The sequence below is a fragment of the Pseudomonas sp. WS 5503 genome, from assembly GCF_012985385.1.
Taxonomy (GTDB): Bacteria; Pseudomonadota; Gammaproteobacteria; order Pseudomonadales; family Pseudomonadaceae; genus Aquipseudomonas; species Aquipseudomonas paracarnis.
Window position 1 is genome coordinate 112286 of record NZ_JAAQWI010000005.1, and the last position, 57671, is coordinate 169956.

The 57671-nt window shown below is 58.7% G+C and carries 45 protein-coding genes, 1 tRNA gene and 1 pseudogene (1 of these 47 cut by a window edge); 9 read left to right on the top strand and 38 right to left on the bottom strand.

What is annotated here, in order from left to right; translation table 11 throughout:
• From HBO10_RS14775 to HBO10_RS14790, 4 genes are all read left to right on the top strand, one after another.
• A protein-coding gene (locus HBO10_RS14775) for an L-serine ammonia-lyase (RefSeq protein WP_034128553.1) crosses the window boundary here: on the top strand, positions 1–24 show its final stretch. It extends 1353 nt beyond the left edge of the window; the window shows 24 of its 1377 coding nt (coding positions 1354–1377); the start codon falls outside the window, past its left edge; the stop codon is at positions 22–24.
• A 39-nt stretch (positions 25–63) separates the two neighbouring features.
• Positions 64–1188, top strand: coding sequence for a glycine cleavage system aminomethyltransferase GcvT (gene gcvT / locus HBO10_RS14780; RefSeq protein WP_034128554.1), 1125 nt, complete (start codon positions 64–66; stop codon positions 1186–1188).
• 391 nt (positions 1189–1579) lie between these two features.
• The gene (locus HBO10_RS14785; protein WP_034128555.1) at positions 1580–1792 is read left to right on the top strand and encodes a cold-shock protein; all 213 of its coding nucleotides are present in this window, start codon (positions 1580–1582) and stop codon (positions 1790–1792) included.
• A gap of 95 nt (positions 1793–1887) precedes the next feature.
• Positions 1888–2376, top strand: a complete 489-nt coding sequence (locus HBO10_RS14790; protein WP_034128556.1) for an RDD family protein — start codon at positions 1888–1890, stop codon at positions 2374–2376.
• 124 nt (positions 2377–2500) lie between these two features.
• Here HBO10_RS14790 and nadA read toward each other — a convergent pair whose 3' ends face one another.
• Entirely contained in the window at positions 2501–3559 is a 1059-nt protein-coding gene (gene nadA, locus HBO10_RS14795) for a quinolinate synthase NadA (RefSeq protein WP_003193840.1), read from the bottom strand.
• A 518-nt stretch (positions 3560–4077) separates the two neighbouring features.
• Between nadA and HBO10_RS14800 the strand changes: the two genes are divergently transcribed.
• Together HBO10_RS14800 and HBO10_RS14805 are read left to right on the top strand one after the other, a co-directional pair.
• On the top strand, positions 4078–5748 hold the full coding sequence (locus HBO10_RS14800; protein ID WP_230633875.1) for a ShlB/FhaC/HecB family hemolysin secretion/activation protein: 1671 nt from the start codon (positions 4078–4080) through the stop codon (positions 5746–5748).
• Between the two features lie 121 nt (positions 5749–5869).
• Positions 5870–10825, top strand: a complete 4956-nt coding sequence (locus HBO10_RS14805; RefSeq protein ID WP_169922015.1) for a hemagglutinin repeat-containing protein — start codon at positions 5870–5872, stop codon at positions 10823–10825.
• Between the two features lie 143 nt (positions 10826–10968).
• On the opposite strand, the gene HBO10_RS14810 is transcribed toward HBO10_RS14805, so the two are convergent.
• The 10 genes and pseudogenes from HBO10_RS14810 to leuA form a co-directional block, all read right to left on the bottom strand.
• Entirely contained in the window at positions 10969–11436 is a 468-nt protein-coding gene (locus HBO10_RS14810) for an SRPBCC family protein (protein WP_034128559.1), read from the bottom strand.
• Positions 11437–11457: 21 nt separating this feature from the next.
• Positions 11458–14934: pseudogene (locus tag HBO10_RS14815) on the bottom strand (amino acid adenylation domain-containing protein).
• A gap of 12 nt (positions 14935–14946) precedes the next feature.
• Positions 14947–15876 carry a diiron oxygenase gene (locus tag HBO10_RS14820; protein ID WP_034128560.1) on the bottom strand — a complete coding sequence of 310 codons (930 nt, stop codon included), beginning with the start codon at positions 15874–15876 and terminating at the stop codon, positions 14947–14949.
• 24 nt (positions 15877–15900) lie between these two features.
• Entirely contained in the window at positions 15901–16248 is a 348-nt protein-coding gene (locus tag HBO10_RS14825) for a DUF4437 domain-containing protein (RefSeq protein WP_034128561.1), read from the bottom strand.
• The gene (locus HBO10_RS14830) at positions 16245–17021 is read right to left on the bottom strand and encodes a DUF3050 domain-containing protein (RefSeq protein ID WP_034128562.1); all 777 of its coding nucleotides are present in this window, start codon (positions 17019–17021) and stop codon (positions 16245–16247) included. Before HBO10_RS14830 ends, HBO10_RS14825 begins: the two co-directional genes overlap by 4 nt.
• Positions 17022–17482: 461 nt before the next feature.
• Positions 17483–19027, bottom strand: a complete 1545-nt coding sequence (locus tag HBO10_RS14835) for an MDR family MFS transporter (RefSeq protein ID WP_034128563.1) — start codon at positions 19025–19027, stop codon at positions 17483–17485.
• Entirely contained in the window at positions 19020–20192 is a 1173-nt protein-coding gene (locus HBO10_RS14840; protein ID WP_034128564.1) for an HlyD family secretion protein, read from the bottom strand. The genes HBO10_RS14835 and HBO10_RS14840 overlap by 8 nt, the downstream gene beginning before the upstream one ends.
• On the bottom strand, positions 20189–21691 hold the full coding sequence (locus tag HBO10_RS14845) for a TolC family protein (protein ID WP_034128565.1): 1503 nt from the start codon (positions 21689–21691) through the stop codon (positions 20189–20191). Before HBO10_RS14845 ends, HBO10_RS14840 begins: the two co-directional genes overlap by 4 nt.
• A gap of 210 nt (positions 21692–21901) precedes the next feature.
• On the bottom strand, positions 21902–22642 hold the full coding sequence (locus tag HBO10_RS14850; protein ID WP_034128566.1) for a helix-turn-helix transcriptional regulator: 741 nt from the start codon (positions 22640–22642) through the stop codon (positions 21902–21904).
• 1 nt (position 22643) lies between these two features.
• Entirely contained in the window at positions 22644–24338 is a 1695-nt protein-coding gene (gene leuA, locus HBO10_RS14855; protein ID WP_034128567.1) for a 2-isopropylmalate synthase, read from the bottom strand.
• Positions 24339–24457: 119 nt separating this feature from the next.
• Here leuA and HBO10_RS14860 point away from each other — a divergent pair, with 119 nt between their 5' ends.
• On the top strand, positions 24458–24823 hold the full coding sequence (locus HBO10_RS14860; RefSeq protein WP_034128568.1) for a hypothetical protein: 366 nt from the start codon (positions 24458–24460) through the stop codon (positions 24821–24823).
• On the opposite strand, the gene HBO10_RS14865 is transcribed toward HBO10_RS14860, so the two are convergent.
• The 25 genes from HBO10_RS14865 to HBO10_RS14985 form a co-directional block, all read right to left on the bottom strand.
• The gene (locus tag HBO10_RS14865) at positions 24741–25442 is read right to left on the bottom strand and encodes a transposase (RefSeq protein WP_169922016.1); all 702 of its coding nucleotides are present in this window, start codon (positions 25440–25442) and stop codon (positions 24741–24743) included. The two genes, HBO10_RS14860 and HBO10_RS14865, sit on opposite strands and share 83 nt — an antisense overlap.
• Positions 25443–25472: 30 nt before the next feature.
• Positions 25473–25790 carry a transposase gene (locus HBO10_RS14870; RefSeq protein WP_346343135.1) on the bottom strand — a complete coding sequence of 106 codons (318 nt, stop codon included), beginning with the start codon at positions 25788–25790 and terminating at the stop codon, positions 25473–25475.
• An 84-nt stretch (positions 25791–25874) separates the two neighbouring features.
• Complete coding sequence (locus HBO10_RS14875) at positions 25875–26072, bottom strand: DUF4926 domain-containing protein (protein ID WP_034128708.1); 198 nt, start codon at positions 26070–26072, stop codon at positions 25875–25877.
• Between the two features lie 252 nt (positions 26073–26324).
• Complete coding sequence (locus HBO10_RS14880; RefSeq protein WP_034128575.1) at positions 26325–26804, bottom strand: hypothetical protein; 480 nt, start codon at positions 26802–26804, stop codon at positions 26325–26327.
• Positions 26805–26970: 166 nt separating this feature from the next.
• On the bottom strand, positions 26971–27672 hold the full coding sequence (locus HBO10_RS14885) for a transposase (RefSeq protein WP_169922017.1): 702 nt from the start codon (positions 27670–27672) through the stop codon (positions 26971–26973).
• Positions 27673–27911: 239 nt separating this feature from the next.
• Positions 27912–28166, bottom strand: a complete 255-nt coding sequence (locus tag HBO10_RS14890) for a hypothetical protein (RefSeq protein ID WP_152612741.1) — start codon at positions 28164–28166, stop codon at positions 27912–27914.
• Positions 28163–38377 (bottom strand): filamentous hemagglutinin N-terminal domain-containing protein, encoded by a 10215-nt coding sequence (locus HBO10_RS14895; protein WP_169922018.1) that lies wholly within the window; start codon positions 38375–38377, stop codon positions 28163–28165. Before HBO10_RS14895 ends, HBO10_RS14890 begins: the two co-directional genes overlap by 4 nt.
• 30 nt (positions 38378–38407) lie before the next feature.
• Positions 38408–40120, bottom strand: a complete 1713-nt coding sequence (locus HBO10_RS14900) for a ShlB/FhaC/HecB family hemolysin secretion/activation protein (RefSeq protein WP_034128579.1) — start codon at positions 40118–40120, stop codon at positions 38408–38410.
• Between the two features lie 398 nt (positions 40121–40518).
• Positions 40519–40594: transfer RNA gene (locus HBO10_RS14905), tRNA-Lys, on the bottom strand.
• A 123-nt stretch (positions 40595–40717) separates the two neighbouring features.
• The gene (gene queE / locus HBO10_RS14910) at positions 40718–41365 is read right to left on the bottom strand and encodes a 7-carboxy-7-deazaguanine synthase QueE (protein WP_034128580.1); all 648 of its coding nucleotides are present in this window, start codon (positions 41363–41365) and stop codon (positions 40718–40720) included.
• 164 nt (positions 41366–41529) lie between these two features.
• Entirely contained in the window at positions 41530–42360 is an 831-nt protein-coding gene (gene ybgF, locus HBO10_RS14915; RefSeq protein WP_034128581.1) for a tol-pal system protein YbgF, read from the bottom strand.
• Positions 42361–42366: 6 nt separating this feature from the next.
• A complete protein-coding gene (gene pal / locus HBO10_RS14920) occupies positions 42367–42867 on the bottom strand; it encodes a peptidoglycan-associated lipoprotein Pal (RefSeq protein ID WP_003193861.1) in 501 nt (166 codons plus the stop codon).
• 55 nt (positions 42868–42922) lie between these two features.
• A complete protein-coding gene (gene tolB, locus HBO10_RS14925; protein ID WP_032874245.1) occupies positions 42923–44203 on the bottom strand; it encodes a Tol-Pal system beta propeller repeat protein TolB in 1281 nt (426 codons plus the stop codon).
• 17 nt (positions 44204–44220) lie between these two features.
• The gene (gene tolA, locus HBO10_RS14930; protein WP_003193863.1) at positions 44221–45294 is read right to left on the bottom strand and encodes a cell envelope integrity protein TolA; all 1074 of its coding nucleotides are present in this window, start codon (positions 45292–45294) and stop codon (positions 44221–44223) included.
• Positions 45294–45746, bottom strand: coding sequence for a protein TolR (gene tolR, locus HBO10_RS14935; RefSeq protein ID WP_161793227.1), 453 nt, complete (start codon positions 45744–45746; stop codon positions 45294–45296). Before tolR ends, tolA begins: the two co-directional genes overlap by 1 nt.
• A 23-nt stretch (positions 45747–45769) precedes the next feature.
• A complete protein-coding gene (gene tolQ, locus HBO10_RS14940) occupies positions 45770–46465 on the bottom strand; it encodes a protein TolQ (RefSeq protein WP_003193865.1) in 696 nt (231 codons plus the stop codon).
• A 1-nt stretch (position 46466) separates the two neighbouring features.
• A complete protein-coding gene (ybgC, locus tag HBO10_RS14945) occupies positions 46467–46922 on the bottom strand; it encodes a tol-pal system-associated acyl-CoA thioesterase (protein ID WP_014719714.1) in 456 nt (151 codons plus the stop codon).
• A gap of 238 nt (positions 46923–47160) precedes the next feature.
• The gene (gene ruvB / locus HBO10_RS14950; RefSeq protein WP_003193867.1) at positions 47161–48219 is read right to left on the bottom strand and encodes a Holliday junction branch migration DNA helicase RuvB; all 1059 of its coding nucleotides are present in this window, start codon (positions 48217–48219) and stop codon (positions 47161–47163) included.
• Positions 48220–48831: a Holliday junction branch migration protein RuvA gene (gene ruvA / locus HBO10_RS14955; RefSeq protein ID WP_034128582.1), complete on the bottom strand. Its 612-nt coding sequence runs from the start codon at positions 48829–48831 to the stop codon at positions 48220–48222. It lies immediately after the preceding gene.
• Between the two features lie 70 nt (positions 48832–48901).
• Positions 48902–49426 carry a crossover junction endodeoxyribonuclease RuvC gene (gene ruvC, locus HBO10_RS14960; protein ID WP_019821257.1) on the bottom strand — a complete coding sequence of 175 codons (525 nt, stop codon included), beginning with the start codon at positions 49424–49426 and terminating at the stop codon, positions 48902–48904.
• 171 nt (positions 49427–49597) lie between these two features.
• Positions 49598–50344: a YebC/PmpR family DNA-binding transcriptional regulator gene (locus HBO10_RS14965; RefSeq protein ID WP_034128583.1), complete on the bottom strand. Its 747-nt coding sequence runs from the start codon at positions 50342–50344 to the stop codon at positions 49598–49600.
• A gap of 230 nt (positions 50345–50574) precedes the next feature.
• Positions 50575–52350 carry an aspartate--tRNA ligase gene (gene aspS / locus HBO10_RS14970; protein ID WP_005790914.1) on the bottom strand — a complete coding sequence of 592 codons (1776 nt, stop codon included), beginning with the start codon at positions 52348–52350 and terminating at the stop codon, positions 50575–50577.
• Between the two features lie 108 nt (positions 52351–52458).
• A complete protein-coding gene (locus tag HBO10_RS14975; protein WP_003193872.1) occupies positions 52459–52680 on the bottom strand; it encodes a zinc ribbon domain-containing protein in 222 nt (73 codons plus the stop codon).
• A gap of 162 nt (positions 52681–52842) precedes the next feature.
• Positions 52843–53196: a ribbon-helix-helix domain-containing protein gene (locus HBO10_RS14980; RefSeq protein ID WP_034128584.1), complete on the bottom strand. Its 354-nt coding sequence runs from the start codon at positions 53194–53196 to the stop codon at positions 52843–52845.
• A gap of 180 nt (positions 53197–53376) precedes the next feature.
• Positions 53377–53850 (bottom strand): Dps family protein, encoded by a 474-nt coding sequence (locus HBO10_RS14985; RefSeq protein ID WP_003193874.1) that lies wholly within the window; start codon positions 53848–53850, stop codon positions 53377–53379.
• A gap of 427 nt (positions 53851–54277) precedes the next feature.
• Here HBO10_RS14985 and HBO10_RS31630 point away from each other — a divergent pair, with 427 nt between their 5' ends.
• A complete protein-coding gene (locus HBO10_RS31630; protein ID WP_003193875.1) occupies positions 54278–54880 on the top strand; it encodes a cold-shock protein in 603 nt (200 codons plus the stop codon).
• A gap of 71 nt (positions 54881–54951) precedes the next feature.
• On the opposite strand, the gene HBO10_RS14995 is transcribed toward HBO10_RS31630, so the two are convergent.
• Entirely contained in the window at positions 54952–55158 is a 207-nt protein-coding gene (locus HBO10_RS14995; RefSeq protein ID WP_005790924.1) for a SlyX family protein, read from the bottom strand.
• A 3-nt stretch (positions 55159–55161) separates the two neighbouring features.
• Positions 55162–55587, bottom strand: a complete 426-nt coding sequence (locus HBO10_RS15000; RefSeq protein WP_034128585.1) for an HIT domain-containing protein — start codon at positions 55585–55587, stop codon at positions 55162–55164.
• 740 nt (positions 55588–56327) lie between these two features.
• Here HBO10_RS15000 and HBO10_RS15005 point away from each other — a divergent pair.
• Complete coding sequence (locus HBO10_RS15005) at positions 56328–57608, top strand: OprD family porin (protein ID WP_034128586.1); 1281 nt, start codon at positions 56328–56330, stop codon at positions 57606–57608.
• Positions 57609–57671 lie beyond the last annotated feature (63 nt).

A 57671-nucleotide genomic window follows, 5' to 3' on the forward strand; every position in this document is an offset into this window, starting at 1 on the left:
GCGGTCAACATTATCGAGTGCTGACGCCCACAAGCGCGTCGGCACGTTTTTCAGGAGCTGAATATGTCCACCGAAACCCTGTTGAAAACCCCATTGCATGCCCTGCACCTGGAACTGGGCGCACGCATGGTGCCCTTCGCCGGCTACGACATGCCGGTGCAGTATCCATTGGGCGTGATGAAGGAACACCTGCATACCCGTGAACAGGCCGGGTTGTTCGACGTCTCCCACATGGGCCAGATTCGTCTCACTGGCGCGAATGCCGCCAAGGCTCTGGAGACCCTGGTGCCCGTCGATATCATCGACCTGCCAGTAGGCATGCAGCGCTATGCGATGTTCACCAATGAGCAAGGCGGCATCCTCGACGACCTGATGGTCGCCAACCTGGGCAACGACGAATTGTTCCTGGTGGTCAACGCCGCCTGCAAGGACCAGGACCTGGCGCACCTGCGTACACATATCGGCGACCAATGCACCATCGAACCGCTGTTCGAAGAACGCGCCCTGCTGGCCCTGCAAGGCCCTGCGGCAGTGAAAGTATTGGCGCGCCTGGCCCCTGAAGTCACTCAGATGACCTTCATGCAATTCGCCACCCTGCGTTTGCTGGGCGTGGAATGCTACGTCAGCCGCTCCGGCTACACCGGTGAAGACGGTTTTGAAATCTCCGTGCCGGCCGCCAATGCCGAGAGCCTGGCCCGCAGCCTGCTGGCCGAAACCGAAGTGCAGGCGATCGGCCTGGGTGCTCGCGATTCGCTACGCCTGGAAGCCGGCTTGTGTTTGTACGGCCACGACATGAACACCGACACCACGCCAATCGAAGCCAGCCTGCTGTGGGCGATTTCCAAGGCTCGGCGTGCCGATGGCGCACGGGCCGGCGGCTTCCCTGGCGCCGACCGCATCTTCACTCAGCAGCAAACCGGTGTGGCGCGCAAACGCGTAGGCCTGCTGCCGCAGGAACGTACCCCGGTGCGTGAAGGCGCTGAAATTGTCGATGCGCAAGGTACGGTTATCGGCAGCGTCTGCAGCGGAGGCTTTGGTCCAACCTTGGGCGGCCCTCTGGCGATGGGTTACCTGGACAGCGCATTTGTCGCACTGGATACCGAAGTTTGCGCAATGGTACGTGGGAAAAAGGTGCCACTGCGTGTAAGTAAAATGCCATTCGTTCCGCAACGTTACTACCGTGGCTGATTGACTGTTTCTATAAGTAACGCGGTTGCGTTAACGTGCACTAAACTGTAACGCAACCGCCATAAAACAGTGCATTCACGATAGGCTTTTTATAGCTGACGCCCTATAACAAGTGAATAACTCTATCGAATAAGCCAGTATCAGAACATTCAACAAAGTGTCATGAGCCCCAGTAAAATCAGGGCCTGCACAAGGGCTTGTTTTTTTCATATTAGTTGGCGTAGAGTTTGCCCACTGTGTTTGCATGGGTCGCTTGGAACCTGGACCTGGGCAGTAGCTCAAGTAGTTGCTACAACCCGTTCGACGTCTCTTACTTTCCTGCAACCCAGCCCAGTACTCTTTCGTTTGAAAGGGGCTGTCATTAATTTTTAGCGTCAAAGGAAAGAAGAAAATGGCTGAGCGTCAGAGCGGTACCGTCAAGTGGTTCAACGACGAAAAAGGCTTTGGTTTTATCACTCCTGAAAGCGGCCCGGATCTGTTCGTGCATTTCCGCGCTATTCAGGGCAATGGCTTCAAGAGCCTGAAGGAAGGCCAGAAAGTGACTTTCGTCGCTGTGCAGGGCCAGAAAGGCATGCAGGCTGACGAAGTCCACGCAGAAGCCTGACCCTTACCTGCGACAAAAAGCCCCTGATATGACATCAGGGGCTTTTTTATGGGCGCCATTGCGTAAACTGCGTGCTTTCTCCAGAGAGCCCTGCCATGTCCAAACCCCTGTTGAGCCCCCAGGGCGAATTCCCCGCCGTTGGCCTGGGCCGCCGCCTGGCAGCGATGTTCTACGACTTTCTTTTATGTACCGCACTGCTGATCGTCACCGCATTTATCTACAAGCTGGTGTGGATCGCCTTCGTGGGCGAAGCGAAGATGCGCACGCTCACCGAATCCGGCGCGCTGGACGGTGACCCGTTGCTGTCCACGATCCTGCTGTTCGTGCTCTTCGGGTTCTTCGCCAAGTTCTGGACTCATTCGGGGCAAACCCTGGGCATGCAGGTGTGGGGCGTGCGCGTGCAGAACGCCGACGGGTCGCGGATCAGCCTGTGGCAGGCACTGCTGCGTTTTGTGGTGTCCATTGCGTCATGGCTGTGCGTGGGGTTGGGATTTATCTGGTCGTTGTTCGATAAACACAAACGCAGCTGGCATGACATCTATTCGGATACGCAGTTGGTGCGGATCCCGAAGCAAAAGAAGTAACTCAAGCGCATCACGGATCAACTGTGGGAGCTGGCTTGCCTGCGATAGCGGTGTTGCAGTCAAAACACCTGTGACTGTTACACCGCTATCGCAGGCAAGCCAGCTCCCACATTTTGATTTGTGTTCAGGCGTTGCCGGCCAGTTTCAACCGTGCAGCCTGGGTAAAGTCGAGCATGCGCTTGAGGGGCCGCACCGCCTGCGGAATCACCGCCGGCTCCACGAAGATCTCATTACTGCCCTCACGCAAACACTGCAACGTACGCTCCAGTGTGTTCATTGCCATCCACGGGCAGTGCGCGCAACTGCGACAGGCTGCACCGTTACCGGCGGTAGGCGCTTCGACAAAGACTTTGTCCGGGCACAACTGCTGCATCTTGTAGAAGATGCCGCGGTCGGTCGCGACGATAAAGGTCTTGTTCGGCAAGCGTTGCGCCGCAGCGATCAGTTGGCTGGTGGAACCCACCGCGTCAGCCAATTCGATCACCGAAGTCGGTGACTCCGGGTGCACCAGGATTGCCGCATCCGGGTACAGCGCCTTCATGTCTTCGAGCTGCTTGGACTTGAATTCTTCGTGGACGATGCAGGCACCGTCCCACAGCAGCATATCGGCACCGGTCTGGCGCTGGATGTAGGTGCCCAGGTGTTTGTCCGGACCCCAGATAATGGTCTCGCCGTTGTCCATCAGGCTTTCGACAATTTCCAGCGCGCAGCTGGAAGTCACCACCCAATCCGCCCGAGCTTTGACCGCCGCCGAGGTGTTGGCATAGACCACCACGGTGCGCTCGGGGTGCTGATCGCAGAACGCGGAAAACTCATCCACCGGGCAACCCAGGTCCAGGGAGCACGTGGCTTCCAGGGTAGGCATCAGGATGCGTTTTTCAGGCGTAAGGATCTTGGCGGTCTCACCCATGAAGCGCACGCCAGCCACCAGTACGGTTTTGGCCGGGTGAGCGGCACCAAAGCGCGCCATCTCCAGGGAGTCGGAAACACAACCACCGGTTTCTTCGGCCAGAGCCTGAATCACCGGGTCGCAATAAAAGTGGGCAACCAGCACCGCGTCCTGAGCCTTGAGCTCGGCGGCGATGGCGGTTCGCAGGCTCGCCTCTTCGGCAGCGCTGAGGACCTTGGGCTGCTTGGCGTCGAGGTGAGCTTGAACCAGTAGGCGTTCGGAAATGTGCGTCATGTTCGCAAGACCTGCAGGCGCAGTAGCGCGAAAGTCGAGTGTACCACCGGCTCAGGAGCCCTTCGGGCGCCGCCGGACGAAGTGTTTTTGTTCATCAAGCACGGGTACAGCTTAAAGCTGCGCAAGGCTACAGAATATCCAATGGATTCAAAAGCCTAATCTGGCAACCGGGCAAGGTACTCAGTTCCTCGCCGCGGCACGCCGATTAGGTGAAGCCCAGACAACAATCAAAACCGCGCCGCCCCCTCCCGCCTCCTGAAAAATCAGGATTTTTGGGCTGAGACGCCCATTCGCGCACTGAATTTGTGCATTTGAGCACTGCATCACACGATTTTTCTTACAGAATGTGCAATAAATCCTACGGCGATGTAACAAACCGTTCAGCACTCACTCAAGTGGGGCAAGTCTGCGCTGAGTTCAAGGTTTAGCTCGTGCGGTGTGGATCGTGTGTATTTCTACGTTAAGGATGTCGAGTGCCAAATCAGCTCTCAACCGGACACTTGAGTTGTACCCGGAACCTGGGCATTGCCCTGCTCTGCCTGTGGGCGCTGCCCGTGGCTGGCGCCGAGGCGCCGCAGCCAGGCCAGGAAGCCCTGCGCTTGCAACAGCAACAGCAACGCGACCTGCAGCAATTACAATTGGAGCAGCGCCAACGCCAGATGCAACGTGGCAGTTTCGGTACGCCAGCGGCCACACCGGCCTTGCCAACAGACATCGCCAAGGACGAACGCTGCTGGCCCTTGAGCGGTACGCGCCTGGCCGGGGTCACGCTGTTCAGCCGTGCCGAGTTGGACAAACACATCGAGCCCTACGTGGCGCCTTGCATGGGCGTCACCCAGATCAACCGCCTGCTGGCCGAGATTACGCGGCTGTATGTCGAGGCCGGTTATATCGCCAGCCGCCCCTACCTGATCAGCGCGCCCGCCGCCGGGCAACCGCTGGATATTCACGTCGAAGAAGGCTACCTGGAGGCTATCGAACTGGCCGACCAGAGCCTGCCGGTGTCATTGGGCGGGGCATTCCCCGGGATGCTCGGCAAACCACTGAACCTGCGAGACCTGGAGCAGGGCCTGGACCAGCTCAACCGCCTGCGCTCGGTGGACCTCACCGCCGACGTCGCCCCAGGCAGCACCGCGGGCGCGTCGCGCATCATCCTGCGCTCGCGCAGCAGTGCCTCGCGCTGGGCCCTGGGCCTGGGGGTGGATAACCTCGGCAGCGCCGGCACCGGGCGTGATCGCAATACGATCAACTTGAGCCTGGACAGCCCGCTGCAAATCAACGACTCGCTCAACCTGAGCTTCAGCGACACGCTCAACCATGGGCCGCGCTACAGCCGCAGCCACAGCCTGTTCTACTCGATCCCCTACGGTTACTGGACCTACAGCCTGTTCGCCAGCCATGCCGAATACCGCTCGCCGTTCAAACTCAGCCGCACCACGTTTTACAACAGTGGCCGCACCGATCAGGTCAGCCTGCGTAGCGACCGTGTGTTGTGGCGCGACCAGGGCCACCAACTCAGCGCCAACCTGCAACTGGCCTACAAAGACGTCGACAGCTACCTACAGAAGGTACACCTGGACATCCAAAGCCCCACGCTGACCGTAGCCGAAGCGGGCATGAACCTGTTCTGGCTCAACAGCGCGGTGTGGAACCTGGACGTCAATTACGCCCAGGGCCTGACCTGGTTCGGCGCCGATCGCGATGCCGACCAGGTGCAGAAAAACCGGCCCAAGGCGCAGTTTCAAAAGTACCGCGCCAACCTCACCCAATGGCGCAACGGCCAATGGGCAGCGCAGCCATGGCAGTGGCAGAGCCAGTTGTCGGTGCAGTACAGCCCGGATGCGTTGCCCGCCATCGAACAGTTGCTGATCACCGACGACTCGGCCGTGCGAGGCTACCGCGAAAACAGTAGTTCCGGTGCCATTGGCGCGGTCTGGCGCAACACCTTGCGCCTGCCGCTCAACACTGACTTGCCGGTGAAGCTCACCCCGCGCCTGGGCCTGGACAACGGCTGGGTCAAGCACGAACACGGCGCCCAGAGCCAACGCCTGAGCGGCGCCAGCGCGGGGCTCAACCTGAGCTGGAAGAACGTACAGCTCGACATCGACTACCAACGCAACCTCAACACCCCCACAGGTTTTCGCCAGGAGCCGGAGGTCTGGCTGACGCGCCTTAGCTTGCAGATATGAGTGTGCACCGATGAGCCAATTACCTGTTTTTAGCCTGAGTCACCGCCGTACCTGACCACCCCAGCAGCGTTGCAACGAACAACGCGCGTCGTGGATCAGCCAACACAGAGCGAGATTATTTATGCCGACTACTCCACACAGCTTCCACCTTTCACCCCAGGGCAAACTGCGCTGGGCCATCGCTAGTCTCTTCCTGCTGCCGCAGCTCGCGCTCGCCGCAGGCTTGACCGTCGTCGAAGGCCCTGGCGGTACGCCGCAGCTGCAAAACCAGGGCGGCGTCCCCATCGTCAACATCGTCGCGCCGAACGCCGGTGGCCTGTCCCATAACCAGTTCCTGGATTACAACGTCGACCGCCAGGGCCTGGTGTTGAACAACGCCTTGCAGGCCGGCCAGTCCCAACTTGCCGGGCAATTGGCCGCCAACCCGCAGTTCCAGGGCCAGGCGGCGAGCGTGATCCTCAACGAAGTGATCAGCCGCAACGCCTCGACCCTCAACGGCGCCCAGGAGATTTTCGGCCAGGCGGCCGATTACGTGCTGGCCAACCCTAACGGCATTTCGGTGAATGGCGGCAGTTTCATCAACACGCCCAATGCCAACCTGGTGGTGGGCCGCCCTGAACTCAACGACGGCAAGCTGCAAGCCTTGAGCACCCGCGATGCCAACGGCCAACTGACAGTGCAAGGCCAGGGCCTGCACAACCGCGAAGGGTCCATCAACCTGATCGCGCCGCGCATCGACAGCGAAGGTCGCCTCAGTGCCCGCGATCAATTGAACCTCACCGTCGGCCGCAACCAGATCGATTTCGCCAGCGGGCAGGTACGCCAGGTGGACCCGGCCAGCAAGACCCAGGACCAACGCATCGACGCGCGCCTGTTCGGCGCAATGCAGGCCGGGCGCATCAATATCATCAGCACCGCCGAAGGCGCCGGTGTGCGCGTGGGCGGCGTGCAGGTGCAAGGCACTGACGGGGTGAAGATCAGTTCGGCCGGCGACCTTGATATCAGCGGCCAGGTGCGCGCCGACAGCCTCGACGCCACTCGCGCTGGCGTGCACAGCCGCCAGGGCGATGTCGACTTGCACAGTGCCAAGGATTTGAGCCTGGCCGCCACCGACGTCAGCGGGCGCAACGTCAAACTCGACGCCAGCCGCAACCTGACCCTCAGCAGCCTGGAAAGCCGCAAGCTCCAGGAAAAGCGTGAACAGTGGAACAACAGCAACTTCCTGTTCACCTACGAAACCTACGACCGCACCACCACCGACAAAGACTCGCGCCAGCACGGCAACAAGGTTGTGGCGCAACAGGATGCGGCGCTGTCTTCCGGTGCCAACACCGAGATCAAAGCCAGCCATGTGGAAGCGGGCAACACTCTGCGCGTCGACAGCGGTGCCAACCTGCACGTTAACGCCGCCACCGAAACCCATGAAACCCGCGACCAGGGCAACCATCGCAAGCACCTGTGGAAAGCCAACTGGGATAAATCCAGCAGCGAACAACGCAGCATCACCAGCAGCCTCAAGGCCGGAAAGACACTGGAGCTGACCAGCCAACAGAAGCTGCAATTGCAAGGCGCCGAGCTGAAAACCCCCGGCGATATTCAACTGGCCGCCCGGCACGTGGAAATCGCCAGCGCCAGCCGTACCCAGAGCAGCAGCGACAATGCCTACTCCGGCGACCTCACCGGTGGCAGCTTCTTCGGCAAGCAAGGCGACGGTAACCAGGGCAAGACGTCGAACACTGGTAGCAAGGTCAACGCCGACGGCAAGCTTATCGTCAAGGCCGACGACGTGCGCATCAGCGGCAGCCAGGCGCGAGGCGGCAAACAGGCCAGCGTCATCAGCGACAAAGGCTCGCTGGTGATCGACGGCGTCCAGGACACCTCTCACGACAACCGCTACAGCAATGACAGCAAGTTCTTCGGTATCTCCAAGGACGAAAGCCGCAAGAACCTCAAGGACAGCACCGTGGTTGCCAGCAACCTGCGCTCGGACAGCAACCTCAAGCTGCAAAGTGCCAAGGACATCACCGTCAGTGGCTCCCAGGTCTCCGCCGCGGGTGAACTGCAAGCGGATGCCAAGGGCGATATCAAGGTCGTTGCCGCCGAGAACACCACCCACGACACCACTCGCACCCATAGCCGTGGCTTCGATGGCTACGCCAAGGAAACCGAGGGTGTCAGCCGCCAGTACCGTGCGGGCCTGAGTTATGAAGACCAGCAGCAAACCCGCCAGACCGACACCACGCAACAACAGGCTTCCAGCCTTAAAGGCGCCAGTGTGGCGGTTAACGCCGCAGGCGATGTCAGCATCACAGGGTCCAACCTCCAGGCCACCGAAGGCGATGCGAGCCTGAGCGGCAAAAACGTCGAGCTGTTGGCCGCCCACGACAAGCGCACCGAAGCCGTCGACAAAACCGCCACCGGCGGCAGTTTCTACTACACCGGCGGCATTGATCGGGCAGGCAGTGGCGCTCAGTTCAGCCACCAAAGCAGCCAAGACACCGCTGAAAAAACCACTGCGCAAACCAGCACCGTGGCCGCGGCCGGCAAGCTGACCATCAACGCTGGCAACACCTTCACCAGCGAGGGTGCACAGGCCAAGGCCGGCGCCGGGCTGCAGGTCAACGCTGCCCAGATCGACAACCAGGCCGCCCATTCCACCGAGACCAGCACCCACAAGGAAAACGGCTGGACCGCAGATGTCGGCGCCAATGTGGAATACAAAGGCATTACCCGCCCGATCGAAAAAGCCGTCGAGGGCGTGGCCCAGGCCAAGTTCCATCAGCCCGGTTTGCTGGATGCATTCGAGCAACCCAATGTCGGCCTGGATGTGGAAGTCGGGCACACGAACAAAACCGGCACAACGCAGGACAGCACCGCCGTGGTCAGCCAGTTCAGTGGCGCCACGGTGCAGGTCAATGCGGCCGGCACCTTGCAGGACGAGGGCACCCAGTACCGCGCCACCGAGGGTGGGCTGAACATCAAGGCGGGCGAGCACGTTGCTACCGCAGCGGCCAACACCCACAGCAGCAGCGAGCAACGCGTGGACGCCAAGGCTGACGTGCGAGTCTATACCACCACCGGTGAAGACCTGAATGTGCGCGGCAGTGGCCTGGGCGGCAGCAGCGATGTGCGCGAGTCCAGCAGCACGGCGGTGGTCGGCAGCTATGTGGCCAGCCAAGGCGTGAGCATCGAAGCCAAGGGCGATGCCCGTTATGAAGGCAGCCAGTTCGACGGCGGCCAGGCCGGGGTCAACCTCAAGACCGGCGATGAGCTGGCGCTCAACCAGGCCACCAACACCCAGAGTAAAAACAGCAGCACGCTGCGCGGCAACGGCTCACTGACGGTGGGCACCGCACCCGGCGCCAATGGCAGCAACGTCAACCTCGGTGCCGGCGTGCAGTTGGATAACAAGCGCCTGGACACCCAGGACAGCCAGGCGCAGGTCGCAACCATCCAGGGCAGCGGCCCCGTGCAACTCAGCAGCGGCGCTGACATGACCCTGCAAGGCACGCAGATCGGCAGCACGGGCGCGAAGGCTGGCGATATCAGCCTCAATGCCGGCGGCAAGCTAAACCTGCAAGCCGCCACCGGTAGCCACGTCAGCAACGGCAGCAACCTGGGCGGCGGCCTGACCCTCGGTGCCGGCAAGACCAGCAGCGCCGAAAGCAGCAGCAAGACCGGCAGCCTCAGCGCCAATTTCAATATTGGCAAAGTGGCGGAAAACGACCAGAGCGCCGTCGTCGGGCAATTGCACAGCAGCGGCAAGGTCAGCCTCGCCAGCGGCGCTGATGCAACCGATGCCATCCACTTGCAGGGCACTCAGGTCAGCGCAGCCAGCGTTAGCCTGGATGCGCAAAACGGCGGCATCCTGCAAGAGTCTGCGCAATCGACCCAGGCCCATGGTAACTGGGGCGTCACCCTGGGCGCAGGGGGCAGCGTCGGCAAAACCACCCTGGCCGACGCCGGTGAACATGAGACACCCAAGACCCAGCGCGGCATCAATGCGCGGGCCAAGGTCGATGTGGATCACTTGCAAGGTACCACCCAGCACAACAGCCTGATCACGGCGGGTGACGTCACCCTCAACAGTGCCGGCGATACCCATCTGGCCGGAGCGCGTGTCGACGCCGACAAGGTGCATGGCGCGGTGGGCGGCGACCTCGTCGTCGAAAGCCGCAAGGACCAGGTCAACAGCACCCAGGTGAATGTCGACGCCAGGCTGGATGTCGAGAAAAACCAGCCGGGGGTGGTGGATAAGCTGGCCAAAGCCAGCGGCCCATTGAAGGACAAGGTACAAGCCAAGGCTGAAGGCGCGTTCGACAAGCATCGCGACAAGCTGGAGAACGTCGTCGACAAAGGCACCGGGCACCTGGCTTCGGCCAAGAACAGCGTGGTCAACAGCGTGGTCAATGCCAAGGAACGCCTGGGCGAAAAACTCACTCGCAGTGGCAGCTACGATGTGAACCCGGAACCCCGTGGCGCCTTCGGTACCCGCGTGGACAAGGCCAAGGCATACCTGGCAGACAAGACCGATGCCCTGGGCACGCGCTTGTCTGGCTTCAAGGATAAGGTCTGGCCAAAAACCAGCGACAGCTACACCGTCAGTGGCAAAGACACCACCGGCAGCAAGGTGGCCAATACCGCCGAAAGCGTGTTGTTCGGCGACAAGAGCGGCAACACCAGCTACACCCCGACTCTGTATCTGGATGTCAGCCATGTGGCCAAGGACAGCGTCACCCAGGCGTCAGGCATTCGCGCGAGCCACGGCGTCAACCTGCAGGTCAAGGGTGATACCCAGCTTACGGGCGCGCGGATCAGTGCGCCCAATGGCAAGGTTGAGCTGGGTGGCTCCAAGATGACGGCAACCACACTGGCCGGCAGCGACTACCGCGCCGATGTCGGGCTGAACGTTTCGAAGTCACCGGTCAACCTGGCCCTGGGTGCCAAGGACGAACTGACCCAGAAACACGACGACGCCACACGCAATGACCAAGCCTTCAACCTGGGCCCGCTGCGAGCGGGTGGGCACAGTGAAAGCCAGGCCTTGCAGGCGGGGATTGATCAGGCCATCAACTAACGCTTAAAACAGCAGAACGCTTCTGTGGCGAGGGAGCTTGCTCCCGATGGACTGCGCAGCAGTCCTATTCTCAGGGTCGCTTCGCGCCCCAACGGGAGCAAGCTCCCTCGCCACGGAATCAGCCACTGCCTGCTCTTCCTATGTCAGTTGAAGAGCGCCTGTACGTTCTTCATCGCGTCATCGGCAAAGCCTTGCAGGAAAGCTTCGAACGCCGGTACGTCTTCCTTGCCGCCCGTGTAGGGCTGGCCAATGATGGTCCAGGTCGCCAGGCTCTGGTTCGGGCCTTGGGGCACCACCTCCATCAGCGCCCACAGGTTACCGATGTTCAGCGAGGTGTAGATCAGCGACCAGGTCATGGTCATGGCTTGATCGTCATGGCTGTTGAGTTGCTCAATCACGACATTGCCGTCCTTGAACAGCTTCTTGCGTACCGAGCGCACGCCCTCGCCCGTCATCTCGATATGGGACAAGGCCGGAATAAACTTCGCGAAACCGGCGAAATCTCCGACGACATTCCACACACTGCGAGCATCGCCATTCACGCTGACGCTGGCGACGACAGGGTTGCCGACTGGATTACGGACCAGGGTATCGGGTTCAAAATGTTGCATGGGTAAGCTCCTTTTTTTTGCTCAGATGAAATCGATTTGCTTGAGGTAGTCACAGCCTTTTTGCAGCAACTCACTGTTCTTGGCTGGGTAGTCTTCGCCCATGCTCTGGATGCCTGAGAGTGCATTGCGGTACTCGATCATCGAGATATCGCCAATGTCTTCTTCAAACCCATTGAGGTAAAAACCGACCACGCCGAACAACGCGTTATCACTGTCGATGGCCGACAGGCGTTGCTGCCATTGTGTCACCGGGACCATCTGGAAATCGTGACCGGCCGCGCGGAACGCCTCCAGATAGTGAGCCCATGTCAAAGGCAGCGGGTTGTGCAAGTTGAACACCGCTTTGGTGCGGTTATGACGGCTGGCGTGAAACGCAATGAAGCGTGCGAGGAAGTCCACCGGCATCAGGTCGAAGTTGAGCGCCAGTTCGGGCACTTGCTTAAGCTGCAAGGAGCCTTTGAGCATCAGCATCAAACGGTTCTGATGAGGCTGGCACACACCGGTTCGCGTATTGAACGCGATGTTTCCAGGGCGATAGAGATTGACCCACACCCCCGACTCACTGGCGTTCCACAAGATGCGCTCAGCCACCCATTTGGAGAGGTTGTAACCATTGCGGATGTAGATGGGCGGCGTGAAGGCAGGCGGTTCTTCCAATACCCGGCCCTGCTCGTCCACCGTGCTGGAGGCCGACAGGGTGGAAATGAAGTTGAAAATTTTCTTGCTGCGCCCTTCACACAATTGCAGGCATTCCAGCACCGGCGTGACGTTGTCCTTGACCAGCGACTCGTAGTCGAGCACGTGGTTGACGTTGGCCGCGTTGTAGATCAACACGCCGTATTCACGATCCAGCCATTCATAGTCCTGCTCGGACAACCCCAGGCGCGGCTTGCTGATATCCGCCGCCAGGACCTTGACCCGGCTCAGGTCCAGATGTTCGAGGCGGTTCTGGATCAGCGCATCCTCGAAGCGCTCTTGCGCGCTCATGCCGCCGGACTCGCGCACCAGGCACGCCACTTCGGTGCTGCCCAGTTCCAGCAGGGCCTCGACGATATGCACACCCAGGAACCCGTTGGAGCCGGTCACGATGACTTTATGTACGTTGCCCAATCGACTGATGGGCAGTACCTCCAGCTCAGGCCGGATCATGGCGTCTTGCAGCGCCTGCGGACTGACCGTAGCAGTGGCCTCGACGTCCTGCTCGATCAGGTTGGCGAGGTTGACCAAGGTGGGTTGCTCAATAAAACGGTTGATCGAGACTCCTTTGCCGAACGCCTCGCGAATCCCCATGAGCATCTGCGACAACAGGATCGAATGGCCACCCAGATTGAAGAAACTGTCATCTACGGAAATGTCCGGCCCAGGCAAGTCGAGCAGCCTGGACCACAGCTCCAGCAACTGCGCCTGGGTGGCGTTCTGGGGAGCCAGGCGCGGCCCTTGCGTCTTGTAGTTGACCGGCAGGTCTCTCAGGGCCTTGCGGTCGACCTTGCCATTGGCCGTGGCCGGCAACCGGTCCAGCAGGCAATAGGCGCTGGGGCGCATGTAGTCGGGCAAATGCTTGAGCGCATAGGCCTGCAACTGCTCACTGGCCGCCTGGCCCTCGCCCTCTTGAGGCTGGGAGAAAAACGTCAGGATGCGGCGCTGGTGATCGATGACCACCGCCAGTTGCCGGAACAACTGGCTCGATTGCAGCAGGTGTTCGATCTCTTCCGGCTCCACCCGAAAACCGCGGATCTTCACCTGGTTATCCAGGCGCCCGATGATCTGGATGCCCTCCTCGGTCCAACGCGCCAGGTCACCGGTACGGTAGAGGCGCACCCACTGGCCATCGGGCAACTCGTGCAGCCGATAGCGTTCGGCCGTCATTTGCAAGGCGCCCAGGTAACCGGCGCCTACCCCTGGCCCGGCGATGTGGATTTCACCGCTGTCATTTTCGCCTACCGGTTGGCCGTGCTCATCCAGCAGGTAAATCGCGGTATTGGCAATCGGTACGCCCAGGTTGCGATTGTTGTCCCCCCGTTGGAAGGTACGGCAGGTGGCGAGCACCGTGGTCTCGGTGGGGCCATAGATGTTGTGCAGTGCACAGTGGCCCACCAGTTTTTCGATCACGTGGGGTTCGCACACATCGCCGCCCGTCACCAAATGCTGCATGCCGTACAGCGATTCAAGCTGGATGATGCTGAGCAAAGCCGGCGGCAAAAAGGCGTGGGTGACCTGCTCCTGTTGGATCAATTCAGCAAGCGCCACCGGGTCGCGGCGCTGGTCTTCGGTGGGCACGATCAACTCGCCACCCTGGATCAGCGTCGGGAAGATATCCAGCAGCGATGCATCGAAATTGATGGTCGAGAACTGCAGGGCGCGGCTATGGCGGTCCAGTTCCACGTAACGGGCATACCACGCACAGAAGTGGCTCAAGTTGTCGACTGTGAGCAACACGCCTTTGGGTTGGCCGGTGGTACCGGACGTGTAGATCGCCACACAGGGTGCCGAACCGTCCAGCGCTACGCGCAACAGGCTCTGATCCGGGGCCAGGGCGACACGGCTGTAGCCCTTGGCGCCGTGGTGGAAGAAGTCCAGATGGCCAATATCCAGGGTAGCCAGGCCCGGTAGCGGGTTGTCTGCCTCGGTGTCCTGGATCAGCAGGCTGGCACCGGCATGCTTGAGGATGGCCGCACGGCGTTCGACAGGATGGTTCGGGTCCAACGGCAGGTACACCGCACCGCAACCAATCACCGCCAGGATCGCTGCATAGAGCGCAGTGCCTTTGGGCAACGAGATGCCGACCACCGTCAACCCTGGGGTCGAGGTTTCAAGCAAGGGTTGCAAGCGTTCCTGGATCGCAACGCTTTAAGCGTGCAGTTGCGCATAGGACATACCCCGCCCTTGCACTTTCAGGGCGTTGCGCTCGGCGTTGGCCAACAGGCTATCGGCCAAGCGCTGCACAAAGGGGCGCCTGGCCTCCTCCAGAATGCCGGTATTAGCGCTCGCATTGTGGCGATGACGCCAGGCCAGGCCATCCAACAGGGTCAGGCTCGACAAGCGATCAATCGCCTGCACCGGCTCACGGGGCGCCTCAAGATAGTCAGCACTGCGTGAGAAACGCCCGATGTGCACACTGGCCATCTCTACCACTTGCGCTATCGCTTCACGTGCCCGGTCGGCACCGTTGCCGGCGAGGGAGGCGCTGACTTCACGACGCCCCAGCAGCATCCAATCGCCATCGCCAGGACGCCACAGGCAGTCCACCCGCAGTGGCGCGAGAACATCACTGTCATCGTCAGCCTGCGCCCGCAAAGATAGGCGATGACACGACGGATAGTGCGGGAGTTGCGCCGTGCTAGCGTCGTCTATCAGCACGTCCGGCGCCGATAACTGGCAAAGCTCAATGGCGTTATCGCTGGTCAACAAGCGGGCGGTGTGCCCCATCTGTTCCAACTCTTGCGTAAGGCAGGCGAGCGCATGGCTGCGCCCGCACAAAACGATATCAAGATGTCTCATCGAAGTTGTCCTCTAGCGCAGATAATCGGCGAGCGCTTCCTGCATGCAGGGAGCGTCGAGCAGGCCGCTGTGTTTGAAGAATCGGACGATGTTGCCTACCAGCGGGTGAGACGGCGTGATCGGAAAACTCATGCCTTCGACCTCTTCACGCAACGCCGCCTTGACGCTGGGGTTCACCGGCAGTTGCTCGATCAGCGCGAAATCAAACCCCTGCTGGATCTCGTTGGTCAGGTACTCACCCAAGAACACCGGCATGATCGAGGCCAGCACACGTTTGTCCTCTTCGCTCGCGGTATTCCAGTAAATGCGCGTCAACTTGGCCCAAAAGCCCGAATGTCGACCCTCATCCGCCAAGTGGTCGGCCATCAACCCCTTGACCGATGCCTTGACCGAGTCGTCGCGGGCAAACGCGGCAACATCGTTGGTCAGGGTGTTTTCCGCAATGGCCACGCAGATCAGCTCGACAGCAGCCTTGAGGTGCGCGGGCGCCATGGCCAATGCCTTGGGGATAGAACGGCTGAGCTCGATTTCCGCTGGCAAGGTGATGGGTTCGATGCCCGTCAACTCGATGGTCTGTTGCATGTAGTCCATCGCCACTAGCGCGTGATAGTCCTCATCGACGACCACGGTCATCGCGTCGTAACGGCACGCAAACGGAAAGCGGATAGCGAAGTTATCTTTCGCAATGCTCCTGGCGGTCTTGTCGACAATTTCGGTTTCGAAAATCACCACATCATTAATGAACTTATACAAGCTCTGAACGAGAACAAAATGCTGTAAGTGACTACACTCCCGCATAAAGGTAGCGCTCATGACCAATGGTTGACGACTGGCCGGAAATATTAACTTTTCGTCATCTTCCAAGCGTCGTCTCGGGCGCGTCCGAATGGTCGCCCTTTCCTCCCACGACTCGGAAAACGATTGATATGCTTCAGCTCTCATGACTACTTCCTTTATTCATGATACTCAGTAGTAGTGCACTTCAAACAACAGGCATCCGTCTTTCGAATTAAACGGCCCGTGCTCCGTGTGTGCGGCCCTGAAGAAGTAACTACCGTCACGGTAAGTTTTCTCCGGGCGCCCCTCACTGGCCTGCTCTGTCTGGTCGCCTTCAATCAAATACACTTCTTCGTGATAATCATGGGTATAGATTTCACGGGTGCCGCCCCCAGGGTGAAAACGTACCAGACGTGTACGCACTCCAGTTTTCGTAACAGGGTCCAATGTGTCTTTGAAGACGGTCAGCGTGATACCGCGTTCAGAGGTCACCTCAAACCATTGGGCCTGGTCGGCCTCGATCACTTCGAAGTTCATGCCACGCACTCACTGACCGTTTCGCCCATGGCCACGCGCAGGTTGTCCCACAACGCCAGGCGGCTTTGTACCGCCGCGATAGCCGATACGTAGACCTCTTCCTGACGCTGCGCATCGCCATTGACCAGGCGCGCCAACAGGCTTTCTGCCGCCGGGCCGTGGTCTTCCGAGTCGACTTCGATGTGGCGCTGCAGGTAATAGCGAAAGGTTGGCGCGTCGTCTGCGGTGATATCCCAATCGTCCAGAATGCGCTGGAACATCTGCGGGATGACACTTTCACGGCCATGCAAAAACGCAGCAGCCACACTGTGGGTGGAAGCGTTGATGGCGGTTTCGATGGTGTCAGTGACGAAAGCCGACGCTGCCAGGCCTGCACCGCAACGGCTCAAGGCCGTTTTCAGATCGACGCCTTCGCGCATCAGTTTGACAAAGTGTTCGATCTTGTCGGTGCTGGCGCCGACTTCGCGCATGGCATGCAGGTAGAGTTCGAAGTGGCTGTAGTGACCGCCTTGCAAGTTCTGGTCGGACTCTTCGCCCAGGATGATTTCGTTGATCAGGTGCGCGGCCGCCGGGTCCACGGGAGGCAGCCAAGGCAGGCGAGTACAGGTGAGGTCCTGTTGCAGGCGCTTGGCCAGGGACATGAAATCCCACACCGCAAACACATGGGTTTCCATAAAGGCGCGCAGGACCGGCAGCGAATTGATTTCAGCAAAGATCCGATGATTGCCCAGCTCTACTTTCTTGAGGTTCAACAGCGTCTTTTTATCTTCCATGTTGCGCTCCTTATCAGGCTTTAGTTAACGCTGACCACTCGAGAGATACCCGCTTGCCTTTTTTCAGGCATAAGCAGGCCTGCCTCGCCGTTCTTGGCCAGTGCTAGAGTCTTATTCAATTAAGTTGTACGGTTATGCTTCCGTGACCCGAAGGTCAGCCGTCGAAACAAGACGAAACTTAGAGGAAGTTCATGATGATCAGCAAGTGTTTTTTGGAAAATTAATACATTTTATTTCTAACTTATAAAACCTCCAACAACAGAAGCCCGACCGAAGTCAACAAGATCAACTTCGCCAGGCAATAGTTGGCTAACACCCCTCAAGGGAGTGCAAACAAACTGTATGGAATTGCTAAGTGAGCAATTAACTAGTCTATGAACGCGGCCATTCGCCTTTTTACCATTCAAGTTCCCTCTTACCGCTGATAAGCGCCCGCGTATTACCTGCGGGCAGTAACGAGTTCAGTTCTTTGCTGATTGGCGCAATGCCAGGGCCGCTACCCCGCACAAGATCAAAGCAATACAGGACACATAGAACGCATCGCTGTAGGCCATCAGGTACGCCTCACGACGCACGGTGTGGATCAAGCCCTCAAGGACCTGCTGTTGAGCGGGTAATAGCTGGTTGAAGATAAAAGCCTCGCTGTCGGCCATGCTGGCGCGCAGGCGCTCCTGAAAGGACGGGGAAAACAGGGTGATCGACTCCCCTACCCGCTCAGAGTGAAAGCGCTCGCGCATGGCCACGATCTGCGTCAAGCCCGCAGTGCCCACGGCACCACCCAGGTTGCGCAGCATGGAGAACAAGGCCGAGGCCGAGCCGGCTTCATCTTTGGCCAGGCCAGACACCGCCAGCACGGAAAGCGCCACCATGATCAGCGGCTGCCCGATGCCCCGGACCACGGTGGACGGAATAATCACGTTGGCGGCGCTGTCCACGTCCAGGTGCGCGCCGAGATAGCACCCCAGGGCCATGATGAAAAAGCCACTGGCGACCATCAGTTTCGGGTTGAGCCACTTCATCAGGCGCGGCATGAACGGCGCCAGTACCAGTTGCACCATGCCGTAGGCGATCAGGCTGATGCCAATCTCCCGGGCGTTATAGCCCTGCAACTGAGACAGGTAATTAGGCACCAGGAACACCAGGCCGAAGGTGGCCGCGCCAAAGATGAACATCGCTGCGCTGGCCACGCCGAAGTTGTAGCTCTTGAGCAGGCGCAGGTTGATGAAGGAGCGACTGCCATACAACTGCGACAGCACGAAGTACACCAAGGCAACGCCGGCAATCAGTGACATCCATACAATGAAATCGGAGCCGAACCAGTCCTTGCGGCCACCTTCTTCCAGCACGATCTGCAAGCCACCCAGGCCGACGATCATGGCGATGATCCCGCCCCAGTCGCCGCGCTTGAGCAGGCTTAGCTGCATGGGCTTGGCATCGATCGACCATGCCACCGCAAGCAGCAAGAGAATGCCGGGGGCCAGTTGCAGGTAGAAGATCCAGCGCCAGGAATAGGCATCGGTCAGCCAGCCGCCAATGGACGGCCCGGCGGCCTGGGCGACGCTGTTGGACAACGCGAACAGAGCCATGCCCATCGCGATCTTGCTGGGCGGCAGTTCAGTGATGATCAGCTGGAATGACAAGGGAATCAGCACTGCGCCGGCAGCGCCCTGGATTACCCGAATGATGATCATCACTTCCAGGTTGGGCGCCCAGGAGCAGGCAATGGACGCCACCAAAAATACAAACGAGCCCACGAGCATCACACGTCGCAGAGAGAACACCTGCACCAACCAGGCGGTCAGCGGGATCATCACGATTTCCGCGACCAGGTAGGCGGTGGAAATCCACGAGCCTTCCTCGAACGTCGCGCCCAGGGAGCCTTCGATCTCCGGCAGCGCGGCGCTGGTCACGTGCACGTTCATGCCGGCCATGAAACAGCCGAACAGCCCCCCGATCACCGCCACCCAGGCGCGAAAGGAGACGCTCTTTTCAGCCGCTTCAGTCATGTGCAGCGCCCTGCTCAGCTGGGCGGGTGTCCACCGTGGTGATCACCGACATGCCCGGCAGGATGGGCCCGCCTTCGTCATGCTCATCAATGACGATCTTGACTGGAAAGCGTTGCACGATCTTGGTGAAGTTGCCGGTAGCGTTGTCCGACGGCAACAGTGCGAACACCGCCCCGGAGCCTGGCGAGAAGCTCACCACATGGCCTTTGAGCTTGCGCCCCGAATAACTGTCGACGCTGATATCCACCGGTTGGCCGGCACGCATATCGCGCAATTGAGTTTCTTTGTAGTTGGCCACGACGTAAGCCTGCTGCAAAGGCACCACCGCCAGCAGTGGCAACCCTGGCGCGACGTATTGGCGGGTACGGACTTTGCGCTGCCCCACCACGCCGTCGATGGGTGAGCGGATCAAGGTGTCCTCCAACGCATGCGTCGCCAGGTTCAACTGCGCCTCGGCCTGGCTGCGCCGGGCTATCTGCTGCTGGAGCGAAGCCTGGGCCAGTTGACGGCGGGTGATGGCCACGGTCAAGCGGGTTTCCTGCTGGCGTTGCATCGCCTTGGCAATTTCCACCGCAGCATTGGCCTGGGTATAACTGGCGGCGGCCGTTTCCAGACGCTGCGCGCTGGCAGCATGTTCGCGCACCAAGCCTTCGTAGCGACGCTGGTCGAGGCTTGCGCGGCGTAACTCAGCGGCCACACTGCGCGCATGGGCCTCAGCCTGGGCAACCCCGGCCTTTTGCTGGGCGATCAGGCTGTCAGTGACTGTCAAGTTGGCCTCTTGCGCGGCCACCGAGGCCTGGGTCTCGGCCAGTTCTGCGCGGGCTTGTGCCAAGCGGGCCTGGTAGTCACGGTCCTCGATGCGCACCAGCACATCCCCTGCCTTGACCGGCTGATCATCCTCTACCATCACCTCGGCCACGTAGCCTGAGACTTTCGGGCTGATGGGGATCCAGTCGGCCCGCACATACGCATCATCGGTCTGCTCCAGATAGCGGCCGACGGTCATCCAGTACACGCCGAACACCACCGCCGCGATCAACAACCCGGCGCCGCCCAGCAGGATCAGGTTTCTTTTGCGCCGTTGCTTACGCGCATGCATAAGTTGCTCGAACACATTCTCCTGCTCGTCCTGGACAGCAGTTTTTTCATCAACGGCGATATTCATGGCTGGGTACCGGAAGAAGGGATAGACGCGTGGGTGGGCGCAGCGGCCGGGGTATCGACGGCGCCGGACTGCCAACCGCCACCAAGGGCACGGAATAGGCCGATCTGGCGTTGCAGTAACTGGCCATCGGCGTCGGCGCGCGTGGCCTGCAAGCGGATCAGTTCACGCTCACTGTCCAGCACGTCGAGAAAGTCGATAGAACCGGCGTCGTAGTTGAATTGGGCCAACTTGTAGGCTTGGCGGCTGCTGTCCAGCGCCCGGCTCAAGGCCGCGTGGCGCTGCCGTTCGCCGTCGTACAACGCCAGGGCCTGGCGCACCTCCTTGAGGGCCTTGAGGACGCTGGCCTCGAACTGCGCGACCTCCACCTGCTCGAGTGCCCGTGCCTGCTTGACCCGCGCGCGGTTGGCCTGCCAATTAGGGAACTGCCAGGTAATCAGTGGGCCGATGCCGAACATCACCGCACTGCTGTCCCCCAGCTCATGGGGTTTGTTGGCCGAGGAGGACACTGAAGCGCCGAAGGTCACCTTGGGGTACAGGTCGGCCTGGACGATATCCACTTGCAGCGTGGCCGCCTGCAACGCGCGCTCGGCCTGACGTATGTCGGGGCGGCGCGCCAATAGTTGCCAGCCATCACCCACCGGCAACTCGGCATTGAGTTGGGGCACCACTTCACACGTTGCGGCGCCAGAGCCTTGGTCCAGTTCAGCGACGCCGGTCAGCATGGCCAATTCGTAGAGCGCGGCTTGTCGACGCGCCTCCAACATCGGCAGCAACGCCTGGGTTTCGCCTTGCAGGGCTTGCATGCGGCTGTATTCAAGGTCGGTCACCACACCGGCCTGGCGCTGGCGATCGGTCAACGCCAGGCTATGCCCGACCACGTCCAACGAATGGCGCTGTACCTTGGCACGCGCCCCCAGGGCGCAGGCATTCACATAGGCGCGAGTGGTTTGCGCCACGACCGTGATTCGCAGCAAGTCCTCGGCATCCTGCGCCGCTGCGGTTTGCACTTGGGCACGTTCAATGGTGCGCTGAACCTGGCCCCACACATCCACTTGATAAGCCAGCTCGAAGCCTGGGTTGAATGCCCACTCTGACGGCGCATGGCTATCGGTGGCCTTGGCCAGCGTCTGGTCATCGGCCGTCTTGCCATAAGCGGCCCCCAGCGACGCCTGGGTGGACGGCCAGCGCTCGGCATCGGCCTGCTGGATCCCGGCCAGCATCGCTTGCACATGGGCCTGGGCCGCCGCCAGGTCGCGGTTGTGCAGCAACGCCTGTTGCACCAGCGCATCGAGTTGCGGATCGTTATACAACTGCCACCAGCGCTCAGGTAACGCTTGGTCCGAGACACCTTGGGGCAGGTGGCTCAGGGCATTGATGCGTTCCGGATGTGGCTGTGCCGGCGTATGGGCGACCCAGGACGAACAACCCGCCAACACCACCGCCGCCACGCCGAGCAACGAGAGACGGCCATGCCGTGGGAAAAAAGAAGGCGAACCCATCGAAGAAATCCAGAATGCCAAGTAGAGACGCAGGGTAAGAGAGCAACCGCTTGCGCATCTCCCGAGTTCCAGACAACCATCGTTTCGATTGGGACAATGTGCCGGCGCGCCCTCTGCGCCGCAGGCTCCATACACCAGGCACAGGTAAACATGGCCCTGCCTGGAGGCGGGGCCATGTTCAAAAGGAGGTGGTGCTATCGCCAGTCAGATTCAGACCAAGCGACAGTTACTCGGGGTGTAGCCCATGGTGCGTTTGAACATCGCGGTAAATGCACTCGGACTCTGATAACCATGCTCCAATGCCACTTCAAGGATGGAGGCACCACTGGCCAGCCGCTGCATGCTGAGCAGCAGCCGCGTGCGCTTGCGCCACTCGCCATAACTCATGCCCAACTCTTTCTGGAACAGCCGAGCCAAGGTGCGTGAACTCATATTGAGTTGCACCGCCCAACTCTCCAGTTTCGACTCCTGAGAAGGGTTGTCGATAAAGTCCGCACACAGTGACTTGAGCCTCGGCTCGTCCGGTATCGGCACGTGAGCCAGCACCCTTTGCGCACGGTCAAGTTCCGAGAAAATCAGCTCGACAATCTGTACATGACGCAACGACGCCGGGTGGCTGTCAGACTCATCGCCGGCGGCCACAATCAGCTCGCGCAGCAAGGGTGAAACCCTGATGACCTCGCACTCCTCCGTCAAACGACGGTGCGCTCCCGGTGAGATCAACAAAGTGCGCATGCGCACTTCGCCGGTCATGCGGATCTGATGTTCCAAACCTGAAGGCACCCACAGGGCATGCCCGGAAGGTACCACCCAAGTGGTCTCCTCCACCGACACAAGCATCACGCCGTTGATGGCGTAGACCAGTTGGCCTTCGTCATGTCGATGCGAGGCCACGATGTCACCGTGGCCATAATTACCGGCAAGTGCCGCCAATGCGGTATGCGCGTTCATCTCAGGACGGCACCGCAGCATTCACCACGCTGAGCAGGCCCAGGCGCGATGCACGATTGACCGCACTGGTGACCGCTTCGAGGGAAGCGAGCAGGCTACTGCCATCGCGAGCGGCGCCGAACAGCAACTGGTTGCCCACGCGAATTTCCACATAGGCCAACGCCTCAGCCTGGGCACCGTCACGGGTGGCATGTTCGTGGTAATCGGCGATATCAAAATGAATGCCACGCTGGGCAAACGCATCGACCAGCGCCGCAAGCGGGCCGTTGCCCTCGCCACTCAAGTCGATACGCTGTGTACCTTGTTCAAGGGTGGCCTCCAGGTAAGTCACATCGCCCTCGCTCACCAGTTTGGGGGCTCGTAACGCGTAAGGCTTGCCCTGCTCCAGGTAATGCCGGGTGAAGCAGGCAAGGATCATCTCGCCACTGATTTCCTGGCCGGAGCCATCGGCTTCCTGTTGTACCAGGCTGCTGAACTCCATCTGCAAGCGACGCGGCATCACAATGCCGTGCTGCTCCAACAGATAGGCCACGCCCCCCTTGCCCGACTGGCTGTTCACGCGAATCACCGCTTCATAGCTACGGCCCATATCGGCAGGATCGATAGGCAGATACGGCACTTCCCACATGCCCTGCGGATTGGCCTGGCGCGCCGCAAAGCCTTTCTTGATCGCGTCCTGATGCGAGCCGGAGAACGCGGTAAACACCAACTCACCGGCGTAAGGGTGACGAGGATGGGTCGGCAACTGATTGCAGAACTCCACCTCACGCTGGACGTGCAGTATGTCGGAGAAATCCAACTGCGGATCGATGCCGCTGGTGTAGAGGTTCATCGCCAACGTGAGGATATCGACGTTGCCGGTACGCTCACCGTTACCGAACAACGTGCCCTCGACACGCTCGGCACCGGCCAGGCACGCCTGCTCCGCGGTGGAAACTCCAGTGCCCCGATCATTGTGCGGATGCACGCTGATGACCACACTGTCACGGCGACTGAAGTGCCGGCAGAACCATTCGATCTGGTCGGCGAAGACATTGGCGGTAGACACCTCCACGGTGGTGGGCAGATTCAGGATCATCTTGTTGCTCGGGGTCGGCCCGAACGTATCCGTCACCGCTTCACACACCTGCAATGCAAAATCCAGCTCGGTGAAGCAAAAGGTTTCCGGGGAGTACTGGAACGTCCACTGCGTATCGGGGTTCGCGTCCATGTGCTGCTTGATCTCTCGTGTTGCCTGGGTAGCAATCTCGATGCAGCCCGCCTTGTCCACATTGAAGACAACGTCCCGAAACACCGGCGCCGTCGCATTGTAAACATGCACGATGGCGCGAGGCGCGCCCTTCAACGCCTCAAACGTGCGTGCGATGAGGTGGCTGCGCGCCTGGGTCATGACCTGAATCGTCACATCATCAGGAATCGAACCGCTTTCAATCAGCTCACGGACATAGTCAAAATCGGTCTGCGAAGCGGCAGGAAAGCCCACCTCGATCTGCTTGAAACCGACCTTCACCAGCAAATCGAAGAAACGCCGCTTGCGCTCGGCATTCATCGGCTCGATCAAAGCCTGGTTGCCATCACGCATATCCACACTGCACCAGGTGGGAGCAGCAGCCTGGACAGTGCTGGGCCATGTGCGATCCGGCAGGTTGACCGTGGTGAAGTGGCGATATTTGCGGGAAGGGTCCTTGAGCATCATGGCGTTTCTCCTTTTTCAGCAGTTTGTTTGTGTCAGACACACCACCGGCAATGCCGACTGATTGGATCCAATACTAAACGAACATAGTTTGATACAAATTGCGTTGTTGAGTTTGCGGAATGAAAAAATTCAAAGAAAAATCCAAAAAGCTCAAAAAAACCGAAAAAATATTGCGCAAAGAAATAAAAACCAACAATCAAAGACCGGAAGTCAGGAGTTACCGGCAAAATCAGCAAAAAAGAACCTATCGCTTGGATGAACGGGCTGAGGGAGCCAGGGAAAACATTTCTGACGGGCAAAAAAAACCCGAGAACCTTACCTGTGTAAGGCTCTCGGGTTTTCTGAACACACTTGATTGGATACCTGTAGGTTACGTTCAGGACGACCAAAAAGGGGACAGATTTATTTACCACCATCCAACCTTGGCCGCCCTTGCCCTCGGCGCTCAATACGAACGCCTGCAATCCTCTCAACTTCTTCAATGAAACGAGCAGTTCCGGTAAGCTGCCCCCGTTGCAACGCCTCACGAATAATTCTCGTCTCATCACTCGAAACGGACTGCTTCACAAATAACTTATAATTTTCGCGGCGCTTCAGCGTTGTATCCCCCAATATGGAAAAACAAGCATCAACATCAAGCCAGTCACTATCAGGCACCAGCCCTGTGCGGGCACTGTAACTTGACCATGGATAATCCGCCGCGTCAGCTACCATGCATGCACGAACCGGATTTAATTCAATGTACCGGCAGCAAGCTAGCAAGTAAGTCTCCGTTTGCACCACGCTTGATTTATACCGTCCCTCCCATAATGTACCTGTCCGCCCTTCTAACCTGTTTCGATACCGAGTGGCCCGAGCCGCGAGCGCCTTCATTAACTGCCCTAGCCCTGCAACCGAGTTACCCGGGGAAACCAGTAAATGGACATGATTAGTCATCAAACAGTAGGCGTATATTTTTATGCCAAATGCGTCCTTAAGCTCTCGAAGGTCTCTCACGTAGCGCTGGTAGTCCTCCTCGGCAGCAAAGACCACCTGGCGGTTGTGACCACGCTGTACAACATGATGAGGATAGTTGGGCAAAACGACACGTCCCACTCTGGGCATAGGTAACCTCCTTCCTTAGAGAATTACAGCCTAGCAAATGGAAAAAAATAAATCTGTCCCCTTTTTTCGCCCCCTTTTTTCGCCATACCGAGTGGCCCGAGCCGCGAGCGCCTTCATTAACTGCCCTAGCCCTGCAAACGAGTTACCCGGAGAAACCAGTAAATGGACATGATTAGTCATCAAACAGTAGGCGTATATTTTTATGCCAAATGCGTCCTTAAGCTCTCGAAGGTCTCTCACGTAGCGCTGGTAGTCCTCCTCGGCAGCAAAGACCACCTGGCGGTTGTGACCACGCTGTACAACATGATGAGGATAGTTGGGCAAAACGACACGTCCCACTCTGGGCATAGGTAACCTCCTTCCTTAGAGAATTACAGCCTAGCAAATGGAAAAAAAATAAATCTGTCCCCTTTTTTCGCCCCCTTTTTTCGCCTACTTATAGAGCTGGAATTGATTAGAGGATAATGCCAACTGTGAAACTGTTCGCCCCTGCTCGTCACAAAACTCTATTTCATACCCCTCAACTGGCTGACTATAGATCTCGATAATCGCGCCCTTCATACCTGCCCGCAACCCCTCCTCCGGAATATCCTCGATTAACACAACCACATCAAAAAGCGAATAAACCACCTTATACTCCTTACTTGACATAGAGGGTCGTCATCCTAGGTGTGGCAGAACCCGAAAAAAGGGGACAGATATATTTTTCAGAAACTCATCCGCTACTTTTCAAAATCCTCACAAAACCAAACTTCAAAAATAAATCTGTCCCCTTTTCTCTGTCCCCTTTTCTTCTTGGGCGGTTTAGTGCCGCCCAACTTAACTTAGTCACCGCCAAGTACAAAAAATAAAAGTCAATTATTAAAGAGCCCTTACCACCTGTCAGCGAGAACGCGCAACCAGAGGACCTAACATTTCGCCAGTAAAGTATCGGGTATCTAAGTCTTTGGCAGGCTCCACCCCTCCGTAATACTCCTTCATACGAACTCTACCAGAAATCTCTTTTACATATTTCTGCAGCAGAAGCATGACTTTATCAACATCACTAAAAACAGAATCATCAAAGCATAGTTCCACATCAACACCCTCCCCATACTTTATAATTCTAAGCAACACAAAAAAATCGGAGGAGGCAGATACAATGTCAAAACCATACAATTTAGCAGACACACAAACATCACCTTCAAAACGACAAAGCTCCGCAATCATACTTTGATCAAGGCCCAAGCAACTCACAATGCCGAGTACTTCTGACGCTGTCACATCGTCGACGCGCTCCGAATGACTCTCGAGGTCCTTCAGGAGAACAATAATATCTTCTTTAACCACGCCACCTAGAACAACCTCATATGACTCTTTCATAAATTAGTCGATAAACCCTTTAAATGTCCCATCTAGATTCAACCGTATGCCACGCCCGTCACCAAGACGTTTCTCTATAAATGGAATTCCCTTATCTGTTGTCACCGATTTGAACTCGCCGGGAGCACGTATTATTTCACGTAACTGTATCAAAAAGGGGACAGATTTATTTACCACCATCCAACCTTGGCCGCCCTTGCCCTCGGCGCTCAATACGAACGCCTGCAATCCTCTCAACTTCTTCAATGAAACGAGCAGTTCCGGTAAGCTGCCCCCGTTGCAACGCCTCACGAATAATTCTCGTCTCATCACTCGAAACGGACTGCTTCACAAATACCTTATAATTTTCGCGGCGCTTCAGCGTTGTATCTCCCAATATGGAAAAACAAGCATCAACATCAAGCCAGTCACTATCAGGCACCAGCCCTGTGCGGGCACTGTAACTTGACCATGGATAATCCGCCGCGTCAGCTACCATGCATGCACGAACCGGATTTAATTCAATGTACCGGCAGCAAGCTAGCAAGTAAGTCTCCGTTTGCACCACGCTTGATTTATACCGTCCCTCCCATAATGTACCTGTCCGCCCTTCTAACCTGTTTCGATACCGAGTGGCCCGAGCCGCGAGCGCCTTCATTAACTGCCCTAGCCCTGCAACCGAGTTACCCGGAGAAACCAGTAAATGGACATGATTAGTCATCAAACAGTAGGCGTATATTTTTATGCCAAATGCGTCCTTAAGCTCTCGAAGGTCTCTCACGTAGCGCTGGTAGTCCTCCTCGGCAGCAAAGACCACCTGGCGGTTGTGACCACGCTGTACAACATGATGAGGATAGTTGGGCCAAACGACATGTCCCACTCTGGGCATAGGGAACCTCCTTCCTTAGAGAATTACAGCCTAGCAAATGGGGAAAAAATAAATCTGTCCCCTTTTATCCATTACCCGATGCTGATGCAAACGCGTTCGGCGGCAAGGGCCGAGGTCAGGAGAAATGGACAACCAAAGAAGGTTAAGTAAGTGCCATTCAAATCTGTCCCCTTTTTCTACTAAAGAAGGTTAAGTAAGTGCCATTCAAATCTGTCCCCTTTTTCTACTTCTTCCAAATACTAGTGCCTTTTTTTGTCTTTACGACTTTTCAGCCATGACAACATCCAAATACCCGCACCTACTGGAGCCCCGCAGTAAACAGCGACTTTCAGAGAGGCATTGATAACGCCAGCCTCAAGCGCCCAATGACCCAGCTTGAAATATGCAATCGTCGCCACGAGTAAATTACCGACAATACCTACCACAAAAAAAACCAGAAAAAAATACACAACTAGCGTACCCAATAGGTACCAACCTACCGTTTTTGGCTTCACTTATTACTTCCCATATTAGATACACCACCACTGACAATTTCAGACAATACAGAACCTGTCGCCGCTCCTGAGGTTTCGCTAGCGGTATTTCCTATTAATGGTTTCAACTGCCCTGTGATCACATTTCCGGATTTATAACCTATTGCAGTGCCTAGCACAGAGCCCAGCAACGAATACTTCGCATCCTCGCCCTTGATTAAACTGCCCAAATAAGCGCCGCTCAATCCGTATCCTTGAGTCAGCCAGAACCCCTTCCCTTGCGTTAATCCTCCAACCGTCGCGGCGATGGATACATCGGTATAGTTAACGTCCTTACCCGTCGATAGCTGATAGCCGAAATTTGCACCGCCGGAAATCAAGGCACCGGCTACCAGCCCTCCTATCCCTACAGCAGGTGCTTCAACTGCCGCCAGGGGCAGACCAACACCGATTGACCATGCTTGTACAAGTCCATTGGCAGGCATTGGCCCATCAAAACCATCGCCCCTCAGGTGCGAACTCATTGCAGCGGTAGCCTGGTCTGGCGTTCCACCCTCTTTAAGCACTTTTTCACCTGCACTCACAGCCCCCGCAATGGCGGGCCCACCAATATGAAACTCATCATTATATTTTTTTGCGTTTCCGGCTACCCAACTAGCGGTTGCAGGATCACCGTTGACTAAAGCACCCGCCAAAACGCCGACGAGTTGAGCGGTGCCTACCCGGAACTGGGTATCCGTGGCAAACCGGGAGTCTAGGTAGTTGCCCAGTTTTTCCGTTGCCAATGCCGTCAATCCTTCTGAGGCGGCGCCGGCTAAAGCCCCGGTCTTGAAGTCTCCGCCTTTAGCGCTTGATAACGCTCCTCCCAATACAGCATGCATCAAGACTTTTTGTGCCGACACTGGGGGTATTTTCAGGTACTCAGCCAAATCGCCCACCTGCTTATTGCCAAAGGCTGCCGTCAGGTCCAGCCCTTCGGAAACTGCGGCTGCGCCAAGATTGTCCTTCAAGCTACCGCCGTTAATCGCCGTATTGATGCTGCCGGCTACCAAAGCGTGGGTAGTGCTGCGCAGCACATTGTCACTGACCGTGTTCCAGTCCAGCATGCTCTTGCTATAACCAGGGTTGTTGACCCCGTCCGCGTTAAGAATCAACGCCCCGTCGGTATTCCAACCACCGACAGCGGTGTCTATTCCGGCCAGGACTCCACTCGTGACCATCTGAGTCGCGTAACCCTTGATCGCATCTTTACTGGTAGCCGCTTTCAGTCCCGCACCAATATCACCGCCGCCATTGATTGTCCCAACCGCAAAGTTGCTAGCCATAGCCCCCGCGAGGGGCCCCAGATAGATGCTGGCGACAATCGAAATAATCAGCGCGGGTGCAGCACCTAATCCCGATTGCTTATAGTCCCAGCTGTCGTGGATCTCCTTGACCATTCGCCAATCAACTTGCCCATTGGCTTCAGCTACTTTGATCCACGCAAGCTGAGGCTCGGCTTGAACCATTGCATCAATCGTCTGGCTGACAGTTTTTTGGTCAATCTGCTTGAGGTCTATATTGATCTTACCGGCGGCGCGAATAGCGAGTTGCCCCTGCCCCACCATCAAGGTCTGACGTAATGTCTCGTCAGTACTGCCTTCACCTTTGGCACTGTTCCACGCCATATCGCTCTTACTCTTTTCGTGACTTTCCTGCCGCGAGTCTTTAACCGCCTCAAATGTCACCGAGCCACCGCTGACGATCGCAATGCCCCCCCCACTCTGGAGCTTCGCCGCTTGAAACAGCTGATTATTGCCACTTTCGAGCATCATGCTCGAACCGGTTTTGATCTCGCTGCCCACATGGGTGAGCTGGGTCACCTCATCACGCTGAGTTTTCTTGCTACCCCAACTGCCCTTTTTATTCATGTCATACAACGAGTAATGACTGTCTTGCGCGGCCAACAGCTTCAGCTCCTCACCCGCCTGAATGTAGGCTTCGTTGCCGGCGCTGATTTTGCTGGCAACCAGGGTCAGGTCGGTACCTGCAATAGCAACCAAGTTACCGCCAGCATTTAGCTGAGCGGTTTGCTGGGTCACTTTGTCCAGTTGGGTCGTGGTTTTAGTATTGCCTTTTTTGCCTTTCGAATACTCGTGTTGCTCATTGGCCGCAGAAATAACCGACACGTTTTCACCCGCTTCAACGCTCAGGTTCTTGACAGCACTAACGGTGCTGGCAATAACCGCAATATCGCGCCGAGCCTCAATGGCCATGTGGCCGCCCACGTCCACACCGGAGGTATGTTGCAGGATGGTTTGCTCGGTGCCGCTGATACGGCGGCGTTGGTAGGCGTAGTAGTCCTGTTCGGTCTGGCTGGCGATCAGCACATCACGCCCTGCGGTTACGCTGGCGTTGCCACCGGCTTTCAGGTTGCTGCCGAGGTTGAGCACGTCGCGGCCGGCGTTCAGTTTGAGCGTGTCGGTGGCTTCGAAGCGGGAGGCTTCGCTGACCACGTCGTTGCGCAGTTGATAGCCCTGGCCTTCCTGCTTGAAGGTGGTGACCGTGCGCTCGTTGATGATGTCGCCGGTCACAGCAGTGGCGCTGATGTCGCGGCCATTGATGATGCCGCCACGGCTGTTGCGGATCGAGTCGGTGGCGAGCATTTCCAGGCGGTTGCCGGCTTGCATCAGGCCGCTGTTGTCGATGTTGCCCGCGACCATGCTCAGGTTGTTGGTGGCCCGCAGGGTGCCGCTGTTGTGCAGGTCGCCGCCGGTGACCAGGCTCACGTCCTGGCCCTGGATCAGCGCGCCGTTGGGCGCCAGGCGGTTGTTGGCCTGGGCCAGGTAGAGCACGGGGGTCAGGACTTTCTGGCCGTTGACCTCGGCTTCTTCCATCCACACGATGTCGTGGGTCAGCGCCGCCACTTGCTCAGCGGTAAGGGACACGCCCAGTTGCAGGTTGAGCGAGTCCTTGTAGGAGATGGCGTTGTCCATCAGGTAGCGGAACAACTGGTCATCACTGGCAAGGCCGTTGATGTAGCGTTGGCCGGTGCGGGCCACCACGGCTTCGCGGATCAGGCGTTGCTCGTACAGGCCATCGCCCAAGCGCTTCCAGCTGGCGTCGGGGTTGTAGCCGAGTTTGCCGAGCAGGTAGTCGGAGCTCATGAACTGCTTGAGGTCGGTGAGCGCCGGGTTGGTTTCGATCAGGTATTTGTGGCTGTTATCTACCGGGGTGATTTCCGGCAGGCCTTGTACGCGGGTGACTGATGGGGCACGGCTGTCCAGAGCCAGCGGGGCTTGGCCGTTGACTGCGCCGCTGACGGGCTGGCCGTCGAGGCTGAAACCGCGTTCTTGCACGGCGGTGTAGTCGAGGTTTTTTTCGCGGTCGGCGGCGGTGATGACACGCCCGTTGACGCTGAAGTCACCGGTAGCGGTGTCCGCTTTACCCGCTACACCCGCGTTCGCTGCCTGGCCGCTGAGACGGAACAGGCCGTTCTGGCTGGTCGGCAAACTGAAGCCTGGCAAGGTCACCGGGTTGACTTGGCGTTGGGCCAGGTCTGGCGGTAACTGTGCGGTGATCGCCGGTTTTACCGTGGAGGCAAATACATCCGAGTTGGTGTTGCGGTTGGCCGCCGGGGTGTCGATGTTGGTGGCGTTGGGGCGGATGACGCTGTTGTCGATCCTGGAGGTCGCATTGACCGTCACCGCACCTGCGGCCTGAATCACCGCCTGTGCAATCACGCTGCCGGTGGTGGGCACTACATAGCTACTGCTTTCATAGAAATTGCCAACGCCTGCCCTGACCTGGTCCATCGTCATCTGGCCCGGGCGGTAGTCGCCTGAGTTGGGATTGTTGTAGATGTTGAACTGGTTCTGGCGCTCCATGAAGGTGTTGTAGATGCCACGGTCGCGGGTATAGAGCCCGGAATTGAAGTGACGCTCTTCGCCGCCTGCCGCGCCGCGGTTGGTCAGCACATCGGTGTTGATCAGGATATTCCCGGCGGCGGATACCGAGCTGTAAAGGTTATCGAAGGTCTGGCTGCCCACAGTCAGGTCGCCACCGGCGTTGATGAACGCAGAGGCCGAGCTGCCGGTGATGACATCTTCGTATTTCTCCACCGAGTTGAAGTACAGCTCGCAGCCTTTGCCTTTGCAGTAGTCGTTCCAATAGATATTGAGGTTGCCCGACACCAGCTTCATTTCAGTGGTGAACTGGTCACGACGGTTGCTCAGGGTGTCTGCCAGCAAGCGCATGCCGGTGCCACTTTCCAGGCTGCCGGAGACGTTCTCGATCAGGCTGCTGCGCGCGCTCGCATCATCCCGGGCGATGTCCAGGGCGCCGAGGCTGTAGACGTCGCCATAGCGGTTGCTGAAATCATTGACGCGCAACGCCATGTCGTTGCCGCTGAAGAGCAAGCCCTTGTCATTGACCAGGTGCGTGGCGTTCAGCCGGACTTTTCCGGCGCCGCCCAGGGTGCCGTAGTTGTTCAGGGTGGTGGCATTGACTGTCAGGTCGCCGATGGCAGTCAGGCGCCCGTGGTTATTCAGGCTCGTGCTAGTGACCTGGTTGAGTGCGCCGCCGGCAATGCGGGCGTTCTCGCCCAGGTCCATGCTGGCGCTGGTGAGGCTCATGTTGCCCAGGCTGCTGACGCGGCCGTTGCCGCTGTAGCCACCGGTGAGCGTCACACTGAGGGTGCCATCACTGGCCAGAAGGCCGTCGTTGGTCCAGGTGTCGCCAATGCCGATCAGGCTTTGTGCACCGAGCAACTGGCCGCTGGCGGTCTGGGTGAACTGGCCGATGTCGAGGTTCAGGCGCCCGGCCTGGATCACGCTGCTGTTGGTCCAACTGGCAGCCTTGATGTCCAACTGGCCGTTGGTGACGAAGCTGCCGCCGGCCCGGGTGACTTGGTCGGAGGTCAGGTCGAACGTACCGGTGCCGGTGTGTACGATGCGCCCGCCGTTATTGTCCAGGCCGCCGGCTTGCAGGTTCAGGTGTTCGTTGGCGCTTTCCAGTACGCCGAAGCGGTTATCGAACAGGCCGGAAACATCGATGTCGGTCGTGCCCGTACGGCCCATGGCCCGCAGGTTACCGCCGACGTTGTTGATGGTTTGCGCAGTAAGGCGCAGGACGTCGTCGCTTTCAATCAGGCCATAGCCATTGCTCAGGGCGCCAGTGAGGCCGAAGTCGATATTGCGTGCACCGACCTTGCCGCCCTTACCGGCCGCCGTGCCCTGGTTATCGAAAGCCTGGGCAGTGACCTTGAGCAAGGTATCGGCGTAGACACCGCCGCCCTGGTTATTGAAGGTCGTGGTGACGATGCGGCTTTCACCGCCGAGTGCGGACAAATGCCCCATTTGGTTGAGCAGCCCGCCCTTGGCTTGGATATCCAGCGACTGCGCCTGAGTGATGCCGTTGCTGTTAGTGAACAACCCAGTGACCAGTTTGACCCAGCCCTTGCTGCTGTTGAGTACGCCACCGGCCGTGTTGGCTACACTGGCGGTTTCCAGGTCCAGGTTGCCACTGAGGCTGTCGACGCGGCCGCCCTGGTTACTCAGGGCGCCGCTGAGGCGCAGGCGGTTATCGGTCTGGCTTTGCAGCGTGCCTTGATCGTTGGTGAGGGCGCGGGCGGTAAGGTCGAGCTTGCCCTTCTGGCTGAACATCAGGCCGTCTTGCTGGTTTTGAACGTCACCGGCCAACAGCTTGATCACCAGGTCTTTCTGGCTGGCAAGCGTGCCTTTGGCGCTGTTATCCAGGTCGCCATTGGCGAGGGTCAGGTCAAGGCGATCCTGGCTGACCAGTTGGCCGCCTCGGTTGCCCAGGCTGGCGGCGTTCAGCAACAGGGCTGCGCCACTGGCCAGGCGCGCATTGTTGGCATTGATCAGCGCGCCACTGAGGGTGCCGTCCAAGGTGCCCTGGCTGATCAGTTGGCCAGCACTGTTGTCGAGACTCTCGCCGATAAAGGTGATGTTGGCGGCGTTGATACGCCCACCACGGTTGAGAATTTGACTCTGGGCATTATTGAAGCCCAGGTGTTGAGCTGCGGAAATCAGGCCGTTGTTGCTGTTATCCAGGCGACCGGCAACGTTGAGGTCGACATCGGCCTGACCGGAGATGATCCCCTGATCATTGTTCAGGCTGCCCGCGATGAGCGTTTGTTTGCCCATGCTGACCAGGGCACCCGCCGCGTGGTTATCCAATACACCGGTGAGGTCAGTGTGCAGGGTGCCACTCTTGCTCGACAACGTGCCCTCGGCGCTGTTGTCGAGGCCATTGCCGACCACCGTCAGACCGTTCCAGCCGGAGATCAAGCCCTTGTTGGTGTTGACCACGGTATCCGCTTCAAGGCGCAATTGATCGGCACTGAGGATGACCCCGCGATCACCGTTATCGATGCGTTTGGCGGCAACGGTGAACGCCGTCTGGCTGGAAATCTCACCTTGTTCGCGGTTAGTCAGGTTGGCCAGGCGTGCGAACGTCAGCGGGCCTCTGGCGCTGATCAAGCCTGCGCTGTTATCGAGATTGCCGCCTTGCAGGTCGAGGGCTACGGCGCGCTCGCCGATCAAGCGGCCCTGGCGCTGGATCAGCTGTTGGACGATGAGTTTCAAGTCGCCCTTGGCCGAAATTTCCCCATCCAGGCTTGAGTCGACTGTTTGCCCGGTCAGGGTCAAATCAGCCTGGCTGTTGATCAACCCGGCAGTGTTATCGAGGTTGGCAGTGGTCAGGTTCAACGCCTGTTGACTGCCGATCACACCCGTGCGGTTATCCACATTGGCAGCGGTGACTGTCTGGCTGCCGTCGCTGACGATTCGCCCGCCCTGGTGATTGTCCAGCGCGCCAGTGTTGAGCGTCTGGAGCGTGCCGGCCGAAAGGCTGCCTTTGTCGCTGTTGTTCAAGGAGCCTGAGGTGGTCGTCAAAACCGTAGCGGCAAAGATCTGCCCCTGGTTATGGTTATCCAGCGCGCCGGTGACCTTCAGCTCCAGCGCACCACGGCTGGCGAGCGCGCCACCGGCCTGGTTGTCCAGGCTGTCAGCTGCCACCTGCAGAACGCTCTTGGCGGACAGTACACCTTCCACACTGTTATCCAGCGCCTTGGCGATACGTACCTGCAGGCTGTCGCCACTGATGACTTTACCGCCGCGGTTATTCAGCGCATCGGCCATCAACAGGAATGATTGGGTGCTGGAGATTTCACCGCCCTGACTGTTGTCGACGGTGCCCAGGTTTTTCAGCAGCAGTTGGCCCGGTGTCGCGATCAGGCCGTGGTCACGGTTGATCAGTTGCCCATGGCTCAAGTCCAGGTCGATGCTGGTATTGCTGATCAGCTCGCCACGATCATGTTGGTCCAGCCCGGTCAGGGTTGCCTTGACCGTGGACTTGGCGAAGATCGAACCTTGTTGGCTGTTGTCCAGTCGCCCTGCGTTGAGGGTGATGCCAGCGTCACTGCTGATGCTGCCGCGCTGGCTGTTGTCCAGGCCGGCGCTGCGCACGTCCACCTGTTGCTTGGCGCTGATCACGCCGCCCTGGCTGTTGTTCAGCACAGTGCTGACCAGCGTGGCGGTGCCATCGGCCAGCAGCTTGCCAGCCTGATTGTTCAGTTGGCCCTGGGTGGTGATCGACAGCGCATTGGCCGCAGAAAGAATACCGCCCCGGCTGTTATCCAGGGTGCCAGCCCTGACGGTCAGTCCGCCCTCGCTCAGCAGCGTGCCCTGCCCTTGGTTGAGCAAGTCTCCGGTCAGGCTAATGGTCAGGTCTTTTTGGCTGGTAACGCGGCCACCCAGGCTGTTATCCAGTTGGTCGCCATTCAATACCAGGCTATCACGCCCCGCCAGCAAGCCCTTGCTCTGGTTGAGCAGGCGCTGCACCGTGAGCGTCAGGCCGCTGTCGCCGATGACCTTGCCGGTGGTGTTGTTCAGTTGATCGGCGACCACCAGCACCTTGGCCTGGCTGGAGATCTCGCCTTGCTGATTGAGGATGGTCTGGCTGCGCAGGTCCACGCCCTTGGTGGCAGCGATAAGGCCGCCGTTGCGGTTATCCAGGGACGCGCCGGTCAGGTTCAGCGCACCGTCGCTGACGAGTTCGCCCGCTTGTTGATTGAGCACACCGACGGTTGCCTGCAGGTCGCCCTTGGCGCTGATGCGACCGGCGCCGTTTTCGAGCTGGTTGGCGTTGAGGGTCACCGCACCATCGCTGCCCAACTTGCCGCCATTGCTGTTGTTCAACTGGTTCAGTTGCACGTGCGCGGCGGCCTTGGTGCTGATCACGCCCGCTTGGCTGTTATCCAGATCGCCGCCGGTGAGGGTCAGCGCGCCGTCGGCAATGACCAAGCCCCCCTGGTTGATCAGGCTGTCGCCGTGCAACGCCAGGGTGGTTTTGCTGGACACCAGGCCGCCCTGGCTGTTGTTCAACTGCCCTGCGGTTATTTGTTGAGCCCCCTGGCTGACGAGGTTGCCTTCATTGCGATTGTCCAGCAGCCCGGCGACGGTCAGGTTCATCACGCCTTGGGCGGCGATGGAACCTTTGTCGCGGTTATCCAGGCTGGCCGCCTGTACTGTCAGGCTGGACGCAGAGAAAATCCCCAGGCGGTTATCGATGGTACCGCTGGCGGTTACGTTGAGGTTGCTGCCCAGCAATTTGCCTGAACGGTTATCCAGGTTCGTGGCAATCACGGTTGTCTGGCTGGCAGAGATTTCACCCGCCTGGTTACTCAGTTGCCCTGCGGTTACACGGGCCTGCGCCTGGCTGGCGACCAGGCCGTTATCGTTAGTCAGTTGGCCGGCGTTGAGCGTCAGGTTCTTGAGGCCGATCACGCGACCGTTCTGGTTATCCAGCGCAGCGGTCACCGTAACGTCGGTGCTGTTTTCACTGTGCAGCAGACCGTTGGTGCGGTTATCCAGACCGGTGGCCGTGACCTTGAGCGAGTCCTTACCCAGTACACGACCGCCACGGTTGTCGAGTTGACCGGCGTTAATCACGGCGGTGGTACCGCTCAGAGTGCCGCCTTGATTGTTCAAGGTTTGGTTGGCCGTGGCGGTAAGGGTTCGGCTGGCAACCACGCTGCCGCTATTGATCAGGTTTGCCGCGCGCAGACTGACATCGCCACCGGCATTGCGGCTTTCATCGGCGTTGACACCGGCTTCGATGATGCCGCTGTTGACCAGCGCCCCACCGCTGGTCACGGTGATGCTGTCGCGGGCCGCCAGGCTTTTCTGGTTGCTCAGGCCTGCCGTGGTTTGTACATCGACTCGCGTGCCGGCATACACCGCACCCGCAGCGTCCAATTGACCGGCCTTGATCACCACCGCTTCGCTGGCTTTGGCATTGGCCAAACTCAGACGTCCGTTGGCATCGAGCTGAATATCACCGCCACTGGCCATTAACGTACCGTCGAGCTTCACGCCCACCCCGGCCTCGGTGCCCACCAGTTTGATCGCCCCGGCATACATCCCACCCAACGCCGTCGAATCAATCGCGAGCTCGGGCTTAGCGCTGCCGTCGTCGGCGCGGGCAGTGGCTTGCAGGCTTTTAGCATCGACGTCATTGCGCCCGGCAACCACACTCAAGTTGCGCGCATTGATCTGTGCGTTAATCCTGGCCGAGCGGGTGATGATTTCAAAGCGGTCGACGTTATCGGCGTTCAAGCCCTGGCCGTCGATGGTCACGGCGCCGCCATCAACCTGGTAACGTTGCAGTTGGCCGCTTGCGTCGAGTATCGGTTTGCCGGTGGTCAGGGTGACGTTGGGGGTGTTGATGAAGCCGCAGCCGCTGCAAGTAATGCCATAGGGGTTGGCGACGATGACCTTGGCCGACTGGCCCGCCACTTCGGTGTAGCCGCGCAGTTGGCTGGGACTGCCGCCGTTGACTTCGTTGAGAATGATGTTGGCGGCGCGGCCTTGCAGGTTCGGGTTGCCGAGGATGATGCCGCCCAGTTGCGTCGATTGGGTACGGTCGGTGGCGTTGTTGAGTATCACGCCGTTGGCGCCGACGTTGTAGTCCTTGAACTGGTTGTGGGACAGGCCACTGCCATTGGGGGCGGCGATGTTTACCACCGGCACGCCATTGCCCGCCTGGCCGACCGTGGTGCCCGGCGCGCTGACCACGATGCCTTCGGCCTGGGCCAGCAGCGGTTGCCAGAACAGCGCGTTGGCCAGGATCAGCGCCACGCCACGTTTGGGCAGGCCCAGGAACGCGTCACGGCTTTTCAGGGCAGCAGAAGGCTGGCGAACCAGGAAGGCAAATTGGCGAACATCCATTTCAAATTCTCGTTGCAACTGGGCGTTGAATTACAGGAAGAAATCCATGCGGAAGTAGATCGGTGCTTCGCGCTCAAGCAGCGCGGCCGGTCGTTCCAGTGAGTGGGCAAAGGTCACGCTGGTGCTCACGTGTTGGCCGCGGGCGAACAGCTCAAGGGAGTTGCTCGAGACGCGGCCGTGCACTTCGCCGTTGTAGCGACCATTGCGGATCACGCCCTGGTCGTAGCCCACGCTGGCACCGTACTCGCCGAACACCGGGCGCAGCCAACCGAGGGTCACCGGGCGGCTCCAGCGCAGGTCATTGCGCCAGTAACCGCCGCTGTCGCCGGTCAGTTGCTGATCCTTGTAGCCGCGTACCGACGCCGAGCCACCGAGGCTCATGCGCTGGGGGCTGAACAGCACGTCTTCGCTGCGTTGGCCGGTGGCCAGGCTGGTGAAACTGAACGACTCGCCCCACAGCGTGAAGGGTTGCAGGTAGCTGACGGTGGCGGTGTATTTGCGGTAGCGCGCATCCGGCACGCCAGGCAGGGGGTTGTGATTGCCTTGGGCGTCGAAGGCGCCGGTGCCGTTTTGCATGCCCACATCGACGTTGACGAACGCACTGCCGATACGACGACCATGGTTGATGCCCAACTGCAGTTCACTGAGGCGGTTGCTGCTCTCTTTGAGGCGGCTGCTATCGATGTAGTTGTTGGTGCGCAGGTGGGACAGGCCGACGTTGAGCGACGTCTTGCTCACGGCATCACGGTGGATCACCCGCTCAGCGCGTAACTGATGGTTTTCACTGTCACCGGTTTGCTTGAAGTCGAAACCGTCGCCCTGGACGACCGAACGGTAGTCGCTCTGGTTGTAGCTGTAGCTGAAGTTCCACCAGCCCCAGGGCACGTTGTAGTAGAGCATCGCGTTCTTGGAAGTTTTCTGATGGTCGCTGACCGCGTCATGGCCGCCGCGCAGAATCAGCTGATCGGCCAGGCCCAGCGGGCTGTCCCATTCAAAGCCGGTGCCCCACTGCTGTTCGCCGGTGCTTTTCTGGCCGTCGTTGTTACGTGAAAGGCTGGCGCGCCATGGCTTTTGCGGGTTGTTTTTGACCAATACCGAGCTGCCGCCCACGGCCTCGCCCGGGGTCAGCTCCATCTGGGCTTGATTGGACGGCAAGCGATTGAGTTGGTCGACGGCCTGCTCGATTTCTCGCAGGTTCAATATCTCGCCGCTTTTGCCGGGAAAGGCCATGGCCAGCTCGCGGTCCGTCAACTTGCTGTTGTCGGCGCCCTTCAAGCCTTCGAGTTTGCCCTCCACCACCAGCACTTGCAGATGCCCCTTGGACATGTCCTGTTGCGGCAAGTAGGCGCGACTCGTCATCAGGCCTTTGTCGATGTAGAAGTCGGTGAGGTCTTTGAGCAGGGCGTTGAGTTGTGAGACGCCCAGGCATTGACCGGTGTACGGTTTGAGCAGACGCTCGCGTTCAGGGGCAGGCAGGTGGTCGGCCCCCTGGAGTTCAATGGTTTGGATCGGGAAGCAACGGCTGTCCACCGGGGCTGCTGGCGCTTCGGGCCTGGCCTCTTTGCCGGGCAGTTCCTTGAGTTGTTCAAGGCGGCGTTGCTGATCTTCCAACAGGCGGTTTTGCCGGTCGCGGATCAGGTCCTGATCACCCGGAAGGGTTGCCGCCATCACGCTGGGGGAGGCGAGGCAGACAAGCAGGGCAATGCTCAGTGAATACCGAGTCCGTGGCGGTTGGGAATTCATGTTCGATCCATCGAATTTACGAAGGGTGGCAAACTAACATCGACCGCCTTTCTCGCCAATAATCTGACCCACCTTTGGGTAACACCCTAAAAAAACTGTAACTAGCTGACAAATAAAGAAAATAATCGAATAAGAATGGATATTGCTTGAAGTTATTGGTTGTTTTCCGACCAGCGGTATCAGATTTGATACACATCGAGCACCCACACGAACGCCCGGACTATTGGGTCAGCACCGGTCCGCATATGAATATTTGAATTTAAGGAATTTTTGGACGACAACGGAAATTTGCGCAGACGTTGACCCAACGTCGACTCGGGCAGGCCAAATCACAGGCAAAAAAAAACCCGGAAATCCTCACTTGCGTGGGCCTTCCGGATTTTCTAAACCGCCAAAAATGGTGGGTCGTGTGGGATTCGAACCTACGACCAATTGGTTAAAAGCCAACTGCTCTACCAACTGAGCTAACGACCCGCTGTGTGGTGGCGCGTATAATACTGATTTCTAAGGATTATTCAACACCTTATTTTAAATAAATCAGAAAAAACGCATTTGAACGGTAATTCGGTGGGTAGAACGCCTAAAGCAGCAGCCGAATCAGCGCCCCGGCTCGTCGTTCCACAGGTACTTATGCAGCTGCAATTGCAGGCGTACCGGCAGGTTGTCCGCCACTACCCAATCCGCCAGGTCACGGGCATTCAGGTCGTGATGGCTCGGCGAGAACAGCACCTCGCCCGCTCGACGCTCCAGGCCATACTGGATCAGCTTGGAGGTGGCCCAGTCATAATCGTCACGGGAACAGATGACGAACTTGACCTGATCGTTGGCCGTCAGCAAGTCCATGTTCTCGTAGCGATTGCGGTGGGCTTCCTTGGAGTCCGGGGTCTTGAGGTCAACCACTCGGCTGACGCGCGGGTCGACCGCGGAGATGTCCAGGGCGCCACTGGTTTCCAGGGAGACCTCGTAACCGGCATCACACAGCTGTTTGAGCAACGGAATGGCGTTGGGTTGCGCCAGAGGCTCACCGCCCGTCACGCAGACGTAGCGCGGCCGGTAACCGGCAACCTGCTCCAGGATGTCGTCGAGGGTGCGCACAGTGCCGCCGCTGAAGGCGTAGGCGCTGTCACAGTATTGGCAACGCAACGGGCAGCCGGTGAGCCGTACAAATACGGTGGGCAGGCCAGCAGTGCGCGTTTCACCCTGCAACGAGTAAAAGACTTCGGTAATACGTAATGTGTCTTGCATAGTCGCCACGGGCGTAACAGCTAAACAGGCTGTCCGCCTCCGTCAGGCACTTCAAGGGATTGCGCCAACGCGTCAACCCCAGAAAGCGTGTTTCATAAAAGGGCGTGGATTCTAACGAAAAAACCCGCGACAAGCGCGGGTTTCTTCTAAACGGGCTGCACTGCTTACAAGCGTTGCAGGTCCCGCTGGGCCAACTGCGCCGCGGAGGTACCCGGATACTGGGCAACCACCTGTTGCAGAATGCCTTTGACCTTGTCGGTATGACCCAGGCGGCGTTCTACGTCAGCGAGTTTATACAGCGAATCCGGCACCTTGGCGTGCTTGGGATACAGCTGGCTGACCTTGGCAAAAGCCTGGCCCGCCGCCTGCAAATCACCCTTTGCCAGGTTGACCTCACCCAACCAGTACTGGGCGTTGCCCGCGTACTGGCTGTTGGGGTATTTGCGCAGGAAAGCGGTAAAAGCCTGACTGGCCTTATCGAAATCCTTGGCCTTGATCAGGTCGAAGGCTGCATCGTAATACAGTTTTTCCTTCGCCGGATCGCCCGGCTCGCTGCTGGCGGCAGGAGCTGCAGCGGCGGCCCCCGCTGCTGCGCCACCGGCAGCGGCACTGGGTGCGCCACCGGTAGAAGAATTATCAGGAGTAGCGGCAGGTGCAACACCGGCTCCAATACGACGGTCAAGATCCTGGTAACGCTCCAGGCCTTCTTGCTTCAGCTGGTTCACTTGGTTCTGCAGAACTTCAATGGCGCCTTGTTGCTGGGCCAATTGATCCTGCATGCGTTGCAGCTGGTTGAACAGTTCGCCCTGTGCCGAGGGAGCGGACGTAGCCGCTCCCCCCGCATAGGCGCCGTTCGTGCCATAACCCGCTGGCGGATAACTGCTCCCGCTATTGTTATAGCCTGAGTTGCTATCCGTTACAGGAACCGCAGCCCACACCGCAAGCGGTGCGAAGCTGAGAGCCAATACAGTTAGAGCACGACGGCACGTTCGCATGACGAATTACTTACGCAGTTCGACGCGACGGTTCTGAGCCCACGACTGTTCGTCGTTGCCAGTTGCAACTGGACGCTCTTTACCGTAGGAAACCAGTTCCAGCTGGCCTGGAGCAACACCTTGCAGTACCAGGTAGCGCTGAACGGCTTTCGCACGACGCTCGCCCAGTGCCATGTTGTACTCACGAGTACCACGGGCGTCAGTGTTACCTTCCAGAACAACGCGAGCGCCGTTAGCTTTCAGGTCCTTGGCGTGAACGTCCAGAGCGCGCATGGCTTCTGGCTTCAGGTCCGAACTGTCGTATTCGAAGTAGAAAGTGGTGATAGCGCGCAGAGCAGCTTCTTCGCTCAGGGAGCCGTCGACCGCACCAGTGTTGGCGCCGTAACCAGCGTTTGGATCAACAGCTGCGCCTTCACCGGCATTGTCGCCGCCTTTAGAGGAGCAACCAACGGCTACGGACAGAGCCAGAGCCAGAGCAGCAAACTTACCAAACTTCAGCATTTCCATCGTGAAACTCCTAATGAACCCCAGTGTGTTAAGTACTTCTTTTTGTAGCGCCGCGTCAGTTCAGGTAAGGGGACCAGGATGGTTCTCTGACTTCGCCTTGTGCGGTAGGAAGTGGGAGCCTTACGCGTCCATTGATGGACACGAGCATCAAGACTCCCCGGCCCTGCTGGCGGGTGGCGTAGATTACCATGGTGCCGTTGGGCGCAACAGTGGCTGACTCATCAAGGTTGGTATCTGTAAGGATTTTTACGGTTCCGCGCTGCAAATCCTGGGCCGCAACCCGGAAATTAGTGAAACCATCCTGACGGTGAATCATCACCAACGTCTTTTCATCGGCCGAAAGCTTGGGGTTGGCGTTGTAGTTACCAATAAAGGTCACACGTTCCGCACCGCCGCCGTTCACATTTGCCTTGTAGACCTGAGGCTTGCCGCCACGGTCAGAGGTGAAGTAGATGGTCGAGCCATCCTTGCCCCAGAACGGTTCGGTGTTGATGCCCGGGCCGCTGGTGACACGCGAGAGTTGACGCGAGGCCATGTTCATCACGTAGATATCCGGGTTGCCGTCCTTGGACAGCACGAAAGCCAGGCGCGAACCGTCCGGCGACCAGGCTGGCGCACCGTTGAGGCCTTCGAAGTTGGTGATCTGCTCACGACGGCCAGTATCGATGTGCTGCACAAAGATACGCGGGCGACGCTGTTCGAACGATACGTAGGCAATACGCTTGCCGTCCGGCGCGAAGCGCGGCGACAGGATTGGCTCACGGGACTGCAGCAAGGTCACTGCACGAGCACCGTCGTAGTCCGAACGCTGCAGGGTGTAGCGGGTATTGTCTACAGAGAAACGCTCAGCCGTGACATACAGCAGGCGCGTCGAGAACGCCCCCTTGATACCGGTGAGTTTTTCAAACGACTGGTCCGAGATGTAGTGAGCCATGTCGCGCAGTTGTTCGGCGGTACCCGATACGCTGCCGGTCAAGACCTGCTGCTCGGTGGCCACGTTGAACAACGTGTACTGGATCTGCAGGCGACCGCCGGCCGGCGTGATGCTGCCGACCATCAGGTACTGGGCACCCACCGCCTTCCAGTCACGGAAGATGACTTCGCTGGCCTGGGTTGGCTGGCTGATCATGTTGCCTTTTGGAATCGGCGCGTAGTAACCGGAGTTACGCAGGTCGTCGCTGACGATCTGGGCCATGTCGTCCGGCAGTACGCTGCCGCCCTGCCAACCGAACGGCACGACTGCAATCGGGGTGGCCCGATCACTGCCGCTGGTTACCAGGATATTCTTTTCATCCGCCGCCGCTATCCCTGCCATACAGCAAATAACGACAAGCATTCCTCGAAGAAGGTTTCTCACAAGGCTAGATCCTCAGGTGTGAATGTCATCTTGAATGAACGATAGGGAGCGAAGTCACTTGGTTTCATTCCCTGCATCTCGGTCAACCGGCCAATATTCTTGACCGCGGCAACCGCCGAACTGTCGAACGAACCGTCACCACTGGACTTGGCCACGCTGACCGAAGTCACCGTACCGTCCGGCAACATGCCGATCTGCAGCACTACTGTCATGCCTTTACGTGCCGAAGGTGGACGTGTCCAACCTTCCGCTGCCCGCGCCCGAATCAGGTCGTCGAAACTGCCCGCGACTTCATCGCCACGCTCATCGGCCAAGGCTTGCTGACGCTGCGGCGTGTCGGAAAGCAAATCTGCCAGGGCCTGGGCCTTTTTCTCTTCGGCGGATTTGCGTGCTGCTTCCTGGGCCTTTTTCTTGGAGGCGTCGGCGGCAGCTTTCTTCTTCGCTTCGTCGGCGACTTTCTTCTTCGCCTCGTCTGCTTCAGCTTTTTTCTTGGCGTCTTCGGCGGCTTTCTTTTTCGCGTCTTCGACTATCTTTTTCTTGGCTTCTTCAGCGGCCTTTTTCTTGGCCTCTTCTTCGGCAGCCTTCTTGGCTTCTTCTTCCGATTTCTTCTTGGCTATATCAGCCAATTGTTTCTCTTCGGCCTTTTTCGCTTCGGCAGCTTTCTCGGCTTTCTTGGCTTCATCAGCCTTTTTAGCCTCGTCGGCCTTCTTGGCTTCGTCAGCCTTTTTCGATTCCTCGGCCTTTTGAGCCGCCTCTTCTTTCTTTTGTTCCGCAGCAGCCTTCACCGCTTCCTGCTCGACCTTCTTCTGTTCCATCTGCTCGACTTCAGTCTGGCGCGCGGCCGACTTCTGGGCCTCACCCGCAATCTTCTGATTGGTCTGGGTGGTGGCCTGACTTTTCGATTTCAGCTGATACAGGGTCGCCTGCACGATCGGCTTGGCTGGCGGCAGGTCCGGGGTCATGGCAAAGCTGACGAACAGCATGCCGAACACCAGGACGTGCAGGGCAATTGCCCACACGCCAGGCCAGAAGTAGCTTTCCGAGGCGGACGGCTCTCGCTGTTGCTGCATCAGGGCGCCTCGGTAATCAAGCCAACGTTACCGACGCCGGCCTTCTGCAGCCCGCCCATGGCGCCCATGACGGAGCCGTAGTCGACCGATTTGTCACCCCGGATAAACACCTGGGTGTGCTTGCCGCCTTCGTTGCCGGAGCGAATGATCTTGGTCACCGCATCGGTCATTGCAGGCAAGGTCAGGGCCTTGTCCTGCTGCTTTTGCGTATCGACTTCGCTGCCAAGGTTCCAGTAATAGGTCTTGTCAGCCTTGATCGAAATGGTCAGGACCTGAGTGTTGTTGTCCTGCGGCAAGGCTTCACTGGAAACCTTGGGCAGATCAACTTTCACGCCCTGGTTGAGCATCGGCGCGGTCACCATGAAGATCACCAGCAGCACCAGCATCACGTCGATGTAGGGCACTACGTTCATCTCGGCGACCGGCTTGCGCTTTTTGCGAGCTCGAGCGATTAAAGCCATTGGGAATTACCTGCTTATTCTTCGCTGGTGTGCACTTTACGGTGCAGGATCGCCTGGAATTCATCGGCGAAGGTGTAGTAACGGCCGATCAAGGTTTCGCTGGTTGCGGCAAAACGGTTGTAGGCGATTACTGCGGGGATAGCGGCGAACAGGCCGATCGCTGTGGCGATCAGTGCTTCGGCAATACCCGGGGCCACGGTGGCCAGTGTGGCTTGCTGCGCCTGGGCCAGGCCACGGAAGGAGTTCATGATGCCCCATACGGTACCGAACAGGCCGATGTACGGGCTGACAGAACCCACGGTGGCAAGGAACGGCAGGCCCTGCTCAAGTTTCTCTTCTTCGCGGGAGATGGCCACGCGCATGGCACGGGCCACACCTTCCATCACCGCTTCAGGATCGACACCCGGCTGTTGGCGCAAGCGCGAGAACTCCTTGAAACCGGCACGGAAGATCTGCTCGACGCCCGAATCCGGGTCCGGGTTGCTGCCGGCCTGGCGGTACAGTTTGGACAGGTCGATACCCGACCAGAAGCGCTCTTCAAAGCTCTCCAGGGCACGTCGACCGGCGCGCAACATGTTGCTGCGCTGAAAAATCATGACCCAAGAGGTAACCGATGCGGCTACCAGGGTCAGCATGACCAGTTGAACCACGACACTGGCATTGCTGACCAGGCTCCACATGGAGGAATGGTCGACGACGGTAGGTTCCACGCTAAATCTCCTGCTTTGATTGTTGACCCGCGCCGCTCACGGCGGCAAAGGCCGCGCGTAGAGTTTCGGGAATGGCCCGAGGTTTCAAGCTGTTGGTGCGCACACACGCCACCAGGAACTGCCCCTCACAGAGCAGCGTTGCATCCGTGGCCCGCCTGACCTGCTGTTTGAAACGCAGGCTGGCACGGTTCAATTCGATGACTTCAGCACTGACCAGCAACTCATCGTCCAGTCGCGCCGGCGCGTAATACCGCGCCTCGCTGGAATGCACGACGAATAACAGGTCCTCGCCTACCAGCTCGGACTGGGCAAAACCCAACTCCCGCAGCCGCTCGGTTCGAGCCCGTTCCATGAATTTCAGGTAATTGACGTAATAAACGATGCCGCCGGCATCGGTGTCCTCGTAATAAACGCGACAGCGATGTGCGAACGACTGATCCCCGTTTTGCGCGCGCATACTCTAGTGCTTACTCCTCAGGTTGCCAATTGGCTGGGCAACTGTTTTTTCATTCCTGAACGCTTTCAAATGACGACGCCAGACACTGGGACAGCACAAAGCTCGGATAAATCACCCCACATGACAAATACCCTGTAGGAGCGAGCTTGCTCGCGAAGAACCTGAGCACGCCGCGTATAACCAGACATACCGCGTTATCGTTGGCGTTTTTCGCGAGCAAGCTCGCTCCTGCAATTTTTTAATCGTCCACTGCATCGAGGAATTCGTCTACCACGGGCATCTCTCCCAATCGTGACGGAATGTTTAGCCCGAAGTGCAAATAGGCATGACGCGTCACCACCCTGCCCCGCGGGGTACGCATGATATAGCCCTGCTGGATCAGGTACGGTTCCAGCACATCCTCAATGGTATGGCGCTCCTCACTGATGGCTGCGGCCAGGCTGTCCACGCCGACCGGGCCACCGTCGAATTTCTCGATCATGGTCAAAAGTAGGCGTCGATCTTGGTGATCAAAACCATGTTCGTCCACATCCAGCAGGTTCAAGGCCAGGTCCGCGACCGCCTTGGTGATGTGGCCCTTGGCACGCACCTCGGCAAAGTCTCGCACGCGGCGCAGCAAACGGTTGGCAATTCGTGGCGTACCGCGAGCGCGCCGAGCGATTTCAAAGGCGCCTTCCGGGTCCAGGGGCAAGCCGAGGATACTCGCCGACCGGCTGACAATGGTCGCCAGATCGGCGGTGCTATAGAACTCTAGACGTTGAACAATGCCGAAACGGTCTCGCAGCGGGTTGGTCAACATGCCCGCGCGGGTGGTCGCGCCCACCAGGGTAAAGGGCGGCAGGTCGAGCTTGATCGAACGGGCCGCCGGGCCTTCGCCGATCATGATGTCGAGCTGGAAGTCTTCCATGGCTGGGTACAGCACTTCTTCGACAATCGGCGACAAGCGATGGATTTCGTCGATAAACAGCACGTCATGGGGTTCAAGATTGGTCAGCAACGCGGCCAAGTCGCCAGGACGCTCAAGCACCGGGCCGGAGGTGGACTTGATCGACACGCCCATTTCCTGGGCGATGATATTGGCCAGAGTGGTCTTGCCCAAACCCGGCGGGCCGAAGATCAGGGTGTGGTCCAGGGACTCACTGCGCCCGCGAGCGGCCTGGATAAACAGCTCCATCTGCTCGCGCACGGTGGGCTGGCCGATGTATTCGGCCAGGCTCAACGGGCGGATGGCCCGGTCCTGGACTTCTTCACGGTCACGCGGGCCGGTGGCCGCGATCAGACGATCGGCTTCAATCACTTAAATCATTCCCTTCAGGGCACGGCGAATCATGTCTTCAGCGCTCAGGTTCTTGTCCTTGATGGCCGATACGGCCTTGCTGGCTTCCTGAGGCTTGTAGCCCAGGGAGATCAGCGCATTGACGGCATCGCTTTCCGCGCTGGCGATCTGGGCCGCCGGCATATCCGGCTGGTTCGGTACCAGGGCGAACATGCTCGGCACCACCTCCCAGGCTTTGAAGCGGTCCTTGAGCTCGACCAACAAGCGCTCGGCGGTCTTCTTGCCCACCCCCGGCACCTTGGTCAGGGCCGAGGTATCCTGGGCCGATACAGCCCGGACCAATTCATCCACTTCCAGGCTCGACATCAAGGCCAGGGCCAATTTGGGCCCCACGCCATTGAGACGAATCAGCTCGCGGAAGAAATCGCGGTCACGCTTGCCGATGAAACCATAGAGTAGTTGCGCGTCTTCGCGCACCACTAAATGAGTGTGCAAGGTTATCGGCTCGCCGACCGACGGCAGGCGATACAGGGTGGTCATCGGCACTTCCAGCTCATAACCCAACCCATTCACATCCAGAATCAGGTGCGGCGGCTGTTTCTCAGCCAGGGTGCCGCGCAAGCGTCCAATCACGGTTCAGATCCTTAAAGCTTGGGGGTCAGATCGGAGCCTGACCGCAAAAATAACGATTGCGCTGATGCTATCAGAGACGCAGCCGCCCGCCACGACTACGTGCTGCGCCCAAGCCGTGAGGCAACAGGCTGGAGCGGGTATGGGCATGGCAAATGGCGATGGCCAGGGCATCCGAGGCGTCGATCTGCGGCTTTGAAGTGAGCTTGAGCATGTGCATGACCATCATTTGCACCTGCTCCTTGTTGGCGCCACCGGTGCCGACCACGGCCTGCTTGACCTGGGTCGCGGTGTATTCAGCGATCTCCATGCCCTCCTCGGCACCTGCCACGATGGCAGCGCCCCGGGCCTGCCCGAGCTTCAACGCCGAGTCGGCATTCTTGGCCATGAAGACTTTCTCTATGCCCATGGTGACCGGGCCGTAGGTCTGGATGACTTCACGTACGCCGCGATAGACGATCTGCAGCCGCTCGGCCAATTCCCCTGCGCCAGTGCGGATGCAGCCCGAGGCGACGTACACACAGCCGCGTGGGGTCTGCTGCACCACGCCAAAACCGGTGATGCGCGAACCGGGGTCGATACCTAGGATTAAAGTCATAACGCCTGCGGGTTGGATTTACAACGGTATGTGCCAGGCACACATTTGTGTAACAGCATAGAAGCCCTGTGGGAGCTGGCTTGCCTGCAATGCGGGCACCTCGGTGCTTCTGTCAAATCGAGGTGATGCTATCGCAGGCAAGCCAGCTCCCACAGCGGATATTCATCGTTCTTAAGCGAGCTGTTCGGCCACAGACTCAGGGATGTCGGCATTCGAATACACATTCTGCACGTCATCCAGATCTTCAAGCATGTCCAGCAGCTTCAGCACCTTCTGGGCACCGTCCAGGTCCAGTTCGGCACTGGTGGTCGGCAGCATCACGATCTCCGCGTCGGTGCCGCTGAAACCAGCGGCTTCCAGGGCATTACGCACGGCGTAGAAGCTGGCGAACGAGGTGAACACATCGATGGAGCCGTCTTCGTTGGTGACCACGTCATCGGCATCCGCTTCCATCGCGGCTTCCATCAGCGCGTCTTCATCAGTGCCCGGTGCGAAGGTGATCTGCCCCTTGCGCTCGAACAGGTAGGCCACCGAGCCGTCCGTGCCAAGGTTGCCGCCACACTTGCTGAACGCATGGCGCACGGCTGCCGCGGTACGGTTGCGGTTGTCGGTCATGCATTCGACCATTACCGCCACACCGCCCGGGCCGTAGCCTTCATAGGTCAGCTCGACCATATCGTCGGTGTCGGCCGCACCAGCACCACGGGCCACGGCGCGGTCGATGATGTCGCGGCTCATGTTGGCGCCCAGCGCCTTGTCCAGCGCCAGGCGCAGACGCGGGTTGGAGCCCGGGTCACCGCCACCCTGGCGGGCCGCCACGGTCAGTTCGCGGATCCACTTGGTGAAGATCTTGCCTTTCTTGGCATCCTGACGCTCTTTGCGGTGCTTGATGTTCGCCCACTTGGAATGGCCAGCCATAACACAACTCCGAATTCTCTAGAAATCTTATCAATCCCGCCCTCGGCGTAATGCCGTTCAGTTAAGCGTATATCGCCCCCTGTAGGAGCGAGCTTGCTCGCTCCTACAAAAAGCCTTAACTGATCGGCATTACGCCCCAGGCGAGATTTCCCTCTTTTAAACGCAAAGGCGCATCCGAAGATGCGCCTTTTTGACTGCGTACAACCTTATCGCGCTTTCACGCTGCAGCCTTACTCAGCCTTCGGCGTCTCGCGCAGGCGGATGTGCAGCTCGCGCAGTGCCTTGGCATCAACCACCCCCGGAGCCTGGGTCATGACGTCCGCAGCGCTCTGGGTTTTCGGGAAGGCGATCACTTCACGGATCGACTGGGCGCCGGTCATCAGCATCACCAGACGGTCCAGGCCGAACGCCAGGCCACCGTGCGGCGGCGCGCCGTATTTCAGGGCGTCGAGCAGGAAGCCGAATTTCTCTTCCTGTTCCGCTTCGTTGATGCCCAGCAGGCGGAAGACCGCTTGTTGCATCTCTTTGCGGTGGATACGGATCGAACCGCCACCCAGTTCAGTACCGTTCAACACCATGTCGTAGGCACGGGACAGCGCGCCTGCTGGGTTGGCTTCCAGCTCTTGCGGGGAGCACTTCGGTGCGGTGAACGGGTGGTGCAAGGCGCTGAAGCTGCCGTCGTCGTTCTCTTCGAACATCGGGAAGTCCACAACCCACATCGGCGCCCATTCGCAGGTCAGCAGGTTCAGGTCGTGACCGAGCTTGATACGCAGCGCGCCCAGGGCCTCGCTGACGATCTTGGCCTTGTCGGCACCGAAGAACACGATGTCGCCGTCAACCGCACCGACGCGATCGAGGATCGTGTTCAGGTTGGCTTCAGGGATGTTTTTCACGATCGGCGACTGCAGGCCGTCGACACCGTTGGCGCGCTCGTTGACCTTGATGTACGCCAGGCCCTTGGCACCGTAGATGCCGACGAACTTGGTGTAGTCGTCGATCTGCTTGCGCGGCATGCTCGCGCCGCCAGGCACACGCAGGGCGGCGATGCGGCATTTAGGATCGTTGGCCGGGCCGCTGAACACCTTGAAGTCGACGTCCTTGAGCTGGTCGGCCACGTCCACCAGCTCCAGCGGGTTACGCAGGTCTGGCTTGTCGGAACCGTAGCGGCGCATGGCTTCTTCGAAGGTCATGTGCGGGAATTCGCCGAACTCCAGGTCCAGGACTTCCTTGAACAGGTTGCGGATCATCTGCTCGGTCAGGCCCATGATCTCTTTTTCATCGAGGAAGCTGGTCTCGATGTCGATCTGGGTGAATTCCGGCTGGCGATCGGCACGCAGGTCTTCGTCACGGAAGCACTTGGCGATCTGGTAGTAGCGGTCGAAACCAGCCACCATCAGCAGTTGCTTGAACAGCTGCGGCGATTGCGGCAAGGCGAAGAAGCTGCCGGCATGGGTACGGCTCGGTACCAGGTAGTCGCGCGCGCCTTCCGGGGTGGCCCGGGTGAGGATCGGGGTTTCGACGTCGAGGAAGCCGTTTTCATCCAGGAAGCGGCGGATGCTGGTGGTCATGCGCGAGCGCAGGCGCAGCTTCTCGGCCATTTCCGGACGACGCAGGTCCAGGAAACGGTAGCGCAGGCGAGTTTCTTCGCCCACGTCGGAGTATTCGTTGAGCGGGAACGGCGGGGTTTCCGACTCGTTCAGCACTTCCAGCTCATAGCCCAGCACTTCGATGCCGCCGGACGCCATGTTCTTGTTCACGGCACCGGCCGGACGCAGGCGTACCTTGCCGGTGATCTTCACTACGTATTCGCTGCGCACGCGGTCGGCGGCGGCGAAGCTTTCGGCGCGGTCCGGGTCGAACACTACCTGGGCCAGACCATCACGGTCACGGATATCGAGGAAGATTACCCCGCCGTGGTCGCGGCGACGGTGAACCCATCCGCAAAGGGTGATTTCCTGACCTTCCAGGGTCTCGTTCAGTTGGCCGCAATAGTGGCTGCGCATCATGGTCGTGGTTTCACTTCTCGTAATTCGAAATTCGGTGGCAGGCCCGCCTCGTCACCGCACATTAAAGCAGGGGACGGATAATGCAGGAGCCTGCGCGTAGAGTTCAACTCAGTCTGCTTTGTCGCCGCCGGCCAGGTTCTTCTTGGCACCGGTCTTGAAATCAGTCTCGTACCAGCCGCTGCCGCTCAGGCGGAAGCCCGGCATGGACAACATCTTCTTCAACTCAGGTGCCTGGCAGGCAGGGCAATCGACCAGCGGCGCGGCGCTGATCTTCTGAATGGCTTCCAACTGATGACCACAGGAAGCGCATTGATAGTCGTACATGGGCATGGAGATGTCTCGGCGATCAGATCGTTACAGCGCCACGCCCTGCCCTGTGCATAAAGCCCGGCATGCGCAGCAAAGCGCGGGATTATATCTGGTAAATCAATACAGCGCAGCCGGCTTTGTGCCCAGGACCCGGCCCGTCGGGCTGAAGGCCCGGCCATCGGACTACTGCGCGAGCGTATCCCCGGACGTAAGGGCGCCCCGACCTTTGAGGACGTGAACCACGCACACCACCCTCACCAGCCCACTGAAGTTTTTCACGCCTCCGTAACGCAAATGCACTTCCCGATCGACATAGGACAACAGCGCACTGACCGAACAGGTATTGAGCCTGGCGATTTCCGTCAGGATATTCCAATAGATCTGTTCAAGCCGCAGGCAGGTAGAAAACCCATTGAGCCTGACCGAACGGGACAGTGGCTTGGCCAGCCCCATATCAAAACCCTTGGTAAAAGGGTCGACCTTTATCTTGTGAAAACCACAGGCTTCCATCATTCCCTTACCCACTCCACGTGACATACACCTGACACTCCATTGCCAAACAGCAGCCAATGGGCTTCTCCCATTGGACGATGGCCTATAAAACAGCAGCCAGCGCAGAGCAGCCAGAAGACGGGGAGTTGTTAGTTGTAGGACAACGCCAGGAAGCGCAGGGAAACCAGCAGGCGGCGCCGAAAAGGCGCCGCCTGGGTTCGACAGTTACTGGTTTTCAAGCAGGGAGCGCAGCATCCACGCGGTTTTCTCATGAACCTGCATACGCTGGGTCAAGAGGTCCGCCGTCGGCTCATCACTGACTTTGTCGAGCAATGGGAAGATGCCTCGCGCGGTACGCGTGACTGCTTCCTGACCGGCCACCAACTGCTTGATCATCTCTTCGGCGCTCGGCACCCCCTCTTCTTCCTTGATGGAAGACAGGCGGGCGTAAATCGAATAGGCACCCGGCGCCGGGAAGCCCAGGGCACGGATACGCTCGGCGATGGAGTCCACTGCCAGCGCAAGCTCGTTGTACTGCTCTTCGAACATCAGATGCAGCGTACGAAACATGGGGCCTGTGACGTTCCAATGGAAATTGTGGGTCTTCAGATACAGAACATAGGTATCGGAGAGCAGGCGGGAAAGTCCGTCGACGATGGATTTACGGTCTTCTTCACTGATACCAATATCGATTGCCATGTGTTTCCCCTTCAATTGACGAGCATTCATTGATCAGGTGCAGTTCCACTCTAGCAAGAGAGTGCGCCACGTGCAGCCCGACACACTCGGGCTGCATGCGGCAAATCGCCCCGCACCGACTGCGGGATCTGACTTGGCAAGCCTATTTACCTGTAGGAAGGGTCTAGGCCACCACTGAAAAAACCCCGCACCTGTCTAGGACAAGCGTTTGACGCAGAAATGCCGTGGCCGTGGCAACACCCCGAAATGCTTGATTTGAGTAGGCACAGCCTTTGCTGTTAAATAGACGCGGTGTGGCTGCCGTTTATTCCTGCGGCACGTCACATAGGCTGATACCCGCGCACGTGCTCAACGCCTCCCATTGTTCAGAAGCGAACCGTGCCAGTCAGCTCTTCCTTGTGATCCGTCTTAACGTGAGTTAACCAAAATGTTGAAAATCGTCCACCTGCTAACGGGCGTTGCAGCCTTGCTGCTGTCCTTTATTCCGAGCCTGCAGCCTGAAAGCCTGCCCTACCTGGAACAACACGACGCCCTGTACCTGGCCTTGTTCGGCCTTCTTAACCTGACGCTCGCACCGGTAATCCCTTACTGGAACAAAGGCACGCGTCATCAACTGCAAAACCTGGTCAGTGCGCTGCTGGTGCTGACTGTTGTCGTACAAACCCTCACCCTCCTGGCGCCCATGCCTGAAGTCGGGGGCCATCCGGCCATCCTGCTCAGCCTGGTGATCGCTGTGGTCGCCATCGTTCTTCACCTGGCCATCAGCTTCTACCGCTCGTCTCCAGCGGCCGCGTCGCAAAACTATGACATGACCAACCGGGATACCGGGACCGTCAAGTGGTTCAACACCTCCAAGGGCTTCGGCTTCATTTCCCGCGACTCGGGCGACGATATCTTCGTCCACTTCCGAGCCATTCGTGGCGAAGGCCATCGCGTCCTGGTCGAAGGCCAGCGCGTAGAGTTCTCGGTGATGAACCGTGACAAGGGCCTGCAAGCCGAAGATGTCATCGCTGCCCTGCCGCGTCGCTGATCCCAGCCCTCGCAGCAAAAAAAACCGCGATCCAGCCTTGGCTGGGTCGCGGTTTTTTTATTGCTGCGCACTCAATAGTGTGGCGGCGGCGCTTCCTCTTCGGATGACTCGAACTGCCCGCCCATTTCTTCCTGGCGCTTGAGCAATGCAGTCATTTGCAATTGCAGACGTTCGACGGCCCGCTGCTGGGTGACCAGGATGTCGTTGAGGGTCTCAATGGTGTCGTCCTGGAAGGCCAGGCGGCTTTCCAGGTCGGTGACGCGTTCTTGCAGGTCCATGGTTCAGTCCTGGGTAAAGATGAAGTCGGCAGGCAATAGCTCGCGCAATCGGCTGCGAGTCGCGGCCACCTGCTCTTCGGTGTAGGGCCGGGCCGGGTGCTTGCCCCACACCGGGGCTGGCCAGGCGGCGTCGTCGCGCTTGCGCACAATCACATGCACATGCAACTGGCTGACCACGTTACCCAGCGCGCCGATGTTCATCTTGTCGGCCGCCAGCCCGTCGTTAAGCAGCCGCGCCAGGGCCGTCGTTTCTTGCCACAAGGTTTGTTGATCTGCGACATCCAGTTGAAACACTTCGCTGATACCTTCGATGCGCGGCACCAGGATGAACCAGGGGTAATTGGCGTCATTGGACAGCAGCAGGCGACAGAGCGGGAAGTCCCCAATGGCCAAGGTATCTTGTTGCAGGCGTTGATCTAAGGCGAACACGTGGCACTCCGTTCGGCAGGTCGGTAACAGGTGCCCAGCATACCTTCGAATGCCCAAGGCTTCACGGGCAATGCTGGCGGCCTTGAAGCAACCAGGCAAAAAAATGCACCCTTTAGAGGCAACAGCCCAGGTGAGCAACGCTAGGCCGGGCCTCAACGGGACGCACCAAAATGACCCACCTGTGCCTCAAAGGGATCCGCCGATTACCCACTGATAAGGGTCAACCGGTAACGTTTTACCCAGGTACAGGATTCAGGTACCACCGAACCGGGGTAACACCCTGGCGTCAAGCCCAACCGAAATGGCGTAAAACCCCCGTGCTTATGCGGTTTTTACAGGTTCATCACACTTTTCACGAAAAAATGACATTCGGTAAGTGGTTTGAGCACGCTTGTTGCATTCACCCCCATATCGTCGGCAACGACACCCGTTTGGACACAGGTGTTTCGCGATAAAAATAGTGGCGTTTCAATGTGTATCAGGGATGCGTTCAAACTTTGAAAGAAGTCTGAAAACAGCATTGAAGTTGTCAGCCTGGATACATTTCAGGCTGTGAATTTGCGACATGGATCTAGCGATTTACGACAGCCTCGTAAAGAAGCTGAAAGGATAATTGAGTAAGTATCGTCAATAGGGTCTGCGTGAGATAACTTTGCGCCGACACAAAAAGAAAGAGCCGCCCAGATAAAAATACAGGTGGGACGGCAGTACTCTTCCTAAAACCAAAGGAGCAAATCACGATGCGCGTGATGAAGTGGAGCATGATCGCCCTGGCTGTTTCAGCAGGCACCTCGCAGTTCGCAATGGCGTCCGCCCAGGACGATTCCAAGGGCTTTGTTGAAGACAGCACGTTCAGCATCAATACTCGCGCGCTGTACTTCAGCCGTGACTTCCGTAACAACCCGTCGGGCCCAGGCTCCAAGAGCCGTGCTGAAGAAACCGGCCTGGGCTTCAATGCCCTGTACGAATCGGGCTTCACCCAAGGCACCATTGGTGTCGGTGTCGACGTGATCGGCCTGATGGGCGTCAAGCTCGACAGCGGCAAGGGTCGCGCTGGCACCGGCCTGTTCCCAACCGGTTCCGACGGTCGCTCGCAAGATGACTATTCCAAAGGCGGCGGCGCGGTGAAGTTCCGCATCTCCAACACTGTGCTGAAAGTCGGTGACCAATACACCACAGCCCCAGTGTTTGCCTCCGACGACAGCCGCCTGCTGCCAGAGCTGCCGCAAGGTATCTCCATCACCAGCAACGAAATCAAGGGCCTGAAGCTTGAAGGCGGTCACTTCACTTCCAGCGTCGCGCAGAACCAGACCTACCACGACAGCCTGGGCCTGACCAAAACCGACTTCGTCGGCGGTGTGTATGCCTTCACTCCAGAAGTCACCGGCAGCCTGTACTACGCGAAAACCGAAGATTACTTCCGCAAGTACTACAGCAACCTGAACTGGACCCACGCCCTGAGCGATGATCAGTCGTTCGCCCTGGACTTCAACATCTACGACACCAAGAGCGACGGCGCCGGCCTGCAGCGCGCAGAGAAAGATGGCGTGACCAAGCTCGACAACCGCGCCTTCAGCTTGCAGGGCGCGTACACCATCGGTGCTCACACCTTCACCCTGGCAGCCCAGAAAGTCACCGGTGACGGCGACTACGGTTACGGCGTAGACGGCGGCGGCACTGTGTTCCTGGCCAACTCCATCGCCCGTTCCGACTTCAACGCCGAAGGCGAAAAGTCCTACCAGGCGCGTTATGACATCAACATGGCAACCTTCGGCATTCCGGGCCTGAGCTTCATGACCCGTTATGTAACCGGTAGCGGCGCCAATACGGGCACCACCTCGAATGGCAAAGAGTGGGAACGCGACATCGAAGCCAAGTACGTGATCCAGAGCGGCCCGGCAAAAGACCTGAGCCTGCGCCTGCGTCAAGCAACTTACCGTTCCGGTGATGGCGTGTACTACGGTTCGCCGTCGATCGACGAGCTGCGTCTGATCGCCAACTACCCGCTGAACATCTTGTAATTGCCGGTTCAATTACAACGATGACTTGAGGCTTCGGCCTTAAACAAAAAGCCGCTCCTCTGT

Coding starts and splice junctions, on each gene's coding strand:
- leuA (WP_034128567.1), bottom strand. CDS start 24,338: ATGATGCTCAAGGACCCTTCCCGCAAATATCGCCACTTCACCACGGTC.
- HBO10_RS14805 (WP_169922015.1), top strand. CDS start 5,870: ATGCCGACTACTCCACACAGCTTCCACCTTTCACCCCAGGGCAAACTG.
- HBO10_RS14850 (WP_034128566.1), bottom strand. CDS start 22,642: ATGAACGCGCATACCGCATTGGCGGCACTTGCCGGTAATTATGGCCAC.
- HBO10_RS14820 (WP_034128560.1), bottom strand. CDS start 15,876: ATGAGAGCTGAAGCATATCAATCGTTTTCCGAGTCGTGGGAGGAAAGG.
- HBO10_RS14870 (WP_346343135.1), bottom strand. CDS start 25,790: ATGCCCAGAGTGGGACGTGTCGTTTTGCCCAACTATCCTCATCATGTT.
- HBO10_RS14995 (WP_005790924.1), bottom strand. CDS start 55,158: ATGGACCTGCAAGAACGCGTCACCGACCTGGAAAGCCGCCTGGCCTTC.
- HBO10_RS31630 (WP_003193875.1), top strand. CDS start 54,278: ATGTTGAAAATCGTCCACCTGCTAACGGGCGTTGCAGCCTTGCTGCTG.
- pal (WP_003193861.1), bottom strand. CDS start 42,867: ATGGAAATGCTGAAGTTTGGTAAGTTTGCTGCTCTGGCTCTGGCTCTG.
- HBO10_RS14835 (WP_034128563.1), bottom strand. CDS start 19,027: ATGACTGAAGCGGCTGAAAAGAGCGTCTCCTTTCGCGCCTGGGTGGCG.
- HBO10_RS14865 (WP_169922016.1), bottom strand. CDS start 25,442: ATGCCCAGAGTGGGACGTGTCGTTTTGCCCAACTATCCTCATCATGTT.
- HBO10_RS14790 (WP_034128556.1), top strand. CDS start 1,888: ATGTCCAAACCCCTGTTGAGCCCCCAGGGCGAATTCCCCGCCGTTGGC.
- HBO10_RS14860 (WP_034128568.1), top strand. CDS start 24,458: ATGAAAAAATTCAAAGAAAAATCCAAAAAGCTCAAAAAAACCGAAAAA.
- HBO10_RS14840 (WP_034128564.1), bottom strand. CDS start 20,192: ATGAATATCGCCGTTGATGAAAAAACTGCTGTCCAGGACGAGCAGGAG.
- HBO10_RS14975 (WP_003193872.1), bottom strand. CDS start 52,680: ATGCCCATGTACGACTATCAATGCGCTTCCTGTGGTCATCAGTTGGAA.
- HBO10_RS14825 (WP_034128561.1), bottom strand. CDS start 16,248: ATGAACTTCGAAGTGATCGAGGCCGACCAGGCCCAATGGTTTGAGGTG.
- tolB (WP_032874245.1), bottom strand. CDS start 44,203: ATGCTTGTCGTTATTTGCTGTATGGCAGGGATAGCGGCGGCGGATGAA.
- nadA (WP_003193840.1), bottom strand. CDS start 3,559: ATGACGCACATTTCCGAACGCCTACTGGTTCAAGCTCACCTCGACGCC.
- HBO10_RS14880 (WP_034128575.1), bottom strand. CDS start 26,804: ATGAAAGAGTCATATGAGGTTGTTCTAGGTGGCGTGGTTAAAGAAGAT.
- aspS (WP_005790914.1), bottom strand. CDS start 52,350: ATGATGCGCAGCCACTATTGCGGCCAACTGAACGAGACCCTGGAAGGT.
- ruvC (WP_019821257.1), bottom strand. CDS start 49,426: ATGACTTTAATCCTAGGTATCGACCCCGGTTCGCGCATCACCGGTTTT.
- HBO10_RS14965 (WP_034128583.1), bottom strand. CDS start 50,344: ATGGCTGGCCATTCCAAGTGGGCGAACATCAAGCACCGCAAAGAGCGT.
- HBO10_RS14885 (WP_169922017.1), bottom strand. CDS start 27,672: ATGCCCAGAGTGGGACATGTCGTTTGGCCCAACTATCCTCATCATGTT.
- ybgC (WP_014719714.1), bottom strand. CDS start 46,922: ATGCGCGCGCAAAACGGGGATCAGTCGTTCGCACATCGCTGTCGCGTT.
- HBO10_RS14830 (WP_034128562.1), bottom strand. CDS start 17,021: ATGGAAGATAAAAAGACGCTGTTGAACCTCAAGAAAGTAGAGCTGGGC.
- HBO10_RS14985 (WP_003193874.1), bottom strand. CDS start 53,850: ATGGCAATCGATATTGGTATCAGTGAAGAAGACCGTAAATCCATCGTC.
- gcvT (WP_034128554.1), top strand. CDS start 64: ATGTCCACCGAAACCCTGTTGAAAACCCCATTGCATGCCCTGCACCTG.
- HBO10_RS14895 (WP_169922018.1), bottom strand. CDS start 38,377: ATGGATGTTCGCCAATTTGCCTTCCTGGTTCGCCAGCCTTCTGCTGCC.
- ybgF (WP_034128581.1), bottom strand. CDS start 42,360: ATGCGAACGTGCCGTCGTGCTCTAACTGTATTGGCTCTCAGCTTCGCA.
- tolA (WP_003193863.1), bottom strand. CDS start 45,294: ATGCAGCAACAGCGAGAGCCGTCCGCCTCGGAAAGCTACTTCTGGCCT.
- HBO10_RS14785 (WP_034128555.1), top strand. CDS start 1,580: ATGGCTGAGCGTCAGAGCGGTACCGTCAAGTGGTTCAACGACGAAAAA.
- HBO10_RS14900 (WP_034128579.1), bottom strand. CDS start 40,120: ATGAATTCCCAACCGCCACGGACTCGGTATTCACTGAGCATTGCCCTG.
- HBO10_RS14980 (WP_034128584.1), bottom strand. CDS start 53,196: ATGTCACGTGGAGTGGGTAAGGGAATGATGGAAGCCTGTGGTTTTCAC.
- HBO10_RS15005 (WP_034128586.1), top strand. CDS start 56,328: ATGCGCGTGATGAAGTGGAGCATGATCGCCCTGGCTGTTTCAGCAGGC.
- HBO10_RS14810 (WP_034128559.1), bottom strand. CDS start 11,436: ATGCAACATTTTGAACCCGATACCCTGGTCCGTAATCCAGTCGGCAAC.
- HBO10_RS14845 (WP_034128565.1), bottom strand. CDS start 21,691: ATGGGTTCGCCTTCTTTTTTCCCACGGCATGGCCGTCTCTCGTTGCTC.
- queE (WP_034128580.1), bottom strand. CDS start 41,365: ATGCAAGACACATTACGTATTACCGAAGTCTTTTACTCGTTGCAGGGT.